The sequence below is a fragment of the Rhodococcus sp. 66b genome (genome assembly GCF_002076325.1).
GTDB classification, from domain to species: Bacteria; Actinomycetota; Actinomycetes; order Mycobacteriales; family Mycobacteriaceae; genus Rhodococcus_F; species Rhodococcus_F erythropolis.
Genome location: NZ_MUZB01000012.1, coordinates 57,672 through 114,027, shown reverse-complemented (window position 1 = coordinate 114,027; position 56,356 = coordinate 57,672). Strand labels below are relative to the sequence as shown.

Here is a 56,356-nt window from a genome sequence, read left to right as displayed (position 1 = left end):
TGCCCGGGCTGGATCTACCATGACTGTCAGTCTCCTCTACCTGGCCACTCGAATCGAGGTGACTCGATCGATCAAAGTTCTGGTTAACAAGAATTATTACCGACAACAGTCTCGTCCATCGGCTACCCGGCAACCAAATCACCATCGGTAGAGGTCTTCGGCCACAAGCCACCGTGCACATCGAGCGTGAGTACAGACACCGTCACACTTGGTCCCCTGGACGCCGAATCCCTTGCCGACCAACTCGATTCGGTACGCCGTCTGGATGCCTGGCTCACCGACACACACCAGTGACACTCAGTCTTCCGGGCCGAAGATTCGCCTTCGCACAGCCAGCAACTGAATCTCCGGACGCTCGGCGACCGCTCGCTCACAATGATCGAGAACATCGTGCAGATGATCGACGGACGAACTGACCACACCGACGCCCACGAGCGCACGACGCAGGCGTCCCTGCTCCCCCGCCTCCGCTGCACTCACGCCGAATCGACGGAGTTCCGTCAGGATCGGCGACAGCATCGAACGCTTTTCCTTGAGTGAGTGGACATCGCCGAAAAGAATGTCGAACTCCAGTGCCCCTACAAACATTTTCCCCCTAGACAGAGCCGAATGGACTCTTCCGGACTTGTATGTTCAAGTCCGGAAGAGTCCATGTCAGCTAGTACTCACGTGCGTCCGCCCCAACGCCCGTGTCGACATAATCAGTCGCGCGGCTTCTCGCGAAGCTCGTAGCACTCGAGAACGTCACCGATCTTGATATCGGAATAGGTGACGGTCAAACCACATTCGTAGCCTTCGCGAACCTCGGTAGCGTCTTCCTTCTCCCGCTTGAGCGAGGAGATGGTGACCGTCTCGGCGATGACCTTGCTGTCGCGGATGAGACGTGCCTTGGCGTTGCGACGGATGCTGCCCGACGTGACCAAGCAACCGGCAATGTTGCCGATCTTGGACGAACGGAACATGGCACGGATCTCTGCCTTGCCCAGCTCGACCTCTTCATACACCGGCTTGAGCAGACCCTTGAGTGCCTTTTCGACCTCGTCGATGGCCTGGTAGATCACCGAGTAGTAGCGAATGTCGACGCCCTCGCGGTTCGCCAGCTCCGTTGCCTTGCCTTCGGCGCGGACGTTGAAGCCGATGATGATCGCGTTGGACGCAGCAGCCAGGTTGACGTTGGTCTCCGTGATGCCACCGACACCGCGGTCGATGACGCGCAACTGCACCTCGTCGTCGATCGGAATTCCGAGGAGAGCCTCTTCGAGGGCCTCCACGGTTCCCGAGTTGTCACCCTTGAGGATCAAGTTCAGCTGTGAATGTTCCTTCAGAGCTGCATCGAGATCGTCGAGGCTGATGCGCTTACGACTCTTCGCTGCAAGCGCGTTGCGCTTACGTGCGTTGCGACGGTCCGCGATCTGGCGAGCGATACGGTCCTCGTCGACCACGAGCAGGTTGTCACCTGCACCGGGGACCGATGTGAAGCCGATGACCTGGACCGGACGTGAAGGCAGAGCCTCGTGGACGTCCTGACCGTGCTCGTCCACCATGCGGCGGACGCGGCCGTAAGCATCGCCGGCAACGATCGAGTCGCCGACCCGCAGCGTTCCGCGCTGGATGAGCACGGTAGCGACGGGGCCGCGGCCACGGTCGAGGTGCGCCTCGATGGCAACACCCTGAGCATCCATGTCCGGGTTGGCGCGCAGATCCAGGGAAGCGTCCGCCGTCAACAGCACTGCTTCGAGCAGTGCGTCGATGTTGAGACCCTGCTTCGCCGAGATGTCGACGAACATGGTGTCTCCGCCGTATTCCTCGGCCACCAGTCCGTACTCGGTGAGCTGCTGCCGGATCTTGTCCGGGTTCGCGCCTTCCTTGTCGATCTTGTTCACCGCGACCACGATCGGCACGTCGGCCGCCTGGGCGTGGTTGATCGCTTCCACCGTCTGCGGCATGACGCCGTCGTCGGCTGCGACAACAAGGATCGCGAGGTCGGTGGCCTTGGCACCACGAGCACGCATGGCCGTGAAGGCCTCGTGACCCGGGGTGTCGATGAACGTCACGAGACGCTCGTTGCCCTCGAGCTCGGTCAGCACCTGGTAGGCACCGATGTGCTGCGTGATGCCGCCGGCTTCGCCCTCACGGACATTCGCCTTACGGATCACGTCGAGCAGACGAGTCTTACCGTGGTCGACGTGGCCCATGACGGTGACCACAGGCGGACGGGACTCGAGGTCCTCTTCTCCGCCGGCGTCCTCGCCGTAGGTGAGGTCGAAGCTGTCGAGCAGCTCGCGGTCCTCGTCCTCCGGGCTGACGACCTGCACGACGTAGTTCATTTCGCCGCCGAGCAGCTCCAGCGTCTCGTCGTTGACCGACTGAGTTGCCGTGACCATCTCACCGAGGTTGAACAACGCCTGCACGAGTGCTGCGGGGTTCGCATCGATCTTGTCCGCGAAGTCCGACAGCGATGCGCCGCGAGCGAGACGGATGGTCTCACCGTTGCCGCGTGGCAGCCTGACGCCGCCGACTGCGGGAGCCTGCATGCTTTCGTACTCGGCGCGCTTCGCCCGCTTCGACTTACGTCCACGGCGAACTGCTCCGCCGGGACGACCGAATGCACCTGCCGCTGCGCCGCGCTGACCGGGACGGCCACCGCCGCCGGGACGACCGCGGAATCCACCGGCCGGAGCTGCTCCACCGGGAGCACCTGCACCAGCACCGGCGCCGGGAGCGCCGCCGCCGCGGTATCCACCGCCGCCGCCGCCCGGACGACCACCGGGAGCGCCACCGGGACGACCCGGACGTCCGCCGCCACCGGGCGCGGGACGAGCGGAACGAGCAGGCATTGCACCCGGGTTCGGGCGAGGAGGCATGGAGCCGGGGCTGGGACGGGGTCCGCCCTGACCTGCAGGCGGACGAGGTCCACCCTGGCCGGGAGCCGGACGGGGACCGCCCTGACCCGGAGCCGGACGAGGTCCACCCTGGCCGGGAGCCGGACGGGGACCGCCCTGACCCGGAGCCGGACGAGAACCGCCCTGGCCTGCACCCGGACGCGGTGCGCCGGGAGCCGGACGAGGTGCCGGACGCTCGGCGGGTGCCGAGGAGTACGGGTTGTTACCGACGCGAGGTGCCTTCGGTCCCGGACGCGGTCCGCCGGGCTTTGCGCCGGTGGACGGTGCCGCCGGAGCCGCGGGGGCTGCCGGTGCCGATGCTGCGGGAGCAGCCGGAGCCGGGCGTGCCGGCTTCGGAGCGTTGAACGTCGGGGTGGGGACCGGCGCCGACGGTGCTGCCGGAGCAGCGGCTGCGGGAGCCGCGGGGGCTGCCGGTGCCGGAGCTGCGGGAGCAGCCGGTGCGGGTGCGGCCGGCTTGGGGCCGGGACGCGGGCCACCGGGCTTTGCAGCTGACGGCGACGGTGCGCCGGGCTTGGCCGCGGGGCGAGCCGCCGGAGCGGCTGCGCCGGTCTCGGACTTGGTTTCTGCTCCGCCTGCCGACGGGAATGACTCCCGCAGACGACGGGCGACGGGCGCCTCCACTGTGGATGACGCAGACTTCACGAACTCGCCTTGCTCCTTGAGCGTTGCGAGTAGTTCCTTGCTGGTGACACCGAGTTCTTTAGCCAACTCGTGCACGCGGGCCTTGCCTGCCACTGCTCTCCTCACTGATGAGGTCGAGCAGGAGGCATCCCACAGATGTGGGTCCCGCACGACCTCGGGTTATCGCCGATGGACGTTCATCGTTGGTGCTTCACGGTGTGCTCATGAGTGCTTGTGCCTGTTCTTCTCGAGAGGTACTGCTTTTGTGTGAACTGCGTCGACCAGCTGGTCGACAGCGGACGTGTCCAGATTTCCGGACACTCGCAGTGCTCTGCTGAATGCTCGGCGCCGCTCTGCCAGGCTCAGACAACTCGGATCCAGGTGCAGCCATGCACCTCGACCGGGGAGTCTTCGCGATACGTCGGGGACGAGCGGGGAACCCTCCGGCCCCTGCTCACCAACCACGACCCTCAACAGATCGACAGCCGACCCTTGTTCCCTGCACCCCACACACGTTCTGACCGGCGAACCGGGTTTCACGCGCGCAGAATCCGAGGACTCACGTCGAACCATTGTCCACTCTACCGCCGAACCGTCTCGATCACTGCATTCCACCGTTATCCGTTGGACGTGGCGGGCCGGTCGGACGCGTCGCCAACGGGTGCCGCATCGCTCCGAATGTCGATACGCCAACCCGTCAACCGTGCAGCCAGGCGGGCATTTTGACCCTCTTTTCCGATGGCCAACGAAAGCTGGAAATCGGGCACGATGACACGGGCCGCACGAGCCTCGGGATCGACGACAGTGACGGAGACCACTTTCGACGGGGAAAGTGCGTTGCCCACAAACGTTGCGGGATCTTCGTCGAAGTCGATGATGTCGATCTTCTCCCCCGCAAGTTCGCTCATGACGTTGCGTACGCGCTGACCCATCGGGCCGATGCATGCACCCTTTGCGTTCAGCCCCTGCACGCGTGAGGCAACGGCGATCTTGGAACGGTGTCCCGCTTCGCGCGCGACGTTGATGATCTCGACGCTGCCGTCCGCGATCTCCGGAACCTCGAGTGCGAACAACTTGCGAACCAGGTTCGGATGGGTCCGCGAGAGGGTGATCTGGGGGCCACGGGCGCCGCGAGCAACCCCGACGACGTAGCACTTGATGCGCTCGCCGTGTTCGTAGTTCTCGCCGGGAACCTGTTCTGCGGGCGGCAACAATCCTTCGGCGCCATTGGATTCGCTGCCGATTCGAACGACGACCATCCCGCGAGAGTTTGCACGCGTGTCGCGCTGAATGACACCGCCGACGATTTCGCCCTCATGGGTGGAGAACTCACCGAAACTGCGCTCGTGCTCGGCGTCGCGCAAACGCTGCAGGATGACCTGGCGTGCGGTGGTCGCCGCGATTCGACCGAATCCTTCGGGAGTGTCGTCCCACTCCTCGCCGATCATGTTGCCGTCGGCATCGGTGTCGTGTGCCATCACTCGCACCGAACCGGTCTTGATGTTGACATCGATCCGAGCGTTCTGCTTGTGCCCCTCGGTGTGGCGGTACGCCGTCAGCAGCGCGGTCTGGATCGTGGCGATCACAGTTTCGATCGAAACGCCCTTTTCGGCTTCGATCGCTCGCAACGCTGCAATGTCGATATTCACTTGTCGAACCCTTCTTCGTTTTCTACGTCTTCTAATTCTGCTTCGTCGTCTTCGACACTGTCCACGCCCGAGTCATCGGTGAGGTCAACCGCATCCGAGGGAACTGCGCGCCCCTCCGGGATGCCGCCCGCGAGTTCCAACTCCGCCTCACTGGGCTTCGAGAACTCCACCTGAACTACGGCCTTCTGAACGTCGCCCAGTGCAATCTCTCGCACGGTCAGTCCGCCACGGCCTCCGATGACAACCGCCACGGAAGCGTCGTTCAACGTTCCGATACGGCCGACCACGGTCTCGCCGGCCAGATCGATACGCGCTTTGCGTCCACGAGCTCGACGCCAGTGACGCTCGAGCGTCAGTGGGCGATCGATTCCCGGGGAGGTCACCTCGAGGGTGTACGGCGTTTCACCGATTTCCTCGAGGCTGTCGAAAAGTTCCGAAACGAGTCTGCTGATCTCTGCGGCGGCATCGAGTTCGATCCCGGCATCGCTGTCGACCATGATGCGCACCGCGCTGTGCTTGCCCGCACTGGTCACGACAACGTCTTCGACGTCGTAACCCTGGGCGTGCACGAGTTCGGAGATCAGCTCGATCACCCTCTCCCTGGATGGCACCGGCATCTCGCGAACTCCTCATTTCAGTTGTCGTCGATTGTCCGACTTGTGTCGACTGTCGACGTGGGCGGCTGCGAGCATGAAAAGACACCAGGTGCCTCATGCTGCAAGCATCCAAGAGTACCGCTCATTGCGCGTCTCCGTGACCAGAGTGCCCGACGCACGTCACACTTGAACACGTGCCGCGGATTCGAACGATCGGCCGACCACCTGGCACGATGGACTGGTGCTGACGCCCATGACTACTACCCCACTCTCCCGGCGGAGTGCGCTCAAGATGACGGGAACCGCAGCAGCGTTGGGCGCTGCAGCCTTCTCGTTGTCCGCCTGCACCGACAACGGCACAGCGGAGGCGGCTGCAGAAGTCGACCAGTTGACGGCCCAGGCCGAGCGAGCTCGCTCCGACGCGGCAGCCGCAACCGCCGCCATCGCTCTTGCGCCGGACAAGTCGGCATCACTGACCACGATCAGCGCCGAACGCACAGCGCATGCCCTCGAACTCGACGCAGAGATTGCGCGAGCAGCGGGCGGCGGCGCTACGACCACTGCGCCCCCGTCGACCTCGGTCGCAAACGCTCCGACGGGCGTTGACACCTTGAAGACCTCGCTGACCGATTCGGCGCGCAGTGCCGCGGATCTCGCTCGCACGATGTCCGGCTATCGCGCGGGCTTGCTCGGTTCGATCAGCGCGTCGTGCTCGACCCAGGTTGCGGTGTTGCTTCCATGATCACTTCGCACACCCGTCGAACCGAGAGTTCTGCCTTGCTGACCGCAATCGAATCAGAGAATGCCGCGATCTTCGCTTACGGAGTGGTTGCCGCGTTTTCGAATCCTGCCCGTGTCAACGAAGTTGCCACACATACAGCCGCGCACCGCGCGCGACGTGATGCGCTGGTTGCCCTGTCGACCGACGCGGGCGAGACCCCGCCGACAGCCGCGGCAGCCTACGAGATCCCGTTCCCGGTGACGGACGCCGTTACCGCGGCACAACTGGCAGCACAGATCGAATCCGACACCGCCGTGACCTACCGGGCATTCGTCGAACAGGTCGATACCGACCAACTCCGCACGTTCGGAATCGACGGCCTGACCGATGCGGCAATCCGCGGCGCCGGATGGCGGTCCGCGCTGGGAACCGCTCCGGCCACCTCAGCGTTCCCAGGGGACCCGGCTTCGTAAACTGCTGTGCGCCTTTATTAACCGCCGGCGGTTAATAAAGGCGCACAGCAGTGGCTCAGGCCTTGCGATGCGAGGGCACGAACCATGCCGCGACAACCGCAACCAATACGAAGCAACCGCCGACGCGCAGGGCAGGTGTCAGCGCATCTCCGTAGCCCAGCGGCGTGAGCGCGCCACCAGCGGCAAGGAAGACTGCGGTAAGAACCGCGATTCCCAGTGCAACACCGATCTCGCGAAGCGTCGAGTTGGTCGAACTGGCCGTTCCGTGATCAGGCTCATCCATGTCGACGAGGACAGCCGTGGAACTCGGCGCGAAGGTCAGGCCCATGCCGATGCCCGCCATCAGTAGAGCCGGAACCAGCGAACCGTACGTCACGTCGGGACCGATCAACGCGGCCAACCAGAACAATGCTCCGGCCTGGAGCAGCAGACCGGTCAGCAGAAGTGAACGGAGCCCGACCTTCGGCGCCAGAAAACCGGCGAGAGGAGCGAAGATCATCGGCGCTGCCGTCCACGGAAGCGTCCGCAGGCCTGCTTGGAACGGGCTGTAGCCCATCACGATCTGGAGGTACTGCGACAGCAGGAACACCGCTCCGAAGATCCCGATCGAGAAGGTCAAGCCGATGACGTTCGCCATCGAGAAGCTGCGTGAACGGAAAAGACGTAGGGGCATGACCGGATGCGACGTCTTCATCTCGCGAAGAACGAACAGTGCCAACGCGACTGCGGAACCGACCAACGACGCAACCACTCCAAGCGATCCCCAGCCGTCGTCGTTGCCGTGAACGATCCCCCACACCGCCAGAAACACACCGAGTCCGGCGAGTGCGACACCGGGAAGGTCGAGAGGTTGTGTGCGACCGGTCGATTCACGCAACGCATACAACGCGAGAGGAACGGCAACGATCGCAACCGGCACGTTGATCCAGAAGATCCCCTGCCACGAGAACCCGTCGACTACCGCTCCACCGACCACGGGACCCATCGCGATTCCCAGTCCGGAGACGCCACCCCAGACACCGATTGCCATGGCGCGCTTGGCTTCCGGTACGGCTGCGACGAGGAGGGTCAGCGAGAGCGGCATGATCGCGGCTGCGCCCGCGCCTTGAAATGCCCGGGCCGCAATCAGCAGGGCGGGAGTTGTCGACAGCGCAGAAGCGATCGATGCAGCCGTGAACAGCCCGATTCCGAACACGAACATCCGGCGGCGTCCCCACCGATCGCCGAGCGTCGTCGCCGAAAGCATCAGCGTCGCAAAGCAGAGCGTGTACGCATTCATGAACCATTGGAGCTGCCCGACGGACGCGTTCAGTTCCTTCTCGATCACCGGCAGCGCGCTCGTCATCACGAGGTTGTCGAGGGTAGCCATGAACATGGGCAGAGAAGCAGCAACCATCGCTATCGCGATCGGAACCTTACGTCCTCCACTGTTTTCCGACCCGGATGCGGCGTCCGATCCGGACTTCGTCAAAACGGTCATCGTGATTCCTCGATGTGAAGGTGCCTTAAGGCATCAATTGATTACTTAAGTCGAAACTAAGCTATCCGGTGATAACGTGTCAATATGTCGATCGGTGCAGCTGAACCACGTACCCGCAGGATGAGCGCACCGGAACGTCGCGCACTGGTCCTTGCCGCGGCAACGCGGGCATTTGCAAAGGGCGGGTACTCCGGCACCAGCACGGACGCCGTCGCCAAGGAAGCCGGCGTCTCGCAGCCCTACGTTGTGCGCATGTTCGGAACCAAGGCAGATTTGTTCCACGCGGTGTTCACGCGAGCGCTCGACGAAATCGTCCGCACCTTCAACGACAAATTGGACACCGTCACAATCGATCCGAGCAATCCGCAGTTCTGGGCCGAACTCGGATCCGCCTACGGCGAGCTGGTTCTCGACCGGGATCTGCTGCTTGTCATGTTGCACGGCTTCGCAACCAGCACAGACGACGTCGCCGCCGTCTCCCGGAACGCCATGTCCGGCATCTACACCTTGCTGCGTGAGCGCACCGGTTGCACGCCCGAGCAAGCACGCTTGTTCATCGCGAACGGCATGCTGATCAACAATCTGCTCGCAATGATGGCACCCGAACACGCCGAAGAAGATCCGGCCCTCGGCGAACTCTGGGGCAGCGTCTTCAGCGACTCGACTGCGATCACTCTCACCGGCGACGAATCCTCGAGCGAAACCGACACCGTTTCCTGACCGGTCACTGGGAAAAACTACACACATGTGACTGAGGACACCCTACAGTCGATCCGACATGTCTCCGGGAAACCCAGACGAAAAGGACCGACGGTGGATCTCGCACAACGCCTCGACGCGCTCGAACAGATCGAGGAAATCAAGAAGCTCAAACATGGCTACTGGCGAGCATGTGACGCCAAGGATCCGGTTCGGTTCCGCAGCAGCTTCATCCGTTCAGGAGCGTCGATCGACTACGGCCGTCTCGGCGCGTTCGACGACGCCGGGCCGATGGCGGACATCTTCGAGAAGATCGCTCTTCGCAAGGTCGACGGCCGGTACGCGGTACTCGACATGCATCACGGATTGCATCCCGACATCACACTGACCTCGGAGACGTCGGCGGTGGGGCGATGGACTCTGCAGTTCCGCCAGGTCGACACTGTCGGACGCACCGAGAAGTTGATGACCGGCGAATACGACGACAAATACGTAATCGAGGACGGTGTGTGGAAAATGAGTCAATGCCACTTCACGGAGACGTGGTCGATCACCACTCCCCTGTCCCCCGACAGTGAAATCGCCGAGGGTTCGTTGGGAGGCCCCCGATGACCACGTCGACAAACGGCAAAGTAGCGCTCGTGACCGGCGCGAGTAGGAGCGTCGGTAAAGGCATTGCACTCGCACTGGGAAGCGACGGCTGGACGGTGTACGTGACGGCGCGAGGAACCGTCGGCGCCGACGGCCCGCTCGATCGCACCGCGGCGGAGATCACCGAGCGCGGCGGTCACGGCATTGCCGTGCAGTGCGATCACGCCGACGATCAAAAGATCGTCGACCTGTTTGCACGCATCGCCGAGGAACAGTCAGGCCGCCTCGATCTTCTGGTCAACAACGTCTGGGCCAACCCGGCGGGCTATGCCGGCTTCGCCGATCCGTTCTGGAAGAGGCCGATCGACGATTGGGATTCGCTGATCGGAATCGGACTGCGCGCCCACTACGTTGCTTCGGTAGAAGCGGCGAAGTTGATGGTCCCCCGGGGCAGTGGAGTGATCGGCAATATCTCGTCATTCGGCACCCGCGGGTACCTGCACTCTGTCCTGTACGGGATGTCAAAGGCAGGTTTGGACAAGATGGCCGCCGACATGGCTGTCGAATTGAAGGGAACCGGCGTCACCGCACTTTCCTTCTGGCTCGGGTTGATCCGCAACGAGCGGATGGAGGCGAGTGGGATCGAGAGCTTCGAAGGCTTCTCACTGGCCGAGGCCGAAACCCCGGAATTCGTCGGCCAAGTCATCACTGCATTGGCCAACGATCCAGAAGTGAACGCGCGCAGCGGTCACACACTGATCACCGCCGAGACGGCCGTCGAGTACGGAATCACCGACGCCAACGGGAAACAACCTGCGTCACACCGCAGTGCCTTCGGTGGCGGCCCGCTTTTCTGAATCATCGGTGGCGGTGGTCGCGTCGCGTGCCGGCACAGCACGCGGCGCTGCCACTCGCGCCTTCAGGGCAAGCCAGGCACACCCGATGACGACGACGCCGCCGGCCACGATCGAGGGTGACAACGCCTCACCGAGTATCAGCGCCGACCAGGCAATGCTGAGTACCGGTTGAACCAACTGTGTTTGGCTCACAGTGGAAATGGGACCGATCGCCAGACCCCGGTACCAGGGAAAGAACCCGAGAAACATACTCACGCATCCCAGGTAGGCAAACGAAAGCCACGAATTCACATCGGCAGAGACCGGAGCCTGGGCCATGGACGCCACCGTCAACGCAATCGTGACCGGCAGTCCGAGAATCAATGCCCAGGCAATCGTCTGCCACGACCCGATCTCGCGGGCCAGCAACGCACCTTCCGAATATGCCAGCGCTGCACACACAACCGCGGCGAACAGAAGAAGATCAGCGAGCTGAAACGAGCCGAGTCCGCCGTTTGCGACGGCCACGAACCCTACGACCGATACCGCGCCGGCGGCGCTTGCCCACCAGAATCCCTTACTGGGACGCTCTTTTCCTCGGACGACGGCAAATACCGCGGTCGCAGCGGGAAGTAGTCCGATCACGACTGCCGCGTGACTCGCCGGCGATGTCTGCAACGCAAACGTGGTGAACAGTGAAAACCCCAGTACCGCGCCAACGGTCACGAGTGCGATGCGAAACCACTGCCGAAGCGTCGGAAGCGTCGCGCGAGTAACCGACAGCATCACAATCGCAAGGGCCCCGGCAACGACGGCGCGGCCCGCGCCGACGAACAGGGGGTCGAGATCCGCGACGGCGACCCTCGTGAGCGGAACGGTGAACGAGAACGCCAGAACACCGAGCAAGCCCCACCACAAACCGGATCGAGACGATGGCATCGGTAGCGGTGCCCGCGACGTGACGATAGCGCTACTCTTCATACTCATATTCAACGATAGCAGTAGCGCGCCAACCTGCGAAACTGGTATTTCAGATGCGAACCCGTGTGCAGGAGATCGAAATTGCACCGAGCAGTCCGACGAGCGCGAAAGCGTAGAAGCCCCACGGCACGGCGTAACCCGCACCCAGGAGAACTCCGCCCAGAATCGGGCCACAGATCGCACCGACCCGGCCGACACCCGCCGACCATCCGAGCGCTGTCGCGCGAATCTGCGGTGGGTGATTGGCGCTCGTGAAGGCGTAGACCAGTACCTGTGCACTGAAAACGAAGCATCCGGCGAGGAAGACCATCACGTAGATTCCGAACGACACCTTCACACTCAGAAGCGCCAGGAACAACGCTGCTCCCGTGAACCACACGATGGCTGCAGTCCGCGGGCCGATCTTGTTCGCGACGCCCCCGGCGATCAACAGCCCGACGACGGCTCCGGCATTGAGGATCAGAAGGAACGTCAACGAGGCTCCGAGGTTGTAACCGGCCTCGCGCATGATCGTCGGAAGCCACGTGTTCAATCCGTAGACGAGCAGCAAGCCCATGAAACTGGTGATCCAGATGGCGATGCTGTTGCGCAGGAACTTCGAAGAGAACAGTGCGCGAACGGGATTGGCGGCTTCGGCGCGCCCAACTTCGGACGTAGGCGCAGCCTCGAGCTCGACACCGTAGCGGGCAGCGATTTCCTCGGCCTCGGCACGCTTTCCGTGAGCGAGAAGGTACGACGGGGATTCCGGCAGATACCGCAACATGAGTGGAATCAGGACGACGGCAGGAAGTGCGCCGACAACGAACATCGCTCGCCAACCGAAAGGTTCGATCACGACGAGCGCCAGCGCGGCGGTGGCAACGGCGCCGACGTGATAGCCGGTCATCAGCATGGTCGACGCAGATCCACCGCCTTGTTTCTTCGAGAATTCGTTGACCAGAGCCAATGCCGTCGGAAGGGCGCCACCCAGTCCCACCCCGGCGAGGAAGCGCAGCAGACCGAAGATGAACGGATTGGGCGCAATTGCGCACAACAGAGTCAGAATCGAGAATGCGGCAACGGCGTACAGCAGCGCGCGGCGTCGACCGATGACGTCAGTGAGAGTGCCGATGACGAGGGCGCCGATGGTCATGCCGATGAGCCCGAAGGTCGAGATCATCGTGATCGTGCCGGTACTCAATCCCCACGCGTCGTAGTCGAGAAGTGAAGGAATGACCGCACCGAGTACGACCAGATCGAATCCGTCCAGAAGCACAGCTATCCAACACAACGGTGCTACCCACATTGCGGCACGCGCCCCAGGCGAACCGGTGATTGAACTCGATTGCGTATGCGGTGCGGTCATCGGATCCTCGACATTCACTGCTTGTGGGCGTTCGCTACCGGTTCAGATCCAGTAGTTCAGATCAAAATCTGTTCGCATTGCGAACGCATGTTCATAATGAGCACATCGATTGTGTACGGAGTCACAACGCCATGTCAAACGTCGCGGTAATCTCGAGGAATGGCACTCTCCGAAAATGAGCGTGAACAGTTTCTGGCCGAACCCCACATCGGGGCGCTGTCCGTAGCGGACGGCACCGAACGCGGTCCGTTGACCGTCCCGATCTGGTACCTGTATTCACCCGGTGGCAAACCATGGATCCTCACGGGCAAGGATTCGCGAAAGGCTCGACTCATCGAGTCGGCCGGGCATTTCTCGTTGATGGCCGAAAGGCTCGATCCGACAATCCGTTACGTCAGCGTCAGCGGATCCGTCGACAAGATCGTTCCGGGCACCGACGAGATGCTGGTCGAAGTCTCGCGGCGATACCTGACCCCGGACAAGGTCGACGGATATCTCGAATTCGCGCGATCGCAGTTGGGCGAGCAGGTAGCGATCTACATGAATCCGCAGCACTGGCTGTCTGCGGATCTCGGGGCGATCTGACACTTCACCGAAAAGCGAAGGCTCGGCGCGCCGGAGTGGCGCGCCGAGCCTGACCTGCATGCGAGTGCTCTCGGTATCAGCTCTCGGTGAAGAAGCGCACCCGATTGAGGCGATGACCGCTCGCCTCGAAGCCGAACAGGGCGATGGCCGGTTCCCCGCACACGATTACGCTCGCCGTCACAGTTCGACCGGCAACCAGCATCTTGCTCTTGGTCACGCCGGTGAGCAGAGCGTTGACGTCAGCATTGGACAACTGCGTCCCCGCCGGAAGCTCGACGGGTACCGGCGGCGTTCGACCGACAGCGGCCGCATCGAGGAACCGCGAAGCCGCCTTCTTGCCTTTGTCTCCGACTCCGAAGATGCCGCGCGAGAATCCGAGCGCTCCGCCGATCCCCTGGTTCGAGAGCAGCTGCGGGGTCAACTTCGCGGCAGCCTTCACCCCGGCAACGCCGGCGGTAGCGAGCTGGCTCAGCATCGTTGCCAATTCCCAATGCGCATAGAGGGTTCCGATCCGCAAGGAATCGGGCTCCCCCACCAAGTCGTAGCGCAAATGCATCGGCACGTCGAGGACGACTCCGGTCGACATCTCGGTAGCGAGGCTCAGATCGCGCCACACTGTGCGGCCGCACACGATATCGCGCTCGACGTGGAAGGTGATCGAATTGGGGGCGATGAACGTGTCGTAAAAACTCTCGATCGCCGCCTGCCCGTTATGCGGACGTGAACCTACAGGGTCGTTGATCTGGCCCTCTTCGGCAAACAGCGCAACCCAGGTCGAGCGATCATGCGCGCCGACGGCTTTCGGGGATCCCTCCACGACGGCCATCAACTGCTCACGTACCACCGGCGCGGTCATGCGCGCATCTCGTATGCACCGTCGTACGCCTTGACCTGCTGCCACACCCGGTCGAAGCGTTCACTGTCCACAACAGGCTTCCGCACTGCGGCCAAGGCCCACTTCTGCTGCTCCGGCGTCGACGACGGCTTTCCGTGCAGTGCGATCGCGTATCCCGAGAAGTCGCGAATCTGGAAGTCGAAGATCTGATCGACAACGTCGGCGTCGAGTCCGCTGATCTCGGCCTGCTCGAGAATCAGATGACCGTAGACGACGAGGGAGAACAGGTGCCCGACATTGAGCATGAAATCGAGATCCTTCTGCTGCTGCGCGTCCGGCGCTGCGGCAGTGAGCAATTCGGTGAGTGCGATCGCCTGCTCGTAGAAACGAGCGACGTTCGGGATCGAAGAGTGCTTCTCGTAGACGGGCTTCCACTCGTGGAACTGGATCTTCGCAGCGCCGCGGGTCGGTCCCTGATTCCAGAAGAACTCGTCGTCGGCTGCGTCGTCGCGCGTGACGATCTCCGGGAACTCCGCGGGGTTGAACAGGTAGTTCGGCAAGAACTTGAGGATCAGGCCGACGTTGACGTGGACGGTGCCCTCGAGCTTGGGCAGCGTGCCGATCATCTGCGCTGCTTCACGGAAGTACGTGGACTTCTCGTACCCCTTTGCCGCGATCACGTCGTGCAGCAACCCGACGACCTTTTCACCTTCCGAGGTGACCTTGGCCTTGGTCATGGGATTGAACAGCAGGTAGCGACGGTCTTCGAGGCTGGCGCTGCGGAAGTAGTCGACCGCCCGCGCGCTGAACTGTTTCATCGCGATCAGACGTGAGTACGCGTCGACGAAGGCGGCGCGTACATGGGCGAAGTCGGTGACCGGATTACCGTAGAGAATTCGATTCTGCGCGTGAGTGATTGCTTCGAAGAACGCATGTTCGGTGATCCCGATGGAGCCGGTGCACAGGTTGAACTTTCCGACGTTGACCGTGTTGAGCGCGGCCTCGAATGCGGCGACGCCGGTGTGCAGAATGTCTTCCTCGCGCACCGGGTAGTCGTCGAGGCGGAAATTGCTGACGTACATTTGCCCGCGCAGGACATTGTCCACAAGCTGATAGTTCGGATGTGCACTGTCGGCGACGAAGAACACGTAGCCTTCGGGACCCTCGACGTCGGTACGACGCCCGAACACAGACACCATTCCGGCTACGTTGCCGTTTCCGATGTAGTACTTCTCGCCGCTCGCGCGGAAGGCGACGTCGCCGTCGGTGGGAGTGAGAAGCATGTCGGTGGAGTACACGTCGGCGCCGTGATCACGCTCGGACAGGCCGAACGCCATGACACCACCGTCGACGAGTTCCTGCGCTGCACGCTTCTTCGCTGCGTCGTTGTCACTCATCCAGATCGGTCCGAGTCCGAGGATCGTGACCTGCCAGGCGTACCAGTAAGCGAGTCCGTAGAAACCGAAGATCTCACTCAAGGCCGCGTTGCGGGCACCGTCCCAACGACGGTTCTCGTCACCGTCGGCGAATGCCGCCGGAGTCTGGAACGTCGCGAACAACTTCTCCTTGCCGACGAACTCGAGAAAGTCGGAGACCCACACTGCGTCGAGGTCGTCCTGAAGCAGTTGCTTCTTGCCGCGGCTCTCGAACCATTCGACGGTGGCTCGCAGCAAACGGCGGGTCTCCGGATCGAACTGAGCGGGGTCGTAAGTATGGGGGTTGAAGAGCAATCCATCGGTGCCAGACACGTCATTACCTTTCGTCGATGACGCTAAACTACCAGCGGGTAACTTTCCGCGGTGCGATTCATGGAAGACCTGCGATTCTTCGCGAATGCCACAGGTCCATCGGATTCCACGTGCCCGCCCGAGCACGCGTGATCGGATAGCACGCCAATCCCAGCAACAACGCAGACATGTGGCCGATGGCGGTGAAATTGGTGGCGAAAATCAGAGGTACACCGTAGAAGAGCAACAGCCCCGCGAGATAGACGTATCGCCACGGATCGACGATGCGGTACACCAGAATCCCCATGATGCCGGCCAGACCGTAGCTCACTCCCACGTCGAGAGTGTTGACCGCCGACTCCGCCACGTATCCGTGCCGAATACCTTCGTACAGAACACCTTCGCTGATGTACGTGGCTCCGACGTGGGCGATGACGACAACACACAGCCACCGCCACGTCCCGAGCCAACGCTCAGCCGTTGCATGAAAGATGGTGAAGAGAACCAGGTATCCCAACCAACCGCCACCTTCGAGCCAGAAGGCACTCGAGAACAGGACTCGTAGCGGGTCTTCGGCCAGGTGATGCAGATTGGTCGAGCGCTTGCCGAGAAAACGCTCCTCGACATTGTCAGGCAGATGCCGGAGGAACAGCGTGGTGAACAGCAGGGCAAGCAACCAGACATAGGTACCGGGAGCACTGCGCACCCATCGCCATGCCGCCTTTGCTGCCCCCAGCATCCTCACCGCTTCGAGTCTGCGCTCACTCGTTCACTACTGCAACGGCAAACCCGTCCCACCCCTTCGAACCCACGGTTTGAATGGCGGTGCCGTCGAGTTTCGGCTCGGCCGCGATCATCTCCAACACCGCTCGACTCGCTTTGACGCGCTCATCGTCGATATCCGGGTTGGACACATGTCCCCCACGCACCACGTTGTCCACGATGATGACGGTTCCGGGATGCGAAAGGGCCAACGCCCACCGCACGTACTCGGTGTTGTTCTCCTTGTCGGCGTCGATGAAGACCAAGTCGAAAGGTCCCAACTCTTCCTTCGCGATCGACGGGAGGCTGTCGAGCGCGGCCCCGACGCGGACGTCGACACGGTCAGCCAAGCCGGCGCGCTCGATATTCGCCCGAGCGACATCCGCATGAGTGGGATCGAATTCCAGCGTGATGACCTGGCCCGAGGGGCCGACCGCGCGAGCGAGCCAGATCGTGCTGTATCCGCCGAGCGTTCCGATCTCGAGGACATTGCGCGCCAAGCACATTCGCGCCAGAAGGTTGAGGAGCTTGCCCTGGTTCGGCGCCACGTCGATGGGCGGGAGACCGGCCTCGGAGTTGGCGGCGAGTGCCGCGTCGAGAACCGGATCTTCACCTACCAACGTGGAAACGAGATAGCCGTCGACTTCTGCCCAATCCGGTTCGCGTTCCATAGCCACGATTGTGGCAGAAAAGAAGGGCCGCCGCAGACACCTCGGAAGGTGGCTGCGGCGGCCCTGACGACTATTCGAATCAGCCGCGAACTGCGCTGATGATCTCCTCGATCGCCGAGTCGGCGTCGATCTCACGGCTCTCGCCGGTGAAGCGGTCGCGAATCTCGACCTTGCCGTCGGCCCAACCACGGCCGACGACAACGATCAGCGGAACACCGATCAGCTCGGAGTCCTTGAACTTCACGCCAGGCGACGCCTTACGGTCGTCGAGAATCACTTCGAGTCCGGCACGGTCGAGTTGCGCGGCGAGGCCTTCGGCGCCTTCGCGCGCGGTCTCGTCCTTGTTCGCGATGACGAGGTAGACGTCGGCCGGTGAAACCTCGGCAGGCCAGCGCAGACCCTTCTCGTCATGGTGCTGCTCGGCAATGACGGCCACCAGGCGCGAGACGCCGACGCCGTACGAACCCATGGTCGGGCGGACGGGCTTGCCGTTCTCGGCGAGGACGTCGACGGTGAAGACGTCGGTGTACTTGCGGCCGAGCTGGAAGACGTGCCCGATCTCGATACCGCGAGCCGAGACCAGCGTGCCGGCTCCGTCGGGAGAGGCGTCGCCGTCACGAACCTCGGCGGCTTCGATGGTTCCGTCAGGGGTGAAGTCGCGACCGGCAACGAGGCCGACCACGTGCTTGCCGTCTTCGTCGGCGCCGGTGATCCAGCTGGTGCCGTCGACGACGCGCGGGTCGACAAGGTAGCGAACACCGTTGGCCTGCAGAGCCTTCGGGCCGATGTAACCCTTGGCCAGGAACGGGTTGTTCTTGAAGTCGGTCTCGGTGATCATCACGAACTCGGCCGGCTCCAGTGAAGCTTCGAGGCGCTTTTCGTCGACCTCACGGTCGCCGGGGATGCCGATACCGAGCAGTTCCCACTCGCCGCCGGGCAGGCGGGTCTTGACCATGATGTTCTTGAGAGTGTCGGCGGCGGTGATGGTGCGGCCGAGGTCGGCACCGTTCGCCCAGTCCACGAGGGTGTCGATGGTGGGTGTGTTCGCGGTGTCGTACACCTTCGCTTCGGGTAGCCCGTCGAACGGAATCGAGTCGGGAACAACAGTCTTGACGGCCTCGACGTTGGCGGCGTAGCCGGATTCGAGGCAGCGCACGTACGTGTCTTCGCCGATCTCGCTCTCGGCAAGGAACTCCTCGGACGCGCTGCCGCCCATCGCACCGGAGGTCGCCGAGACGATGACGTATTTGACGCCCAGACGCGTGAAGATCTTCTCGTAGGCACCGCGGTGCGCCTGGTACGACTCCGTCAGGCCTTCGTCGCTGAGGTCGAAGGAGTACGAATCCTTCATGAGGAATTCGCGACCACGCAGAATGCCCGCACGCGGACGCTCTTCGTCGCGGTACTTGGTCTGCACCTGGTACAGGGTGACCGGGAAGTCCTTGTACGAGTTGTACTCACCCTTGACAGTCAGAGCAAAGAGCTCCTCGTGGGTCGGGCCGAGCATGTAGTCGTTGCCCTTGCGGTCCTTGAGGCGGAACAGGTTGGGGCCGTACTCGGTCCAGCGGTTCGACGCCTCGTAGGGATCGCGCGGGAGCAGAGCAGGCAGCAGAATTTCCTGCCCACCAATGGCATTCATTTCTTCGCGGACAACACGCTCAACCTCGCGCAGCACCCGCAATCCCAGCGGCAACCACGAGTAGACGCCTGGAGCGATACGACGCACGTAGCCGGCACGAACCAGCAATTTGTGGCTGGCAACTTCGGCGTCCGAGGGATCGTCACGCAGGGTACGCAGGAACAGGTGGGACAGACGGGTAATCACGAGGTGTAAGGATAGTCGCCGCCGTCGGCCGAGCGGGCCTCGGTACGGTTACAGCGTGCTTGTACTGCTGCCTCCCTCAGAAACCAAGTCCGACGGCGGCAAGGATGCGCCCCTCGATCTGGCCGAACTGTCGATGCCACAGTTGACCGAAACGCGCGAATTGCTGGTTCAGACGCTGGTCGATCTGGCCGCTGACGTCGAGGCGTCGTGCGAAGCGCTCGGGCTCGGTCCGACGCAAGCAGACGAAGTGGAACGCAACGCCAAGCTGTGGGTGTCCGCGACGCGGCCCGCGCTGCAGCGCTACACCGGGGTGCTCTTCGACGCCCTCGACGCCAAGTCGTTCACCCGCGCCCAGAGGGCCAAGGCTCTCGATCGGATCGCGATCGGCTCCGCTCTGTTCGGTGCAGTCCGTGCGGGAGATCTGATCCCCGCCTACCGCCTTTCCGGCGGGTCCAAGCTGCCCGGGATGGGCACGCTCCGCTCACTGTGGAAGCCGGAACTGCCGAAGGCCTTGGCGGCCGAAGCCGACGGCCTTGTCATCGATCTACGGTCCGGCACCTACCAAGACCTCGGACCGGTTCCGGACGCACTGATCGCAACGGTCCTCACCGAGAAGCCGGACGGCACCCGCACTGTCGTCAGTCACTTCAACAAGCACCACAAAGGTCTGCTCGCCCGTGCGCTGGTGGTCTCGCGTGCCGAACCGACCGACATCAAGGGTGTTGCGCGGGTGGCGTCGAAGGCGGGCTTGCGCGTCGAAATCGCGTCGGAGCGCGAATTGATCATCCTGACGGATTGATGGCTTCGTCTGTCAAGTGCCACAGAAGGTTTGGAATGTTTCGCTGAAAGACTGCGGAGCCGCCTCGGTGTAGTCAGCCCACTCGTCGCGTCGGCCGAACGGGTGCGTGACCACTTCCAACAGCTTCTCGAAGGGAGCGAGGTCACCGTCGGTCGCGGCGCGCAAGGCCGCATCGAGCCGATGATTACGCGGAATGTACAGCGGGTTGACGCGATCCATCGCGCTCGCGGTCTCCGCGGCCCCGTGTCCGTTTTCGGTCAGGGCTCCCTGCCACCGCTGCAACCAGGGCGCGATGTGCTCCCGTGGCACGAGGTTGTCGAGAGGCACCGAATTTCCGCGCAATTCGTCGGCGAGAGCGCGGAAACTGCCCGTCCAATCAGCACCGTGTTCCGCCAACAACGTCAGCAGATCGTCGACGAGCGCCCGATCGACAAACGGCTGGGCCAGACCGAGCTTTGCCGCGAGACCGGCCGCGTAGTGACCCTCGTAGCGCTCGTCGAAGGTCTCGAGAACTGCTGACGCCGCGGAAATTGCTTCGTCGCGTGTGGAATCGATCAGTGGCAACAGTGTTTCTGCCAAGCGCGCCAGGTTCCACTTCAGTACAGCGGGCTGATTGCCGAATGCATAGCGGCCCCCGTGGTCGATCGAGCTGAACACTGCCGCCGGATCGAACGCGTCGAGGAAGGCACACGGACCGTAATCGATGGTCTCCCCCGAAATTGTCGTGTTGTCGGTGTTCATGACCCCGTGCACGAAACCGATGAGCATCCACCTCGCCACCAGTGATGCCTGCGCCTCGACCACCGCCTCGAGGAACTTCAGGTAGCGATTGTGTGTACCCGTTGCCGGAAGTTCGGTCAGCTCCGGGTAGTGCCGGGCAATCGCGTAATCGGTGAGCGGCTGCAATACCTCGCCCTGCCGGGCCGCGAACTCGAAGGTCCCAACGCGTAGGTGACTCGACGCGATCCGTGCAAGCACGGCACCGGGTTCTGCGCCGTTGCGGCGAACGTCTCGGCCCGTCGCCACCACCGACAGCGCGCGCGTAGTGGGGACACCGAGGGCATTCATCGCCTCACTGACGAGATATTCGCGCAGCATCGGCCCTACGACCGCATACCCGTCGCCGCCCCGAGAGAACGGCGTGCGCCCGGAGCCCTTCAGATGCAAGTCCACTCGCTGCCCGTCAATGCTGACGAGTTCGCCGAGTAACAAAGCCCGACCGTCCCCGAGAATTGGTGCGTACCCACCGAACTGATGACCCGCATATGCCATCGCCACCGGTGTGGCCCCGACCGGCACCGTCGAACCGGACAGGACGCCGATCCCGTCCACACTTCGCAGCGCTGCTACGTCCAATCTCAACGACGCAGCCAGCTGCTCGTTCAGCACGAGCAACTGCGGGTCGGGCGCGGCAGCACCTTGCCACGGCACCGTCAGAGCGCCGAGTTCGTCGGCGAAGGTGCTCTCGAGGCCGGCCACGATGGTGACCGTGCCTGCTGTGGATTCCTGGAATGCGGCCATCACACGAGAATAGTCACCGTGCGACAACCTATCGATCAGCCCTGATCGATGTACGACTCGAGCTGATCGCGTTCGCTCTTGAGCTCGTCGATGCGGCTCTTCACCACGTCACCGATACTGACGATGCCGAGGAGGTTGCCGTCCTCGATCACCGGCAGATGTCGGATTCGACGCTCGGTCATGATCGCGGCAATGCTGTCCACCGCGTCTGCCGGAACGCACGTGTACATCAGAGCGGTCATGACCTCGGAAACCTGGATCCCGAGAAGGTCCGGGCCACGCTCGTGCAGGCGTCGAACGACATCGCGTTCGGAGATGATGCCGACCACCGCGTCGTCGTCGACCACCACCATGGCTCCGATGTTGTGGCGGGCAAGATCGCACAGCAACCCGTTGACCGTCGTGTGGGCGTCGATCGTGACGATGCTGTTGCCCTTGTTTCGCAATATGTCCGCGATCCGCATCACGGCACCCCGATTCGTCGAGACTCTCGGCACGTCCTGCAACGATCGTATCGGCTAGCGAAGCGGAAAAACAGGACTGATCAGGCGATTCCCTGAGCTGCCTTCTCCGCAGCCTGAGCCTGGGCTACCTGAGAAGGTGTGAACCTGATGCACAGCGCCGCGATACCGGCGAACACCGCGCAGACCGCGCAGCCCACAAGCGCGAAGGTGTATCCCTCTCCGAGTGCGATCAATTCCGCCGGATTCATGTCCGCGGCCTTGCCCGAAGTGCCGCCGAGCGAGAGCGTCTTCGACGTCGCCATCGCACCGATCACCGACAGCGCCAGTGGTCCACCGAGCGTCTGGGCAACCTGAGCGATGGCCGTCAGCGGGCCGATCTCGGTCTCCGGGACACCGGCGATCGCGCACAGTGGCAACGGCACCATCGCGAGGCCGATACCGAATCCTATCCCGATCACGGGCACGAACAAGTTGGCCAGGTAGGTGGAATCGGAATCGAGAGTAGATCCGTAGAGGAGTCCGACGATCATGATCACGACGCCGGTGAGGACCAGCCAACGGGGTTGAACCTTTACGGCGAGCTTGGAAGCAACCGACGCGGCGGCGCCCAATCCGAACGCGAACGGAATGAACGCGATACCGGCACGCAACGGCGAATACTGCATGATGTCCTGCACGAACAGTGCGACGAAGGCCGTCATGCTGAACATCGCGCCACCGACGAAGAAGATGGCGAGGAACGTCGCGACACGGTTGCGATCGGCGAACAACGAGAAGGGCAAGAGCGGGTTGTCCGCAGTTCGCTCGACGAAGAGGAAGGCGGCGAGGGCGACCAATCCGGCCGCCAATGCACCGATGACGGCGATACTCCCCCATCCCATTTCCGGGCCTTCGGTGAGAGCAAAAACAACACCGGTACAACCGAGGGTCGCGAGGATCGCGCCGGGGACATCCAAAGCCAGACGCGTCTGATTCGTCTCGCGAAGGGCGCGGAACGCCATGCCGACGAGCGCGATGCCGATCGGGACGTTGATGAGGAAGATCAGACGCCACGACACCTCGGTCAATGCGCCGCCGATGATCAGACCGGCGATCGATCCGACGCCCGTCATGGCGGCAAAAATCGCGATGGCCTGATTACGAGCCGGACCCGCGGCGAAAGTCGTGGCAACAAGTGCGAAGGCGGTGGGCGACGCTACGGCTGCGCCGACACCTTGAAGCGCCCGCGCCGCGATCAACATGCCCTCGTTCAGGGCGAGACCACAGAGCAACGACGCCACCGTGAACAGCGAGACTCCCGCGATGAACATCTTCTTGCGCCCGTACGCGTCACCGAGGCGACCGCCGAGGAGCATGAGCCCACCGAACGCAAGCGCGTACGAGGTCAACACCCAATTACGACCACTGTCGCTCAGCCCGAGGTCTGCCTGCAATGGCGCCAGCGCGAGGTTCGCGACGGTGCCGTCGAGCACCACCATCATCTGCAAACCACTCAGGACGATGATGGCGAGCCCGATGACTCGAGTCGCTACCGGGGCATTCGCCGAAGCGGTTTCAGATGTTGGGGAATCAGACACAAGACTTCACGTTACCCAGCGTCGACGGAAAAGCCCGCGACCGGCCCGATCACGATGATCGCCGGAGGCTTGATCTCCTCGTCTTTGACGCGCTGAGCAACGGTCGCCAGATCGGCCCGAAGTTCACGCTGGGTGCGCAGAGTGCCCTCTTGGATCACGGTGACCGGCGTTGTTGACGGGCGTCCACCGTCGACGAGCGCCCTCGCGAACTGATCGATGCGCTCGACCGCCATGAGCAGCACGATCGTGCCGCGCAACTTGGCCAGTGCCGACCAGTCGACCAGCGAATCCGGATGATCCGGAGCCACGTGACCACTGACGACGACGAACTCGTGGGTGACGCCGCGGTGGGTCACCGGGATGCCTGCGGCCGACGGGACCGAGATCGCGCTCGTGATTCCGGGCACTACGGTCACCGGAACGCCGGCAGCGGCACACGCTTCGAGTTCTTCGTATCCCCGCCCGAAGACGTACGGGTCCCCGCCCTTGAGGCGGACCACGAACTTGCCTGCCTTCGCGTTGTCGATCAGCGCGGCGTTGATGGCCTCCTGAGCCATGGCACGGCCGTACGGGATCTTCGCGGCGTCGATCACCTCGACGTCCGGACCCAGTTCGGCGAGCAACTCCGGCGGAGCCAATCGGTCGGCCACGACGACGTCAGCGCGTGCGAGCAAACGGCGTCCACGCACGGTGATCAGGTCGGGGTCACCGGGGCCACCACCGACGAGAGCTACGCCCGCAGCGGCCGGCTCGGCCGTATCGGCGAGCACGCCCGACTGAAGACCTTCGACGACCGCGGTGCGGACTGCTGCCGAACGACGGTGATCGCCGCCGGCAAGAATTCCGATACTCATACCGTCGTACTCGGCGCTGGCGGGAGTTACCGCGGTGCCGTGCTTCGCGTTGTCGGCGCGCACGCAGAAGATGTGGCGACGCTCCGCTTCGGCGACGATCGCTGCATTGGTTTCCGGCTCGTCGGTCGAGGCGATGGCATACCACGCACCTTCGAGGTCGCCGTCGGCGTACGGGCGCTCTTCGACCGTGATCTGCCCGGCCGTGGCCATACCTTCGACGGCTGGAGTGAACGCGCGACTGATGACGTGAACACGGGCACCAGAGGCGACCAGCAGTCCGAGTCGGCGCTGAGCCACAGTGCCGCCACCGAACACGACCACACGTCGATCGGTCAGGTTGAGGCCGACCAAGTAGTTGGTCTCGTCTGCGGTGGACTCGCTCACTCGCACTCCGTTTCGTCGTCAGAATTGTTCAAGCTGGAGGGAACTTTACGGGCCGCCGCCACGGTCACTCCATCCCTGGCAGTCTTGGCCACTAGGAGCGGGCCGCCCCCGGAGGCGAGGATCGCCGCCGCTTCCGCGACGCTTGCCGTCCCGATCGCGTGCTCGACGCGAGTCGACGGTGACGGAACCTGAACTCGCCCAAGTACGTCCGGGTCGAAACTCACAATCGGGACGTTCAGTTCATCGGCGGCAGCGAGCAGAGCTGCAGACGCCGCCTTGCCGGTCGCAGTGGCGAGGACCACGATCCTCGCTCGCTCCTGCAGCACCGCGTTCACCGCAGCGACGATGTCCTTCGCGGTGGCGCTCGACGTGAATCCAACGCCTATACAGAGGTCATCCCCGTGCGGCATCGACGAACTTCGCGATCGATTCGGGCTGCCCCACCGGATGAGTGTGCAGATACGACGCGTGGACGCCGCCGCGAACAAATCCTTCGCGGACACTACCGCCGTCCCAGGGCCGCCACCCCCACGCACTTCCGCAACCGTCCGCGTCTGCCGAGACGAGAGACGTTCGGTGGAACTCGTGACCGGTGACGCGGGAGCCTGCGTCGAAGAGGGTGGAATCGCTGATCGCCACTGCTTCGCGGTACCCGAGGGTCAGGCGTTTCCCGAATGTGGCATCCACCCCGACAACACCGGCCATGCTGTGACCGTCCAAGCTGCGAGCGAGATAGAGCAGACCGGCACACTCGGCGTGGATCGGTGCGCCGCCGTCCGCCAGGTCACGAACCTGCTGCAGCAGAACGGTATTGGCCGCGAGGTCCACCGCATGCTCTTCCGGGAACCCGCCAGGAAGGACAAGAGCAGCAGTTCCCGCGGGAAGCTCGTCACGCAACGGGTCGAACACCTGCACGTCCGCGCCGGCAGCAGTCAGGAGTTCACGGTGCTCGGCATAGCCGAAGGTGAAGGCAGGGCCGCCCGCCATGGCAACCACGGGACGAGACTCGGCATGTGCGCCGACCTCGGCAACCGGATCCCATGCAGCTGCACCCACGTTCGAGGCGGCCAGTGCACGAACAGCATCCAGTTCGACGTGCGAGGCAATCAAGTCGGACATCGCGTCCACTGCGGCCACAGCGGCGGCGCCGTGCTCGGCCGCCGGAATCAGACCGAGGTGCCGGGAGGGAACTTCTAGTTCCGTCAACCGTGGCACAACTCCGAGCACTGCGACGCCGACCTTGTCGCACGCATGACGCAACACCTGCTCGTGACGAGCGCTCCCGACGCGATTGAGAATGACGCCGCCGATGCGCACACCTGCGTCGTAGGTCGCGAAGCCGTGGAGTACGGCGGCCAGACTCTGACTGTGCCCACGGGCGTCGATCACGAGGATTACCGGCGAACCGAGGATCGACGCGACCTGCGCCGTCGATCCCTCCGCCGACGGCTGCGAGTTGGCCTCGTCGATCTTTCCGTCGAACAGACCCATGACGCCTTCGACCACGGCGATGTCACAGCCGGCGGTTCCATGCCGGTAGAGCGGTCCGATGCGATCCGGGCCGACCAGAACAGTGTCGAGATTGCGTCCGGGCCGCCCGGCCGCGAGTCCGTGATAACCCGGGTCGATGTAGTCCGGCCCCACCTTGAAGGGTGCAACGCTGCTACCGGACCGTCGCAGCGCACCGATCAATCCCGTTGCCACCGTGGTCTTTCCGCTACCCGAGGCAGGAGCGGCGATCACCACGGCCGGAGTGGAAGGACTTACCATTCGATGCCCCGTTGACCCTTTCGGCCGGCATCCATCGGGTGCTTGATCTTCGTCATCTCGGTCACGAGGTCGGCGGCGTCGATCAGCGCCTGCGGGGCGTCACGCCCCGTGATGACGACATGCTGGTTGCCTGGGCGATCGCGCAGTGTCTGCACCACCTCGTCCACGTCCACCCAACCCCACTTGAGCGGGTACGTGAACTCGTCGAGGACGTAGAATCGATGCTCCTCGCCTGCAAGCCTTCTCGCGATCTCCTGCCAACCCTCCGCAGCGGCAGCAGCATGATCTTCCTCGCTACCGGCCTTGCGTGTCCATGACCAACCTTCGCCCATCTTGTGCCACTGCACCGGCCCACCGACGCCGGTTTCGTCATGCAGGTTTCCGAGCGCACGGAACGCGGCTTCCTCGCCGACCTTCCACTTGGCACTCTTCACGAACTGGAACACGCCGATGTCGAACCCCTGATTCCAGGCACGCAGCGCCATGCCGAAAGCGGCGGTGGACTTACCCTTTCCCGGGCCGGTGTGCACGGCAAGTACCGGCGCGTTACGACGCTGACGCGTGGTCAGACCGTCGTCGGGAACTGTCTCGGGAACACCCTTGGGCATCGTGAACTCCTGAGCTGGGATCTAGGCTGCGGCGCGGACGACACCCGCGACCTGCTGCGCTGACAATTCGGCAAGGCGGACGTAACCGCCACGTAGTTCTCGGGCCAACTCGGCTGCCAGCCCCAGACGCACGAGGCCGGTCTCGCAGTCGACGACGATGGAAGCGACGGACGCGTCGGCAAGAAGATGCGCGGCGACGCGGGCGCGGTGCAGCGCGTCCTTACCTCCGGTAGCCCGGCCGTCGGTGAGCGTGACGACGAGGGCGCGGCGCTGCGGGTCACGAAGCCGTTCACGCAGAACCACTTCGCGAGCACGCAGGAATCCCTCTGCGAGTGGGGATTTGCCGCCGGTACGCATCGACTGCAGGCGACGGACGGCGATGTCCACCGAAGAGGTCGGCGGCAGTACGAGCTCCGCTTCACGACCACGCACAGTGATGACGGCGACCTTGTCGCGGCGCTGATAGGCGTCGCGGAGCAACGAGACAACCGCACCGGTGACCGCGGAGAGGCGGTCGCGTGCTGCCATCGACCCCGACGCGTCGACAACGAAGACGATCAGATTGCCTTCTCGCCCTTCACGAATCGCGCCGCGGAGATCAGCAGGTGCCAGCCGCAGCCGTCCAGCAGTGCGGCCGCGCGCAACTTGAGACTCGGCTGCGGCGAAGACCGTGCTCGTCAGATGCAATCCGTGGCCACGTTCCCGCGTGGACCGCACGACTCGTCCACGGGACGACATGGACCGCGAGCGGCGTCCCGGTGCACCTTCGCCGACACCAGGAACCTCGAGGAGCTTGGCCTTGAATTCGCCGGCCGGTGGCGCCGAGGGGCGATCGGTAGCGCGTACTCCCCCACCAGGTCCGTCAGGGTCTTCCGGGCCGTCGTCGTCCGGACCCTCGTCTTCAGGACCGCCGTCTTCGGGGCCACCATCTTCCGGGCCACGGTCTTCGTCAGGGCCACGGTCTTCGGGATTCTCGGGAGGTTCGGGCTCTCCGTCGCGCGCGTCGTCCTCTACCTGCGACTGGGCGTCCTGATCGGCCTGCTCGAGTGCATCGTCCAACTGCTGCTGATCCAGGCCGGGCTCGTCGAACGGATCGCGGCGGCGGCGATGCGGCAGCGTCAGTTCCGCAGCCACTCGCACGTCCTCCGCAGTGACCTCACTGTCGCCTCGCCAGGCAGCGTGGGCGGTCGCGGTGCGCGCCAGCACCAAGTCCGCGCGCATACCGTCGACGTCGAACGACGCACACAGTGAGGCGATACGACGCAGCTCGCGGTTGCTCAGCTCGACCGAGTCCAGTTTCCCACGCGCCGTGAGGATTTCGGACGCGAGCTCTTCATCGGCGGATTCGTACCGAGCGACAAACGCCTCGGGGTCGCGCTCGTAGTCGAGCCGGCGACGCACCACTTCCATGCGTACGTCGACGTCGCGGGAAGCTGCGACATCGACCGCCAGTCCGAAACGGTCCAACAACTGTGGACGCAGTTCTCCCTCTTCGGGATTCATCGTGCCGACGAGTACGAATTTGGCCGGGTGCGAATGGGAGATTCCGTCACGCTCGATGTGAACGCGACCCATCGCCGCGGCGTCGAGAAGCACGTCGACCAGGTGGTCGTGAAGCAGATTCACCTCGTCGACGTACAGAACTCCCTGGTGAGCCGCGGCGAGCAGTCCAGGTTGGAAAGCGCGCTCACCGTCGCGGAGAACCTTCTCGAGGTCGATGGACCCGATCACTCGGTCCTCGGTGGCGCCGACGGGCAGTTCCACCAAGCGGGCCGGTCGTGTCGTTCCGGCGTCGTCGACCGCGGGCAGCAGCGCAGTCAGCGCGCGCACGACCGTCGACTTGGCAGTTCCCTTCTCACCGCGGACCAGGACTCCACCGATCCCCGGATGCACAGCACACAGAATCAGCGCCAACCGCAATTGATCCTGGCCGACCACAGCACTGAACGGAAAGCCCGCCACTGGTCGATCTTCTTCACTTCGCACGTCGATATCCCTCCACCTCTCGGTTTCCTCGCCGAGAATTTGGCTGCACTCGAATGTCGCGGCAACCTGGCTGAGATCTCCCGGTCAGTCGGTAGAGGAGAGATCTTTCACAGTGGCGGGACCGCGCCTGGATCGAACAGGACTTCCCCGCGAACATTCGGTATCGAAAAAACCCTAGTCGGCTCGCTTTTCCACGAGCCGACCAGGGTCAAATCTCCGACAAACTAGCTGACAGCCACGAAAGGCTCTCCCCCGCCACGGCGCATCGGGGTGTGCGGGATGCCGTCTTCGATGAACTCTTCGCCGTCAGCCTTGAATCCGTGCTTGGCGTACATCTCGACCAGGTAGGTCTGGGCGTTGATCCGACACGGCGCTTCGCCGACCTCGGCAAGTGCGGCCTGCAGGAGGCGGGTCGTGTGGCCCTGACCGCGAGCCTGACGCGACGTGCAGAGGCGTCCGATTCGGAAGCTCTTGTTTCCGTCGTCGTGCTCTTCGAGCAGACGGAGTGTGCACACCACCTGGCCGTCCTGCTCGAGCCAGAAGTGGCGTGTTTCCGTCAGCAGGTCCCGCCCGTCCAACTCGGGATACGGGCAGGCCTGCTCGACGACAAAGACCTCCACTCGAAGCTTCAACAACTCGTAGAACGTCTTGTTGTCGAGGTCGAGTGCCCATGAACGCTTCAAAGCTGCTGTTGCCGTCATGGGTTGGACTATCACACAGTCGCGACGGTATCCGCGACCGGAGCCGATTCGGAAGCACCAGCGGAATCGAGCTCGAGAACCTTCGAGGACCAATCCCAGACCTGGTTGAACAGGCCTTCGTTGTCGGTGAGTTTGACGCCGATGGACGGAACCATCTCACGAAGCTTGCCCTTCCAACCCTGGAACTCGGTCGGGAAGCAGCGCTCGAGGACGTCCAGCATCGCCGGGACGGCCGTGGACGCACCGGGCGAAGCGCCGAGCAGGCCGGCGATGGAGCCGTCCTCAGCGGCGACCACAGCGGTACCGAATTCGAGGACGCCGCCCTTGCCCTTGGCACGGCGGATCACCTGGACGCGCTGGCCCGCGGTGATGAGCTCCCAGTCCTGAGCCTGCGCCTTGGGCGCGAATTCACGCAGATCCCAGATGCGACCGGCTTCGTTCTTGGCGAGTTCGCTGACCAGGTACTTGACCAGGCCGAGCTCGCTGACGCCGACGCCGAGCATCGAGAGGATGTTGTTCGGCTTGACCGAGCCGGGCAGGTCCGTGACGCGACCCTGCTTGAGGAACTTCGGCGACCATCCGGCGTAGGGGCCGAACAGCAGACCCGGCTTGTTGCCGATGACACGGGTGTCGAGGTGCGGCACCGACATGGGCGGGGCGCCGACGGCAGCCTTGCCGTAGACCTTGGCGCTGTGCTGGTCGATGAGTTCGGGGTTGGTGCATCGCAGGAAAGCACCGCTGACCGGGAAGCCACCGAAGCCCTTGGCTTCCTTGATGCCGGACTTCTGCAGCAGGTGCAGGGCGCCGCCACCGGCACCGACGAACACGAAGCGCGAGCGAACGGTGCGCTTTTCACCGGTGCGACGGTTGGTGACCTTGACGGTCCAGGACTTGTCCGAGTTCTGGGTCAGGTTGGTGACCTCGTGGCCGAAGTACATCTTGCCGCCGGTCTTACCGATGTAGCCGATGAGCTGCTTGGTGAGCGCTCCGAAATCGACGTCGGTGCCGTCCTGGCTCCAGTTCAGGGCGATGGGATCGGAGAAGTCGCGTCCCTTGGCCATGAGCGGCAAACGCTCGCTGAACTCGGCCGGATCGTCGATGTACTCCATGCCGCGGAAGAGCGTGTGGCCGGCAAGTGCGTCGTAGCGAGCACGCAGGTACTTGGCGTTGGCCTCACCGTGAACGAAGCTCACGTGTGGGATGGGGTTGATGAATTCCTTGGGCTGGGTCAGGACGCCCTGCTCGACCGCGTGTGCCCAGAACTGGCGGGACACCTGGAACTGCTCGTTGACGTTGACGGCCTTCTTGATGTCGACCGTGCCGTCGGAGTTCTCCGGGGTGTAATTGAGCTCACACAGGGCGGAGTGACCGGTTCCCGCGTTGTTCCAGGGGTCGCTGCTCTCGGCTGCGACGGCATCGAGCCGCTCGAAGGTCGAGATCGACCAATCGGGCTGCAGCTGGCGCAGCAATGCACCCAGCGTGGCGCTCATGATGCCTGCGCCCACGAGCACTACATCCGTCTTCGTCTCTACCGCGTTCTGATTCGACACTGGAGAATCGACTTCCTTGTCATTAGCCGTGCGCGCATCCGCCTGCTGTGTTACGCCGAATAGGTTACCCGTGCGTACTCGCGCGGTTCACCACCCCCAATTGTGCTCTACAACGCGCACCCGAAACGACGATTAGATTGTGATTTGTGACTACTTGGGTTCCAGACGTCCTCGGTGACGGATATCAGCAGCTGACGATCCCGCTCGGAACGGATCCGGACGGCGAAGGCGAGGTGGACGCAACACTGGTCCGCTACCAACCGCGGAAGGAGGCGGTGAAGACACGTCGTGCCGTCTTGTACGTGCACGGATTCACCGACTACTTCTTCCAGAAGCACCTGGCCGAGCATTTTGCCGAGCAGGGCTACGCATTCTTCGCACTCGACTTGCGCAAGTGCGGGCGATCCCTCAAGCCGGGACACACGGCGCACTACGTCTCCGACCTTGCGCTCTACGACGCCGAACTGAACGAGGCGCTGCGCATCGTCCGCAGCGAGACCGACGGGAGCGAGGTGCTGCTCATGGCGCACTCGACCGGAGGTCTGATCGTTCCGCTGTGGCTGAACCGTTTGCAGCGCAAGCCCGGTGGCAGCGACGGCGCCGGAATCTGCGGGCTGGTGCTCAACAGCCCCTGGTTCGATCTTCAGGGCCCCTCGGTGGTTCGTAACGTGGGAACCTCCGCGATCGACGCCCTCGGTCGGGTATCGGCGAAGACGGTGATCCCGGGAACCGGACTACCGACTTACGGTTCCAGCCTTCATGTTTCGGCAAACGGAGTGTGGGACTACAACCTCGACTGGAAGCCGCTGGCCGGCTGCCCCGTCACCTTCGGCTGGATGCGGGCCGTCCGAGCGGGTCACGCGAAACTTCACCGCGGCCTCGACATCGGAGTGCCTGCGCTGATTCTGCGCTCGAAGAAGTCGCAGTTCGCCAAGGCGTACAACCCGAGCGTCGACCTCGCCGATTCCGTTCTCGACGTCAAGCAGATCGCACGCTGGGCGGGTTGCCTCGGCGATCGCACCACCATCGTCCCGATCGACGGCGCCCGTCACGACGTGTTTCTTTCGACCGAGAAGCCCTTGGCCACAGCCTTTTCCGAACTCGACCTGTGGCTGGAGTGGCTCGACGGCCACCTCACTCCGGCCGCAGAAAGTTCGGCAAGCACAGCAAGCAACACACAGGAGATCGCGCAGTGACGCACTACGACCTTGCAATCATCGGCAGCGGATCCGGAAACTCGCTGCCCGACGAGCGGTTCGACGGCAAGAAGATCGCAATCCTCGAAGAGGGCACCTTCGGCGGAACGTGTCTCAATGTCGGGTGTATCCCGACCAAGATGTTCGTCTACGCCGCCGAGGTGGCACGCACCATCACCACTGCCGAGAAGTACGGCGTCGACGCCACGCTCGACGGCGTCCGTTGGTCCGACATCGTCAAGCGTGTCTTCGGCCGCATCGATCCCATTTCTGCAGGTGGTGAGCGGTACCGCAGCGAAGACAGTCCCAACACCACCGTCTACCGCGGCCACGCCACGTTCACCGGCGACAAGACGATCGACACCGGAACCGGCGAGACGATCACCGCCGACCAGGTGGTCATCGCTGCCGGTTCGCGTCCGATCATCCCGGAAGAGATCGCGTCGAGTGGTGTGAAGTACTACACCAACGAAGACATCATGCGACTGCCCGAACTTCCCGAGCACCTGGTGATCGTCGGCTCAGGATTCATTGCCACCGAGTTCGCACACGTGTTCTCCGCGTTGGGTTCTCGCGTGTCGATCATCGGTCGCAGCCAGAGACTGCTGCGGCACCTCGACGACGAGATCTCCGAGCGCTTCACCGAGTTGGCCGAACAGAAGTGGGACGTCCATCTGGGCTCCCCCCTCACGTCGGTACGCGGCGACGGCGACAACATTGCCGTCGAACTGGCAAACGGCACAGTCGTTTCCGGTGACGTTCTCCTCGTCGCGGTGGGTCGTCAGCCGAACGGTGACCTACTCGGTCTCGACAAGGCCGGCGTTGAACTCGACGACAAGGGCTCGGTCGTGGTCGACGAATACCAACGCACCACCGCCGAGGACGTCTTCGCACTCGGTGACGTCTCGTCGCCGTACCAGCTCAAGCACGTCGCCAACCATGAAGCGCGCGTTGTTCAGCACAACCTGCTCCAGGACGCTTGGAAGGACACGTCCGGGCTTCGCAGCACCGATCACCGCTTCGTGCCGGCAGCCGTGTTCACCGACCCGCAGATCGCCGACGTCGGAATGACGGAGAAGCAGGCTCGCGACGCCGGACTCGACATCACCGTCAAGGTGCAGGCATACGGCGACGTCGCGTACGGCTGGGCGATGGAGGATCAGGAGGGCATCTGCAAGGTGATCGCCGAACGCGGCACCGGACGCATACTCGGCGCCCACGTCATGGGTACGCAGGCTCCGACCGTCATCCAGCCGCTCATTCAGGCGATGAGCTTCGGTTTGTCAGCTCAGGACATGGCACGCGGCCAGTACTGGATCCACCCGGCCCTGGCCGAAGTGGTCGAGAACGCGCTGCTCGGCCTCGACATCTGAGCCCCGCAGCCCTAATGACGCCGAAAAGGCGGGCACTCCGCGCAGTGGGAGTGCCCGCCTTTTCGTAGGTCAGAGTTTCACCAGGGGCTGGTACGCAGCACGATCTCGGTTGCGAGTTCGGCCGGTGCCGACTTAACGACGTCGTCGACACCCGGAAGTTCCGTCACGCGGAAGTCGGAGTACACGAAACGACCGCTGGCGTCGGCGATGGCCCGACCTCCACTGCCCACGACTACGGTGGTCGGAACCTCGACCGGCGGTACGCCGGCAATATCGCTGGCCGACGGATGCCCACGGTCCACGGCGATCAAACTCGCGAAGCGGCCGAACTGACGTGCAGCCAACAGCCACGCGAGATCGGCGCCCTCCCGGTGACCGACCAGATTCACCCAGGCGATGTTCAACTCGTCCAGAAGTACCACTGCCGAGGTCTCGTCGAGATTCTCGATCGATTCCACCGCGACGGTCCGCAGATCCGAATGGTGCAGTCGCTCACACACATCGTCGTACAAGTCGACGGGGTCGCCCTTGCCGGGGAGCAGGAGTACCGCATGCTTGCTGACCGGCCCGTCGATCCGAACGGTGCACGAACCACTGCCCACCGCTACTCGAGTCAATTCCATGTCTGGAAACGGTACGCGATCCACACTGTGGAGGACCCTGGAGTCGACAGAAGTATGACCACTCATACATTCTCACCACCGCCGGCGAGTCCGATTTGTTCGCTCTGCACCGCCTCTCCCCTGAGCGAAAGTGGCTTTCGGCGCACCTGAGGCGACCGACGTACCGTTCGCTCGAGGTGGGGGGTGGGCGAAGCACCGAGCGTCTGACCGGAGGAAGCGCCTCGGTCAGCCCCTCATTGCCGGCTGATCTCGGTTCCCGTCGACGTAACCAGCAGAACCAGTGCGTCCGCAGTGCGCGCACAGAACGCGTCACCGTCGGCGAGGCCACTCGTGAGGCCCCGCACGATGGTGGTTGCAACGAGAATGTCGAAGGCCACATCGGCGGTCGACACGATTTCCGCGTCGGACCGCTCGGGAAATTCGACACGCACTCGCTCGGCGAGTGCGAGCCGGGCCGGGTCTTCCGATCTCCGAACCAGTTGTTCGTAGGCGCCGTCTTCTTGATGGTAGGCCGACAGCAGGCCGGGAATCGCTGCGCGCGTTGCCGGTTCGGCAACTCTCGCGAGGAACCATCTCGTCCAGGCCTGCATGTCGTCACGCAAATTCGACGTGGTCACCGGTAGCGCCGCATCCTGCATTCCGAAGACCGCATCCTCGATGATGGATTCCTTGGTCGCCCAGCGCCGATAAATTGCGGCAGTGCCCAATTCGGCCCTTCGCGCGATGGCTGTGATCGTGGTCTTCTGGTAACCCTGCTCCGCCAGCAACTCGCGGGCGGCGGTGAGGATGGCGTCGTCCACTTGCGGATCTCGAGGGCGCCCCACTCCGACGGTGCCGATACGTCGATCTCTGCGTTCGTCCACAACTGCGGACAGTACCCGACCTGTTTCGCCGAAAACCATTACGTTGCGTAGCGCTCCGTAATAGATTGTGAACACCCCACTCCGTCGACACAAGGACCGACTGTGATCACACCGCACGACGAACTACTCATTCATCAACTCCCGACGACACTCGACCACGTCTCCCAAAGTGACCTGCGCTGGACCGAACGCATCGTGATGTACGGCTTCGACAAAACGGGCGAGATCAGCATCATGACGGGACTGGCCAAATACCCGAACCGCAACGTCCTCGACGCCTACGCGATGGTGACGCGCAGGGGTGAGGAAGCCCGCGTGGTGCGCCTGTCCACCGAGTTGAACCCTCAGACCGGAGGACTGGCAGCGTGGAGTGTGGGGCCGTACACCTATGAAATCGTCGAACCACTCCGCCAGGTACGTTCCACGGTCGACGCAAACGAACACGGATTGAGCCTGCAACTCGACTTCCACGGCGACTTCCCGGTGTACGAGCAGACGGCAGCGTTCCATCGCACGCGCGGCCGCGTTCGCGAAGACGCCCGACGCTTCTACCAGAACGGCACCATCACGGGTTGGATCGAAATCGACGGCACCCGCATCGACATCGATCCGGACAACTGGTGGTTCGGCCGCGATCACTCGTGGGGCGTACGACACGGCGGTGGCGGCGGCAGTCTGTCCGAGGGCGCGAACCTGCAGCCGTCCGAGGTTCCGGACGGAGTCCTCTATTACATGGGGATATTCCAATTCGACGACGAGGTAGTGCATTTCGCGCAGCGCGAAACCAGCACCGGCGCGCGCTGGCAGTTCGAGGGCGAGGTGCTCTTCCCGATCGGTTCCGGCAAGGACGCGCTACCGATCATCGACGTCGAGCACGACCTGAAATTCCGTGACGACATGCGGGTGGTCGAATCCGGCACTTTCACCGTGCACCGAGCGGACCGGACCACCGACGTGATCGAGGTGAATCCGGTGTGCGATTTCTGGCCCGGACTGGCCGGTTACGACGAGTACCGGGGATACGCCTCCGGCATGTACCGCGGCAAGGACTTCAGCGACAGCTTCACCGTCGACATCACGAACCTCGATGAAATCCGGCAGGTGAGCATGCTCAGCGAGACGCTGTGCGAGGTCCGCATGGGAGACAAAGTCGGATACGGGCTCGTGGAAATGGTCTTCATGGGCGTGAATCCCCGCTACGGGTACACCGATTGGAGCAACACACGGACAGGTACGAACAATGACTGACCGAACAGCCGCAGAAGACATCGCACCCGCCCTTGAACCACTTGTCCGGGAGCACATTCCGGGTACTCGAGGCGCCAAGATCGTCAACTTCAAGCGCACCGAACGCGGATTCTCGACGGAGACATACCTGTTCGACCTCGATGGCGCCACTGGCGAGTCGAGTGGTTTTGTTTTCCGGCGTCCACCGGAGGTTTCGCTGTTCCCCGACTACGATCTCCGCCGCCAGTTCCTCGTGACACAAAGGCTCGCGAAGTCCGACCTCGCAGTCCCCCACGTTCGGTGGATCGACAGCGGTGACAACCCACTCGGCAGCCCCTACTACGTCATGGACCGCATCGGTAATGCCGAGGCGCCCAGCGACTTTCCGTCGTATCACAGTGCCGGAACATACTTCGAAGCCGATGAGGCAGGCCGAGCGAAGATGTGGTGGGGATGCGTCGAGACGATTGCGCAGATTCATCGCTTGGACCCGGACAAGCTCGAACTCGGATTCCTCTCCTACCCCAAGTTCGGCACCCATCCGGTCGAACAGGCGGTGAACTACCTCGACTGGGCCGTTCGTTGGGCATCGCCGGACCTACCGCCGATATTCGACAAAGCACTGGCCTGGCTGAGGGAGAACATCTACCAACCCGAACACGTGACACTGTGCTGGGGCGATGCCCGGATGTCGAACATCCTCTACGGCCCGGACCAGTCGATCGCCGGGGTTCTCGATTGGGAGATGGCCTACCTCGGCGATCACGAGGCCGACCTCGCCTGGCTGTTGTTTCTCGATTGGGCGTGTAGCGAATTCGAGGGACACACACCTTTGCCAGGCACTCCCAGCCGAGAAGAGACCATTGCCCGCTACGAGGAACTGACCGGCTGGAGGGTCGAGAACCTTTTGTTCAACGAGGTACTGGCTGCGGTTCTGCTCGCTGTTCCGCTCCTGCGCCTGTCCACGCATCTCCAACTCGGCGAACATACGGATATCACCGCGTTCTGCAAACATCGTCTCGAACAGTTGCTGCGAGACGCGTAGTCGTCCGCGTGTGATTTTCCGCAAGGCTCCCGAATCATTCCGACGGGATTTCCTGCCACTCGGCGGACAAGCGCGAAACCCACACAGGCGTGCGCCGTTCCATTAATGCACGAACACCTTCCACCGCGTCCGGCTTCCCCATGACGCGTAGATGCAGGTCCGTTTCGATGGCCGCCACCGTCTCTGGTCGACAGCTGCTGCTCTGGCTCTGCCAGAGCAGTCGCTTCGAGAGCGCCACCGACATCGGTGCAGTGTTCGTCGCAATGTCTCGGGCGATCACCAACGCCGCCGAAAGCACTTCGTCAGCGGGCAGGCAACGGCTACCCAACCCGAGCGCGATTGCCTCGGCTCCGTCGAACGTCCTTCCAGTCAAAAGGATGTCGGCGGCCACAGCCATTCCGGCGATGCGCGGAACCGTCCAATGCGCCATCGCATCCGGCAACACACCGAGGCGAACCTGCGGAATTGCATACTTGGCGTCAGCTGCAAAGATCCTGATATCGGCCTGCATCGCGATGGTGAGGCCGATTCCGATCGCATGTCCGTTCACCGCTGCGATGACCGGCTTTCGCAACTCGAACGCCGGCGGATCCACCGGTGATGACGAAAACTGCTCGCCGTCAGGTGAATCGAAGGTGCCGGCGCCGTCGCCAAGATCTGCACCCGCGCAGAATGCTGGTGGCGCACCGGTCAGCACGATCACGCGAACGGAATCGTCTTCGTCGAGCTTTCGGTACGCCTGCCCCAAGTCTCGACCCATGTGCTTGTTGAAGGCATTCCGTTTGTCAGGCCTGTCGAGGGTCACGACGGCAACGCCGCCGTCCACCGAAACCGAGATCATTGCCCCACCGCTTCCGTCCCGACGGCATCGGCCGGATGCGCAGCCAGGACGTACAGAGATCGTGCGAGGGCATCTACAAAGCGGTCCTGACCCTCGAGCCCACGGGTCAACCCCTGCATTGTCGTCGTCCCGGCCAGCAGGTCGAACAAGAACATCGCATCCGCACCTGCCGGGATCTCACCACGCCCCACCGCGTCGTCCAGCAGATCCTGAAACGCTGCACGAACCGGTGCACCGATAGCCAATAGACGTTGTCGCGCCTCCACCGTCCGCGAATCGGCAAGCAGGCCAGGAACTCCGGCCCGCGCCGCGGGTCGGGCAGCGCGAACCAGGAAGATGTGCACCCACGTCGTCAGATCCACCCGCAAATCACCGGTCGACCGAGGCAACGGATGTCCGCCCGGTCCATGCACTGCTTCTTCGATCAGGGCTTCCCGTGACGACCAGCGACGGTAGATGGCCGGCGTATTGACACCGGCAGTCCTGGCAATCGCCGAAATGGTCGTCTGCTGATACCCGACTTCGGCCAGCAGTGTGCGAGCTGCAAGCAGCACAGCCTCGTCCTTGCCTGGGTCGCGTGGTCGTCCGATACGGGCGGGAGACTCGGTTTTCACCATTACATATTAACTCGTAACGTTATCTCCCTACCTGAACGAACGCAGTTCAGGTACCGGACGGCTTGGGGAGCCTCGTCATTCCGTAGACGTGATCAGCGCGCACCGTGAGGATCTGTCGACGCTCCGCAACCATCGCTTCGCGGTACTCCTCCCAATCGGGATGCTCCTGACCGCTGATGTCCCGGTACAGCTCGACCAGTGCGTCAGACACTTCGTCGTGAGGATCGGCCGCGACGGGTGTCACCACGGCAAGTCCTTCGATCACGGCGTAGCTCCAGAAGTCGGGCGCGCTGATGTGAAGGGAAACCCGCGGATCGCGGATCGCATTTTTACTCTTGGCGCGATCGGCTGTGATGGACACGGAAGCCGTCTTCGACTCGACGTCCCAGCGGTAAATGATGTTGGACAACTGTGGGCGGCCGTCACGCTTGACGGTTGTCAGCACGCCTTGTTTTCCCTGGGCCACGAGTGCGAACAACGCGTCGTCGGTGTCTGTGTCATTGCTCATATCTGCACCAACGACGCCGTGCGGCCGGTTTGTTCCGGAGGCAGTCCAGTTCGAAGATCGCGGACCGCAATCGCGCGATGTCTCTTCCCCCGATGGACGACAGCGGACAAAGATGGTCGACATGGCAACTTCTCACGACATCCTCCGACTGACTGCGTTCAGTTCGGATCCGGCCGGCGGTAATCCCGCCGGCGTGCTGCTCGACGCCCGCGGACTCGACGACCCCGAATTACAATCCGTTGCAGCCGAAGTCGGGTATGCCGAGACGGCGTTCCTCATCGAACCGGAACTCGGAGGCAACCCGCGCCACAGCCGGATCCGGTACTTCTCCCCTATCGCCGAAGTACCGTTCTGCGGTCATGCCACTATTGCGACGGCCATCGCTCTCACCGAGCGAGACGGCGACGGAACCTTCACATTCGAAACACCGATCGGACCGGTATCCATCGACACGGCGACCGACGAGGACGGAAGGTCGACCGCGACCTTCACCAGCGTCGAACCGTCGGTCTCGCCGATCGATCACGCCGTGCTGACAGCGCTGCTCGGGCTCATCGGCGTCGATTCGTCTGCGCTCGACGCGCGGTATCCCGCAATGCTCTCGTACGCCGGCAACACGCACCCGATCGTCGTACTTCGTGATCAGTCGACATTCGACGAGTTCACCTTCGATCCATCCGCAATGCGAATTCTGATGGACGCGCAGGGGTGGGCCGGCACGGTGACAATCCTGCATCCCCTCGACGACAACACCTTCGAAGCCCGAAATCTGTTTCCGGTGGGAAACATCGTCGAGGATCCTGCAACCGGGTCCGCAGCGGCGTCGACCGGCGGTTACCTGCGCAAACTCGAACCCGCGGCCACTCCGCGGCGGATCACCATCCACCAGGGCCGACACGTCGGGCGTCCCAGTGTGCTCGAGGTCGACATCCCAGTCGACGGCGGTATCTCGGTCACCGGCACCGCAGTGCCCGTCGTCGACGGGCAATAGTCAACCTCAGCGATGAGTTTCTGCCCGCCGGCGGGTCTATTCACCAGAGCGACGTCACAAGACCATCGCATCGAGCCGGGAGAACACCATGTCTGCAATCACGTCAACCGCACACAACCTCCACGTCACCAAGCCACGTGCCGTACTCGGCGCCACGGTAATTGCTCTCGTCGTCAATCTGATCCTGTGGTTGATCGGCCTCGCTTTGGGCGGATCCTTCGAGATGACAGATCAGGGAAAGCCGGCGAGCGTCGCGCCTGGTGGGGTCATCACATTGACGGTGGTGCCACTGCTGGTCGGTTTGTCGGTCGCAATGTTGATCTCACTGAAGTGGGAGCCGATCATCCGCATCGCTCAGATCGTGGGTGCAGTCGTGGCGCTCGGCACCATCGCTTTGACCATTGCCGCGGACTTCGACGCCGCCAGCACGGTCATGCTCGCGCTGATGCACGTGGTTGTCGCCGCGGGCGTCGTCGTCGCGCTCGAGGCTGTACGTCGGTCCCCCTCGAACTAGACAGCGGTAGGCGGCGCCGAATACGTCTCGACGATCTCGGCTGCCACGTCGCGCAACCGGGTATTCGTCGTCTGAGACTGCTTGCGCAGCATGTGAAATGCGGTGTCGGCGTCGATCCGATGGATGGCCATCAGCATGCCTTTGGCCTGTTCGATCGGCGCCCGGGTCTCGAGCGCACGTTGCAAGGCATCAGCCACCGCCTTGGCGGACTTGAAACGAGAGAAGTCGCCGATCGCGCGTGAGACCGTTGTCGTGAGAATCTCCATGACATCCGCGTCGACGCGGTCGAATGCCGCTGAGGCGCGTCCGTACAGGTTGAACGAACCCAGTCGCTGATCCGGCGTGAAGAGCGGCGCCGCGAGAAAGGACTTGATCCCTTCGTCCTTCGCCGCCGCCGCCGCGAACCGCGGCCAGCGTTCCGCGCTGGTCTCGGCATCGACGACAACGGTTTCACCGGTTCGAGCGGCGTGCAGACATGGTCCGTCGCCGGCGTCGTATTGCTCGATGTCGACACGCAGAGTCCGCGAATCGGTATGAACGGCGGTGTAGGTCTGCCCGGCCAGATCGATGGTGACGCCGATGCTGTCGGCGCCCTCGATGGCGTCGTTCGCGATTTCGACGGCGCGCTGGAGCAAAACCACGAGTTCGTCCTCGTCGCCGATACTTCCTCCGAGCGCTGCCAGCAACTCCCGGACCGCGCTTGCAGTCAGCCGAGTTTCCGCAGCCTCGACGGCGACGTCAGCACCCGTTGCCGTCGCATCGTCCGGCATTACCGACGGCACCGAATCCTCGGTTCTCGGGTCGAAGCCTCTGGGGTCGAAAGCGGTATCCACGACGAAGCATTCTTCCAGCTACCCGGGCCGTCAGGAGAGTGAGTTCGGTGACAGAACCCGGCAAACCGCCGAGTCGTCATCGCCATCGGTCGAGCGCGAGACCCAGATTCCGCCTCGCCCGAGTGTGTTGGCCACGAACCGCGTCCGGACTCAGTTCCAGGACAACTGCGATCTGTGGATACGTCATGCCCTCCACTTCCCGCAAGACCCAGGCGGCGCGCTGACGCAGCGGTAGACGATCGAGTTCGGCTTCAAGAGCGTCGAGAAATGCTGTGCCGCATACTTCCTCGCTCGGATCGCGCAATCGAGTATCGACTTCGTCCCGAAGTCCGTCCACATCGGCGGCGCAGGAGCCGACTTTTCGATGGACATCCGCGATCTTGCGAGAGCAGATCGCGAACAACCAGGTCTTGATGCTCGAGCGCCGCTGAAACCCCGGAAGTTGGCGCCAGGCGGCAACGCAGGTTTCCTGGACGATGTCGTCGACGTCACTCTCACTGGTGACGAGTCGACGGGCAAATCGATACAAGTGCGGGCCGTATCGGCGAACGATGACGTCGAAGGCCGCATGATCGCCGAGCATTGCCGAGTCGACCAGCACCTCGTCACTGAAGTCGGTAAGCAAGCCGTCGAATTGATCTGTCACCGCGCACACTCCTACTAGGGAGCCGTCGCGGGAGTGAGGCCTGGCTATTCTACCGCGTCCACGCCGACGCCCGCGGGAGCGCTCTCAGGCTTCGAGTGCGGAGGCAATGACGGGAAGCCCGATCGGCGCCCCACCGTTGATCAGTTTCTCGAGTAGATCCTGATCGAGGTGCTGCTCGACGAGATCAGCGAGAAGGTCGAGTTGTTGTTCTCGCACCGCGGCAACCGAGGTGTCGGGTGCAGCAACAAAACCGGGAACCGCGATCTCACGCAGCAGGCTGCGCCGAAAGTCGTCACTTTCCAGGAGACCATGCCAGTGTGTCCCTCGAACAGACCCTCGCACACTGCCTTCCGGCACACCGCCCGAGTCCGCCAGCAATGGACGGTCCCCGTTGTGCACGACGCGTCCGTGATGAATCTCGTACCCCGACAACGAGATACCGTCGGCGGAACCGGTTACCTGCGCCAGCACTTTGTCCGAAGCGAATTCGATGTCGAGGTCCAGCAGACCGAGTCCTGCGGTGATCCCTGATCCTGATTCGACCTCGTCGACGATCGAATTACCCAGCATCTGGTATCCGCCGCAGACTCCCAGCACCGCCTGCCCGCGGCCCGCTCGGGCGATGATCTCGTCAGCCAGGCCGGTACTCCGCAACCACTCGAGGTCACTCACGGTGGACTTACTACCGGGGATCACCACGAGGTCTGCGTCGCGGATCCGCGACGGATCGGTCACCCACGAAACTGCCACGCCCGGTTCACATGCCAGCGCCTCGACATCCGTCGAGTTGGAGATGCGCGGGAGCCGAACCGCAGCAACGGTGAGCCAGGCCGAACCGACGGGTGGGCCAGGGCGCCCTACCGGGGCGTTGCCGGTGACGCCAAGCGAATCCTCGGCGTCGAGCCAAAGATCGTCGGCAAACGGGATCACTCCGAGAGTGGGTCGACCGGTGAGGCTGCGCAGTTGATCCAGTCCGGGTTCCAACAGTGCAACGTCACCGCGGAATTTGTTGATCACAAATCCCGCGATCAATGCCTGGTCGCTCGGCGAGAGCACAGCAACGGTCCCGAACAGATGGGCCAGGACGCCGCCGCGATCGATGTCACCGACGACGACGACCGGAATCTGCGCAGCCTCAGCCAATCCCATGTTGGCAAGATCCGTTGCGCGCAAGTTGATTTCGGCCGGTGAACCGGCGCCTTCACAGATCACGACGTCGAACTCGGATCGAAGCGATTCGAGATCTTCGGCCACGACGGCGCGAAGCCACTGCCGATGCTGCATGTAATCGCAAGCACCCACCGTGGTCATCGCCTTGCCCCGAACGACCAGTTGCGAAGTGCGATCACTCCCCGGCTTGAGCAGCACGGGATTGAATCGAACACTCGGCTCCAGACCGCATGCCCGCGCCTGAAGTGCCTGCGCACGGCCGATCTCTCCGCCGTCCAGCGTGACCACGGAGTTGTTCGACATGTTCTGTGCCTTGAACGGCGCCACTCGGACGCCTCGACGCGCCAACATGCGACACAATCCGGCTACCAGAACGCTCTTGCCTGCGTCGGAAGTAGTGCCGGCTACCAGCAGAGCGCCGCGCATCGCCGAACTCAAGGCAGGGTGAGAATCTCTGCACCGGTCTCGGTGACCACCAAGGTGTGCTCGAACTGCGCCGTCCACTTACGGTCCTTGGTGACGACGGTCCAGCCGTCCTCCCAGATCTCGTAGTCGATACCACCGAGGTTGATCATCGGTTCGATCGTGAAGACCATGCCCGGTTCGATGATCGTCTCGACCGCGGGCTCGTCGTAGTGCAGGATCACGAGGCCGTTGTGGAAGGTCTCGCCGATTCCGTGTCCGGTGAAGTCCCGGACGACGCCGTACCCGAACCGATGGGCGTAGGACTCGATGACGCGTCCGATCACGTTGAGCGCGCGGCCGGGCTTGACGGCTTTGATGGCCCGCATCGTTGCCTCGTGTGTGCGCTCGACGAGCAAGCGGTTCTCTTCGGACACGTCACCGGCGAGGAACGTCGCATTGGTGTCCCCGTGCACTCCGTTGATGTACGCGGTGACGTCGATATTGACGATGTCTCCGTCCTGGATCACGGTCGAGTCGGGGATTCCGTGGCAGATCACCTCGTTGAGAGACGTGCAGCACGACTTGGGAAAGCTCTTGTAGCCCAACGTCGACGGGTATGCGCCGTGGTCGAGCATGAACTCGTGTGCGATGCGGTCGAGCTCGTCGGTCGTGACACCGGGAGCGACAGCCTTGCCGGCTTCCTGCAGCGCGCCGGCAGCGATCTTGCTGGCGATGCGCATCGCCTCGATCGTCTCCGGCGTCTGAACCCAGGGCTCGTTGCCCTCTTTGGCGGTCGGCTTCCATGCGTACTCGGGCCGCTCGATCTTCGAGGGCACAGCGAGGACGGGAGAGACGGTTCCAGGGACCAATGGGGTACGCACAGACATGCAGAACAGCCTAGACCTCGCGTCGCGCGTCAGCCGGATGCACTCCAGTTCCGGAAAACCGGATCGACGAGAATTCTGATGGGGGTCGACATCGTCTGTCCGAATTCCTCGAAGAGCTTGTCGCGAGATTCGAAGGTGCCCAGATCACGGTCGACGAATTCGGAGAAGTCCAAGCAATCGCACGAAATTGATTTGCCCCAACTGATCGGAGCGCGTCCGATCGCGTCGAACAGTGTCTCCTCGCCGGTGTTCGTGAACGGTTCGAGCGCTGAGACCACCGCAGGTGAAACGATCTCGGAGATGTCCTGCCAGCGTCCGTCGACCAGAAATTCCGGCCACGCCAGCAGCACTGACTTCGGAATCACCGCATGTAGACGCCGAAATCTCGGGTACCAGAACTCCCCACGAAGTACGAGACCGTGAACTCGGGTGGCGATACCTCGGCGGCGAGCCAACGCTTCGACGATAGCCAGTCTCTGACTGCAGGATCCGCGCTCTCGACTCAATGTCACCGAGACGGGTTGCCGGTCGTCGAGGCCGTACACCGCCCGAATATTTGCAGCGACGCTGCGATGCGCCGACACCAGGAACTCCTGCGCCGACTTGATCGCACCTTCTGCAATGTCCTCGTAGAGGCGAGCCACGTCATCGTGGCCCCAGTCGAGAATCGGCGTCGCGGTTATATCGCCACCGGACACATCGTGGCGGATGTCACCTTGGCGGATTCCGCCGAGCAGCACGCACGTCATGTCTCAACCGTAGTGCGCGACCGGAATCGGTGGAGCCTGACAGAATCCGAACCGTGAAGAAATGGCTCCTGTTGATCACCGCGATCCTGACCGAGGTGTCTGCGACTCTGTCTCTGCGCGCGGCCCTCGATCACCCCGCCTGGTACGTCGTGGTCGTCGGCGGATATCTCGCAGCATTCACCGCGTTGTCGTTCGTCCTGCGGGAGGGCATGGGACTCGGTGTTGCATACGGAATCTGGGGCGCAACCGGAGTTGTCCTGACCGCGGTGTTCGCGACTTTCCTTTTCGGCGACCCCCTGACAGCCACGATGGGCGTCGGCATTGCCCTGGTCATCGGCGGAGTCCTCTGCGTTGAACTCGGTTCCCAGGTTGCTGCCGACAGCGGGCCGGCGGACCCGGCATGACTTTCGTATTTCTGATCGCTGCAATTATTTCCGAGGTCACCGCGACGTTGTCACTACGGATGGCGTCGCAGGACGGCAGCGACAAACGATGGCTCGCGGTTGTCACCGTGGGGTACCTCGCCGCTTTCGCTTTCCTCACGCTCGCACTCGACGCGGGCCTGACGATCGGCGTTGCGTACGGCATCTGGACTGCTTGCGGGGTGGCGCTGACAGCAATCGCATCCCGCATTCTCTTTCGCGAACCGCTGACCAAGCTCATGATCGTGGGGATCGGCCTTATCGCGGCAGGCGTGCTTCTCATCGAACTCGGTGCGGGCCACTGAACCCAGCAAACAGGGTGTAAGGTTTACCTAACTTTGCTTTGGAGGTAGTCCGCGGTGCCGATCCCTGCCCTTCGTGAAATCGACGGTGGCCTCCCCCTGTCGGATTCCGACCGCCACACTCCGATGGCGCGCGCCGTCCCGGCGCCGTTCCAACTGACGACGTACATCGTCGAGACCGACCACATCACCCAGTGGCCACAGCACGCTCATGCCGAGCACGAACTCATCTGGTCCGACCGCGGCGTCGTCAACATGATCATCGACAATCAACTCTGGACCGTCACGCCCGGCGTCGGCCTGTGGATCCCTCGCGGGGTCCTCCACGAAGGTCAAGCCAATCCCCACGTCGCATTCCGCGCCACTCTCTTCACCCCCGAGTTGTGGACTCCCACCTGGAACGAACCGTGCATCGTGACCTTGAGTGAGGCAGCCCGGGTACTGCTGATACACCTCGCCCATACCGGAATGCCTGCAGAACAACGCCTTCGGGCACAGCAGGTCTGTGTCGATCTCCTCACCCCGGCATCGGCACCTCACTTCGACGTACCGATCCCCCGCGATCCCCGGCTTCGACAACTCGTCGACAAAGTGTTGTCGGATCCCGCCGACGATCGGTCACTCGACCAGTGGGCGCACGTTCTCAACCTCAGCCGACGCACGGTCACCCGGATTTTTGCCGCGGAACTTGCGCTGAGTTTTGCGCAATGGCGCACTCTAGTTCGCATGAGCACAGCACTGGGCATGCTGGGGACCGGGATGAGTGTGAACGCCGTCAGCCGTCGAGTCGGCTACGGGACGTCGAGCTCGTTCATCGCTGCTTTTCGTAAGACGGTCGGCTACACCCCTGGCAATGCGCTCGCCGCTGTCAACTGACTCGAGCCTGACCTGTTGTCGACATCTGCTGGCCCCTTCGCTACACGCACGCGCCCTACATTCACTTAGGTAAGCCTGCTCTCATGTGCGTACCGCACTGAGTCGTGCAAGCACTTCCCCGATCTATCCCGAGGAGTTTCGCGTGTTCAGATCTGCCCGTCAGAGAATTCGTCCCCAACGGAAGAGGCGAATTGTCGTTGCGCTGATGGTGGCGGCCGCACTGCCTCTGACCGCCTGCACGCAGTCGTCATCGGACGCCCAGGAAAATAGTTCGTCGGCATCTGCTGTCGAGGACGGCGCATACCCCGTCACGATCGAGCACGCATTCGGCGGCACCACCATCGACAAGGAACCGACCAGGATCCTCACCCTCGATTCCGCAGCGGCCGACACTGTCATCGCCCTCGGCGTCACTCCGATTGCAATGCAGAAGGACTCGTGGGCCGGCGACGCCGACGGCTTCCTCCCGTGGACGCGCGCGGAACTCGAGAAGTCGGGCCAGCCGCTGCCCACACCGGCGCCGTACTACTCCGACAGCGGTGAGCTTCTGTTCGAGCAAATCCTCAATGCCGCACCCGACCTGATTCTGGCCCCGTACTCCGGTTTCTCCGAGCAGGACTATCAGCGCCTGAGCTCGATCGCCCCGACACTCCCCTACGACACCAAGCCGTACCAGCCGAGTTCGTGGCAAAACCTCGCCACCGATGTCGGCAAGGCCTTGGGGCGCCCGGCCCAGACCGCGGATTTGATCAAGTCCGTCGAAAAGACGGTGGAAGAGTCGAAGACCAGCCATCCTGAATTCAATGGAGTCACGTTCGCCTTCGGGTCCTACATCCGCGAAGGCGAAACCGAGACCGCCATCTACGGCCCGGACGATCCGCGCGTGAAGTTCGTCGAAAACCTCGGGCTCACAGTTGCTCCCGACGTGGTCAACGGTGCCAAGAACTTTGCAGGCGACTCGTTCCTGTTCGGCATCAGCATGGAAAAGCTCGACACGATAAACACCGACGTATATCTCGGATGGGCAAGCGATCAGTCGGAAGTCGACAGCACGTTGGCCAACACCCTGTTCGCACGGTGGCCGGTTATCGCCAACGGGAAGGACTTGTGGATCACCGACAATCGCCTGACAGCCGCCACCATGTACGTCAGCGTTTTGAGCGTTCCATGGGCAACTGACGAGCTGGTCCCCCAGTTGACCGAACTGGTTGCGAAGTAGCAGCTCGGCCCTCCTGATCAGAGACTTGTAGGCCACTCACTGCGCAGCGTTGCAAAAACCACAGTGTCGGTCCACTCGTTCTTGATCCACGCGTTCTGCCGAAAATGCGCCTCTCGCCGCAACCCGATTCGCCGCGCGAGTCGCGCCGAGGATTCGTTTCTCGCATCCATCTGCGCGACCACGCGGCGCAATCGGGGTGTCGCGAAGACCAGGTCGATCAGAGCGGTCACAGCTTCCGTCGCGAATCCTCGGCCGCCGAAGTCGGGCGAGAATGCCCACCCGACTTCGGCGGTGCGCTCGGTATCGACAGCGTCCCCTGATTCGTCGACTAGCCATGCACTCACGCTTCCGACAACCCGGCCCTCGTATCCGACAACAAGAGCCACCGCGCCCGCTGCCAGGTCGCGGCGAGACATTCTGGTCTGCACTGCCTCTCGCGCATCGTCCGGGCTCCAGGGTTCGTTGAACAAATACCGGCACACGTCGCTACGCCCGTAGAAGGTGAGAAGGTCCTGATGATCGCCGGGACGGTAGGTACGAAGCACCAGTCGATCCGTCCGAATTGTTACCGGCGCAGTCGTCGGCGTCAGGCCTGCGTCCTCCACATCCATGCCGTCACGGTAGATCCTCTCGGATTCGTGGGCGAGCGAATATCGCGAGGATATCCAGCGCTCAATGTTTGATTTGCCCCGTGGCGGGATACTTCACCACCGTAAATGGTCGCAATACGGAGTTACGCCAGGCAATTTCGCACTTGATACCAAGGGGCGGTCATGGCCGAGGAATCACTGGTCAAGCAAGGTGTGGCAAAAGGAAGCGCGCTGGGCGGAGCCGTTCTTCTCGTCACCGTCGGCGTGCTCGAAATTCTCCAAGGCATCTCGGCGATATCCAAAGACGATGTGACCGTCGTCGGCCCTGAATACGCGTACCAATTCGACCTCACCTCCTGGGGATGGATTCACCTCGTACTCGGCGTGCTCGTCACCGCTGTCGGAATCATGCTCTTCACCGGCGCGACGTGGGCACGGGTAGGCGCGATAATCTTCTGTTCGCTGTCGATCCTCGCGAATTTCCTGTGGCTACCCCACTCTCCGTGGTGGTCGATCACCATCATCGCGCTCGACGTATTCGTCATCTGGGCTGTCGCGACATGGAATCCCGACGTGATCTGAGGTCTCGACTCCGGATCCACCCATCGAATTCAGCGTTTTCATCTGTGCGGCAGCAGTTTCCCTCCGGAGAGGAACATGATGGCAAACGGCACGAACGACGGCCCACTCCAGGAGGACGAACGTGCCGAACTATCCAGGTTGCGGCAAGAGGTTGCAACGCTCCGCGAGCAGACTCCCAGCGCCCGCGAAACGACCGTCGAGCAAGTCTCCCGGCCACCTCGACACGGACTGCGGTGGACTGCCGTGGCGATACTGCTGGTGTTGGTCGCGCTCCTTGCCGTCTTGTCCGTGACCACCCGCTTCACCCGTAGTCAGATACTCGACACGGACCGCTACGTCAGTACGGTCGCGCCACTGGGCGAAAACCCCGCCGTTCAGGCCGAGATCACGAATCAGATCACCGACGAGATCTTCGATCGTGTCGACGTCGAGGGGCTCACCACCGACGCACTCACCGCACTGACCGACGTGTCGAATCTTGCGGCCAACGCGCCGCGTCTGGATCAAGCCGTAGTGGGGTTGGCACCGGTGATCGCCGGCCAGGCAAAGAGCTTTGTTCATGACACGGTGGGCTCGCTCGTTCGGTCACAACAGTTCGAGGACTTGTGGATTCAAGCGAACCGATCGGCGCACAACGCACTGGTCTCGGTCATGACCGGAGATTACGGCCCCAATTCCGTCGAAGTCGATCAGAGCGGAACCGTCAGCATTTCGCTCAGTACGATCATCGACAGGGTCAAAACAGCTTTGATCGACCGCGGCTTCGCCTTCGCAGACAAAATCCCCTCCGTGGACAAGGAATTTGTTCTCTTCCAGTCCCCCGAGCTGGTGAAGGCTCAGCGAGCCGTCTCGGCACTCGACAAGGTCTCAGCGGTGCTGCCGTGGTTGGGAATCGCTTGCGCGGCAGCCGCTGTCGCCGTTGCGCCAACCGGTCGCAGGCTCCGCGCACTGTCCCTGGTCGGCTTGTCGATTGCGTTGGGAATGCTGGTTCTCGCGATCGGAATTCTCATCGGACGCGCAATCTACCTCGACAGTGTGCCCACCGATATCCTCTCGCCAGACGCCGCGACTGCCGTCATCGACACAGTTCTGGTACCACTGCGCACGAGCCTGCGAGCGGTTGCGGTCCTCGGCGTGGTGGTCGGGCTCGGCGCCTACCTGGTCGGTGGGTCGTCGTCGGCGATCGCCGTTCGACGAGGCTACGGGCAGGCATTGGACTTCGTCCGGCATTCTTCAAGCGGCCGTACGCCGAATCAGGTGGAGCGGTGGGCCAATCAGCTTCGTGTTCCGCTGCGCTGCGCCATCATCGGCATCGCCGCATTGTTGCTGCTCTTCTGGCGCTACCCCACCGGTTTGGTCGTGGGTTGGATCGTCGTCATTGCGCTGGTTGCACTCGTAGCTCTCGAAGTGCTGGTTCGTCCCGCACGCGCCGCCGCGCAGGACGCCCGGCCTGACGACGCCGGAACCGACGACGCCAGGCCTGGGGCAGAAGATACGAAAACTACGCCAGCGCCTTTGCCTTGATTGCCTGGAATTCCTCTTCGTTGATCGCGCCGGAGTCGAGAAGCTCTCTGGCGTCGGCAATCTGCTGAGTCGGAGACCTGCCGGCGACGGTTCGAATGTAGTCACTCTGCGCGTGTATGTGCTGTTGAGCGGCCTCCATCGACCGCCGAGTCATTCCGTCATTCTTGACAACCACGTAGATCATCGCGGACAAGAATGGAATGACGAAGAGGAAAATCATCCACAACGCCTTGGCCCAACCCGAAGTCTCGTGATCACGGAACAAGTCGGTGATGATCGAGAACAACACGCTCAAATACGCCACAAAGGCAAAGCAGACGAAGATGAACCAGAAGAATTCCCAGAAACCTTCCATGTCAACGCTCCCTGTACTCGGTTTACACATAAGGAGTTCGGGAGGCTGACATTCCGCGCCTGAAATCTGCAGTCGGCCAAAACTCCCTGGTCCAAGGTCATTTCAGTATGCGCCGACGACGTCCGTTCCGGCTACAGTTCGAGAGGGTTCAGCACTGCGGACCGTTCATCCATTATCGGAATCACGATCATCCGGTTCGAGATCTCGTGTCTGGCCGCCTTTTCGACAAGGAGAGGCACGAAATCACGTATCCGACACCCCGCAAAACGTTGGTGAATTGTTCGCACTCTGTTTTCGATCTCCGGTGGAGGAACATTCGGATACCGGGAAATCAGGCGAGTGATCACCCGCTCGACGTGGAGCAACTCTTCGTCGCCAGTCATCAATTAATACTCGCGCCGATCGCTGACACCGTCAAGACTCGAAACGGGCTCGAAAACAACACGATTCGAGTCGCGATCCCGGAGAGAATAGGTTGACCGAATACGGGGCATACACATACGAGCGGACGATGCCCCGCGCGCTCACGTCTCCAAGGAGTGGAAGTGGGAAAGAACGCTCGGATTCTTCACGACGACGCGGCACTCGTCGCAGAAAAACCGATGAAGAACAAGGTATACCGCCACGAACTCAAGCCGATGCACGGTGAGCTCGTGGCTTTGCAGGAGTGGGTCAAATCGTCTGGCGCCAAGGTCTGCATCGTGTTCGAAGGCCGAGATACCGCGGGGAAGGGCGGAGTAATCAAAGCCATCACCGAACGCGTGAGTCCACGAGTGTTCCGGGTGGTTGCTCTACCGGCGCCTACCGAGCGAGAGCATTCGCAGATGTATGTCCAGCGTTACGTCCCACATCTCCCGGCGGCGGGCGAGATCGTCATCTTCGACCGAAGTTGGTACAACCGTGCCGGAGTCGAACGAGTGATGGGCTTTTGCACCGAAGAACAGGCTCATCAATTTCTCCAGCTCATTCCGACCGTCGAACGCGCGATCGTGGAATCGGGAGTCATCCTGCTCAAGTACTGGCTCGAGGTCAGCGAAGAACAGCAGCTCTTACGTCTGCAAAGCCGGATCGACGATCCTCGAAAGATCTGGAAGCTGTCGAATCTCGATCTGAAGTCGTTCAGTCATTGGTACGACTACTCGCGTGCTCGCGACGAGATGTTTCGCTTCACCGACACCGGCTGGGCGCCCTGGTATGTCGCAAACAACGACGACAAGAAACGCGGACGACTCAACATCATCAGTCACATTTTGAGTCAGATCCCCTACGAGCCCGTGCAATCCACTGACATCACCCTGCCGAAACGGCAGAAGGCCCACGGCTACCAGACGCCCAAACAACCGCTTCACTGGATTCCGACCCGGTATTGACGATCGCCAAGGAAAGGACGTGCGGTCATGAGCCCCACGCCGTGGCATGCGCAGAGTGGCGAATCAGTCGTGTCCGTACTGCAGTCGGACCAGCAGCGCGGACTGCAATCGAGTGAGGCCGACCAACGTCGACAACGCTACGGGTCGAACGAAATCACCTCGACGCCACCGCCGTCGACGTGGTCGATCGCACTGCTGCAACTGAAAGATCCGATGAACTTGATGCTCGTCGCCGTGGCCGCGGTCAGCATCGCCATCGGTGAAGTGCCGACAGCGATCGTGGTGGCGGTGCTCGTCGTGCTCAACATCGTCCTCGGAACTCGACAGGAGTTGAAGGCACGGGCCAGCGTCGACGCGCTCGCCAAGATGCAGACACCCCAAGCACGTGTCATTCGTGACGGGAACCTGATTCAGCTCGACGCTACCGAACTGGTGCCGGGTGACGTCGTCCAAGTCGAGGCAGGAGACATCATCGCTGCCGACGGGCGGTTGCTCGCCTCGACCACCCTGGAGACACAGGAAGCCGCATTGACCGGGGAAAGCGCGCCGATCCCGAAGGACCCGAAAACGCTGAGCAATGAGGATATTCCACTCGGAGACCGCAGCAATCTGGTGTTCCAGAACACCTCGGTCACCCGCGGCACAGCGACCATGGTGGTCACCGAGACCGGAATGCAGACGCAGATCGGCCAGATCGCGTCGATGTTGTCGGCCGTCGCCCCTGGCAAGTCGCCACTGCAACGAGAATTGGACTCTCTCACCAAACTTCTCGGCATCATCGCGTGGACGGCCGTGATCGTCATCGTCGTCATCGGACTCATTCGTGGTCAGGACCTGACAACGCTTCTGCTCCTTGGTATCGCGATGGGAGTGTCCGCGATTCCGACCGGCCTGCCAACCTTCGTCCAGGCAATGCTGGCCTACGGGGCCCGTCAACTGGCCGATGCCAAGGCCGTCGTGAAGAACCTGACCGACGTCGAAACTCTCGGCGCGACCAGTGCAATCAACTCGGACAAGACCGGCACGCTGACCATGAACCAGATGACCGTCCGATCGCTGTACGTCCACGGCCGTTGGTACACAGTCGACGGCGAAGGCTACGCCAAAGCGGGAAGGATCACGCAGGTTGCCGGCGAGGCACCGCCCGACTTCACCCTTCTCGCATACGGACTGTGTCTCGACAGCGATGCAACGGTTTCCGATTCCGGGGAAGTTGTCGGCGACCCGACCGAGGCCGCACTCGTGGTGCTCGCGGCAAAGATCGGTGCCGACGCCCCACTCACCAGACGGACCTACCCGCGGGTGGCGACGGTTCCGTTCGATTCCGCGTACAAGTTCATGGCCACGTACCACCATCTCGAAGTCGACGGCTCAAGTCAGTTCGTCGGATTGGTCAAGGGCGGACCCGATGTCGTCCTCGCTCGTTGTTCTTCGGCCTTTCTCCCCGGCCGCCGGCAGGTACCGATCGAGGAAGTCCGAGACGAACTCACGGCAGCAAATCAGTCCATGTCCGAGAAGGGTCTTCGGGTGCTGGCATTCGCGGTCAGACGACTCGACGGACGGGAAGACGCTGTCGTGGCGGACCCTATGTCCTTTGTCGAGAACCTGACGTTTGTCGGTATGGCAGGCATCATCGACCCGCTGCGTCCGGAGGCGGTCGATTCGGTGCGAACCGCACACCGGGCCGGCATCGAGGTCCGCATGATCACCGGCGACCATGCCATCACCGCCGCCGCGATCGGTGCCGAACTCGGACTCGGCCCGGGCGCGGTCGGCGGAGCCGAATTGCAAGCGATGACCGATGACGAACTCTCGGCCGCGTTGCCGAACCTGCACGTGTTCGGCCGAGTCACTCCGCAGGACAAACTTCGCTTGGTCGATGTCATGCAGAGCGGTGGCGCCGTGGTCGCGATGACCGGAGATGCTGTCAACGACGCCGCCGCGTTGAAGAAGGCCGATATCGGCGTCGCCATGGGCTCGGGCAGTGAGGTAACCAAACAGGCGGGCAAGATGGTGCTCACCGACGACAACTTCGGAACCCTCATCACCGCGATCACCCTGGGCCGCAACATCTACGGGAAGATCGTCTCGTACATCCGCTACCAGATGTCGAAACTCTTCTCGTTGGTTCTCCTCTTCCTCGCCGCGAGCATCTTCAACATCAACGAGGGTGTGGCACTGACACCGCTGATGGTGCTGTTCCAGCACTTCTTCATCACACTGTTCCCCGTCGCCGTGATCATGCTCGACCCGCCGCCACCGGATCTGATGAACAAGCCGCCACGCGATCCCAAGATGCCGATCGCACATCGAAGCGCAGTCGCTCAGTGGCTCGCGTACGGCGTCTTGCAATTTGCCGTGACACTCGCAGCGATGCTTCTCGCGCCCGGCGAAATGAGTACTACTGAGGCGAATGTCCCCATGACCACCGCATTCGTCGTGCTCTCTCTCGGTTCGATATTCGCTGGGTTGACCATGCGGCGTGATCCCGAGTCCGGACTTGTTCCGCCGGTTCTCGGTGCCATCAAAATCTTGACCATCCCCACGGTCGTGACCGTATTTGCCGTCGAGGCGGGTGTTCTCCAGGATCTCCTCATGACAACCTCACTGACCGGCGCCCAGTGGCTCGTCTGCCTAGGCTGGTCGCTGATCATCCCGGTTGTCGTCGAGTTGGAAAAGGCGATCCGACGCCGCCGCCTCTCACCGACACCTGTCGCCATCACCGCGACCACTGCAGTTGCCCCCGAGCGCGCCCGTCACTCCGCTGAGGGAGGGACAATCACACGATGACGTGGACGGAGGGTCTAGGTCGGCTACCGGGGATCGCGACTGCCCGCGGGTACCGCCGCGAATGGCTGCGAACCGACATCACAGCCGGGCTCGTCTTGACGGCCCTGCTGATCCCGGCGGGGATGGGCTACGCCGAGGCCGCCGGATTGCCCGCGTACGCCGGTCTGTACGCAACCATCGTGCCGTTGCTCGCGTACGCGGTAGTCGGACCGTCGAAGATTCTTGTACTCGGACCTGATTCGTCGCTGGCACCGCTCATCGCCGCCGCAGTCATACCGCTGGCGGTGGTCGGCGATTCGGAGAACGCGCTTGCACTAGCCGGAG

59 protein-coding genes (2 of these 59 only partly in view) are annotated in these 56,356 nt (G+C 62.7%); 22 read left to right on the top strand and 37 right to left on the bottom strand.

The annotated features are described in order from the left end of the window. From rbfA to rimP, 6 genes are all read right to left on the bottom strand, one after another. Window positions 1–21, bottom strand: partial view of a 30S ribosome-binding factor RbfA gene (gene rbfA, locus B0E55_RS22305; protein ID WP_003942248.1) — the start only. Its footprint begins 459 nt before the window's first position; the window shows 21 of its 480 coding nt (coding positions 1–21); the start codon lies at window positions 19–21; its stop codon lies off the left edge, out of view. Between the two features lie 276 nt (window positions 22–297). Beyond that, complete coding sequence (locus tag B0E55_RS22300; protein ID WP_003942205.1) at window positions 298–588, bottom strand: DUF503 domain-containing protein; 291 nt, start codon at window positions 586–588, stop codon at window positions 298–300. 113 nt (window positions 589–701) lie between these two features. Beyond that, complete coding sequence (gene infB / locus B0E55_RS22295) at window positions 702–3,638, bottom strand: translation initiation factor IF-2 (protein ID WP_019748064.1); 2,937 nt, start codon at window positions 3,636–3,638, stop codon at window positions 702–704. Between the two features lie 108 nt (window positions 3,639–3,746). Then, window positions 3,747–4,097, bottom strand: coding sequence for a YlxR family protein (locus B0E55_RS22290; protein ID WP_019748063.1), 351 nt, complete (start codon window positions 4,095–4,097; stop codon window positions 3,747–3,749). A 44-nt stretch (window positions 4,098–4,141) separates the two neighbouring features. Beyond that, window positions 4,142–5,173 carry a transcription termination factor NusA gene (gene nusA / locus B0E55_RS22285; protein WP_003942738.1) on the bottom strand — a complete coding sequence of 344 codons (1,032 nt, stop codon included), beginning with the start codon at window positions 5,171–5,173 and terminating at the stop codon, window positions 4,142–4,144. Then, window positions 5,170–5,790 carry a ribosome maturation factor RimP gene (rimP, locus tag B0E55_RS22280; protein ID WP_019748062.1) on the bottom strand — a complete coding sequence of 207 codons (621 nt, stop codon included), beginning with the start codon at window positions 5,788–5,790 and terminating at the stop codon, window positions 5,170–5,172. Before rimP ends, nusA begins: the two co-directional genes overlap by 4 nt. A 271-nt stretch (window positions 5,791–6,061) precedes the next feature. On the opposite strand from rimP, the gene B0E55_RS22275 reads away from it, so the two are divergent. Both B0E55_RS22275 and B0E55_RS22270 read left to right on the top strand, forming a co-directional pair. Then, entirely contained in the window at window positions 6,062–6,511 is a 450-nt protein-coding gene (locus B0E55_RS22275; protein ID WP_080910526.1) for a hypothetical protein, read from the top strand. Continuing rightward, a complete protein-coding gene (locus tag B0E55_RS22270) occupies window positions 6,508–6,963 on the top strand; it encodes a ferritin-like domain-containing protein (RefSeq protein WP_020907435.1) in 456 nt (151 codons plus the stop codon). Before B0E55_RS22275 ends, B0E55_RS22270 begins: the two co-directional genes overlap by 4 nt. A gap of 55 nt (window positions 6,964–7,018) precedes the next feature. Here the strand turns inward: B0E55_RS22270 and B0E55_RS22265 are convergent, their stop codons facing one another. Continuing rightward, window positions 7,019–8,443, bottom strand: coding sequence for an MFS transporter (locus B0E55_RS22265; RefSeq protein WP_020969398.1), 1,425 nt, complete (start codon window positions 8,441–8,443; stop codon window positions 7,019–7,021). An 84-nt stretch (window positions 8,444–8,527) separates the two neighbouring features. Between B0E55_RS22265 and B0E55_RS22260 the strand changes: the two genes are divergently transcribed. The 3 genes from B0E55_RS22260 (at window position 8,528) to B0E55_RS22250 (ending at window position 10,590) form a co-directional block, all read left to right on the top strand. Then, window positions 8,528–9,163, top strand: coding sequence for a TetR/AcrR family transcriptional regulator (locus B0E55_RS22260; protein ID WP_021333000.1), 636 nt, complete (start codon window positions 8,528–8,530; stop codon window positions 9,161–9,163). A gap of 93 nt (window positions 9,164–9,256) precedes the next feature. Next, a complete protein-coding gene (locus B0E55_RS22255) occupies window positions 9,257–9,754 on the top strand; it encodes a nuclear transport factor 2 family protein (RefSeq protein WP_046378422.1) in 498 nt (165 codons plus the stop codon). Continuing rightward, a complete protein-coding gene (locus tag B0E55_RS22250) occupies window positions 9,751–10,590 on the top strand; it encodes an SDR family NAD(P)-dependent oxidoreductase (RefSeq protein ID WP_070386732.1) in 840 nt (279 codons plus the stop codon). Before B0E55_RS22255 ends, B0E55_RS22250 begins: the two co-directional genes overlap by 4 nt. Here the strand turns inward: B0E55_RS22250 and B0E55_RS22245 are convergent. After that, window positions 10,552–11,508, bottom strand: coding sequence for a DMT family transporter (locus B0E55_RS22245; RefSeq protein ID WP_029255176.1), 957 nt, complete (start codon window positions 11,506–11,508; stop codon window positions 10,552–10,554). The genes B0E55_RS22250 and B0E55_RS22245 overlap by 39 nt on opposite strands. Before the next feature lie 91 nt (window positions 11,509–11,599). Continuing rightward, window positions 11,600–12,895, bottom strand: coding sequence for an MFS transporter (locus B0E55_RS22240; protein WP_070796284.1), 1,296 nt, complete (start codon window positions 12,893–12,895; stop codon window positions 11,600–11,602). A gap of 159 nt (window positions 12,896–13,054) precedes the next feature. Between B0E55_RS22240 and B0E55_RS22235 the strand changes: the two genes are divergently transcribed. Then, complete coding sequence (locus B0E55_RS22235) at window positions 13,055–13,480, top strand: pyridoxamine 5'-phosphate oxidase family protein (protein WP_020907428.1); 426 nt, start codon at window positions 13,055–13,057, stop codon at window positions 13,478–13,480. A 76-nt stretch (window positions 13,481–13,556) separates the two neighbouring features. On the opposite strand, the gene B0E55_RS22230 is transcribed toward B0E55_RS22235, so the two are convergent. From B0E55_RS22230 to B0E55_RS22210, 5 genes are all read right to left on the bottom strand, one after another. After that, the gene (locus B0E55_RS22230; protein ID WP_021343990.1) at window positions 13,557–14,336 is read right to left on the bottom strand and encodes a nuclear transport factor 2 family protein; all 780 of its coding nucleotides are present in this window, start codon (window positions 14,334–14,336) and stop codon (window positions 13,557–13,559) included. Further along, complete coding sequence (locus B0E55_RS22225; RefSeq protein WP_080910481.1) at window positions 14,333–16,063, bottom strand: acyl-CoA dehydrogenase family protein; 1,731 nt, start codon at window positions 16,061–16,063, stop codon at window positions 14,333–14,335. Before B0E55_RS22225 ends, B0E55_RS22230 begins: the two co-directional genes overlap by 4 nt. A gap of 58 nt (window positions 16,064–16,121) precedes the next feature. Further along, the gene (locus B0E55_RS22220; RefSeq protein WP_021343988.1) at window positions 16,122–16,781 is read right to left on the bottom strand and encodes a rhomboid-like protein; all 660 of its coding nucleotides are present in this window, start codon (window positions 16,779–16,781) and stop codon (window positions 16,122–16,124) included. A 22-nt stretch (window positions 16,782–16,803) separates the two neighbouring features. Further along, window positions 16,804–17,475 carry an O-methyltransferase gene (locus B0E55_RS22215; RefSeq protein WP_020969392.1) on the bottom strand — a complete coding sequence of 224 codons (672 nt, stop codon included), beginning with the start codon at window positions 17,473–17,475 and terminating at the stop codon, window positions 16,804–16,806. 79 nt (window positions 17,476–17,554) lie between these two features. Beyond that, window positions 17,555–19,300: a proline--tRNA ligase gene (locus B0E55_RS22210; protein WP_020969391.1), complete on the bottom strand. Its 1,746-nt coding sequence runs from the start codon at window positions 19,298–19,300 to the stop codon at window positions 17,555–17,557. Between the two features lie 55 nt (window positions 19,301–19,355). Between B0E55_RS22210 and yaaA the strand changes: the two genes are divergently transcribed. Next, on the top strand, window positions 19,356–20,099 hold the full coding sequence (gene yaaA, locus B0E55_RS22205) for a peroxide stress protein YaaA (protein WP_060939566.1): 744 nt from the start codon (window positions 19,356–19,358) through the stop codon (window positions 20,097–20,099). Between the two features lie 12 nt (window positions 20,100–20,111). Here the strand turns inward: yaaA and B0E55_RS22200 are convergent, their stop codons facing one another. The 10 genes from B0E55_RS22200 to mqo all read right to left on the bottom strand — a co-directional run bounded on the left by B0E55_RS22200 (window position 20,112) and on the right by mqo (window position 31,514). Then, the gene (locus tag B0E55_RS22200) at window positions 20,112–21,620 is read right to left on the bottom strand and encodes a protein adenylyltransferase SelO (protein ID WP_198538441.1); all 1,509 of its coding nucleotides are present in this window, start codon (window positions 21,618–21,620) and stop codon (window positions 20,112–20,114) included. 35 nt (window positions 21,621–21,655) lie between these two features. Next, complete coding sequence (locus tag B0E55_RS22195; RefSeq protein WP_007735005.1) at window positions 21,656–22,084, bottom strand: CBS domain-containing protein; 429 nt, start codon at window positions 22,082–22,084, stop codon at window positions 21,656–21,658. Between the two features lie 80 nt (window positions 22,085–22,164). Then, complete coding sequence (locus tag B0E55_RS22190) at window positions 22,165–23,661, bottom strand: MFS transporter (RefSeq protein WP_019748047.1); 1,497 nt, start codon at window positions 23,659–23,661, stop codon at window positions 22,165–22,167. Between the two features lie 11 nt (window positions 23,662–23,672). Beyond that, window positions 23,673–24,899, bottom strand: coding sequence for a uroporphyrinogen-III C-methyltransferase (gene cobA / locus B0E55_RS22185; protein WP_019748046.1), 1,227 nt, complete (start codon window positions 24,897–24,899; stop codon window positions 23,673–23,675). Next, window positions 24,896–25,309: a cobalamin biosynthesis protein gene (locus B0E55_RS22180; protein ID WP_080910479.1), complete on the bottom strand. Its 414-nt coding sequence runs from the start codon at window positions 25,307–25,309 to the stop codon at window positions 24,896–24,898. Before B0E55_RS22180 ends, cobA begins: the two co-directional genes overlap by 4 nt. After that, window positions 25,293–26,669, bottom strand: coding sequence for a cobyrinate a,c-diamide synthase (locus tag B0E55_RS22175; RefSeq protein ID WP_020969387.1), 1,377 nt, complete (start codon window positions 26,667–26,669; stop codon window positions 25,293–25,295). The genes B0E55_RS22180 and B0E55_RS22175 overlap by 17 nt, the downstream gene beginning before the upstream one ends. Beyond that, a complete protein-coding gene (gene cobO, locus B0E55_RS22170) occupies window positions 26,663–27,277 on the bottom strand; it encodes a cob(I)yrinic acid a,c-diamide adenosyltransferase (RefSeq protein WP_019748043.1) in 615 nt (204 codons plus the stop codon). Before cobO ends, B0E55_RS22175 begins: the two co-directional genes overlap by 7 nt. A gap of 21 nt (window positions 27,278–27,298) precedes the next feature. Then, window positions 27,299–29,263 (bottom strand): magnesium chelatase subunit D family protein, encoded by a 1,965-nt coding sequence (locus B0E55_RS22165; protein WP_080910478.1) that lies wholly within the window; start codon window positions 29,261–29,263, stop codon window positions 27,299–27,301. A gap of 224 nt (window positions 29,264–29,487) precedes the next feature. Beyond that, on the bottom strand, window positions 29,488–29,964 hold the full coding sequence (locus tag B0E55_RS22160) for a GNAT family N-acetyltransferase (protein WP_003942808.1): 477 nt from the start codon (window positions 29,962–29,964) through the stop codon (window positions 29,488–29,490). 11 nt (window positions 29,965–29,975) lie between these two features. Further along, window positions 29,976–31,514: a malate dehydrogenase (quinone) gene (gene mqo / locus B0E55_RS22155; RefSeq protein ID WP_020907417.1), complete on the bottom strand. Its 1,539-nt coding sequence runs from the start codon at window positions 31,512–31,514 to the stop codon at window positions 29,976–29,978. 146 nt (window positions 31,515–31,660) lie between these two features. On the opposite strand from mqo, the gene B0E55_RS22150 reads away from it, so the two are divergent. After that, the gene (locus B0E55_RS22150; protein WP_019748039.1) at window positions 31,661–32,710 is read left to right on the top strand and encodes an alpha/beta hydrolase; all 1,050 of its coding nucleotides are present in this window, start codon (window positions 31,661–31,663) and stop codon (window positions 32,708–32,710) included. Next, a complete protein-coding gene (mtr, locus tag B0E55_RS22145; RefSeq protein WP_080910477.1) occupies window positions 32,707–34,083 on the top strand; it encodes a mycothione reductase in 1,377 nt (458 codons plus the stop codon). Before B0E55_RS22150 ends, mtr begins: the two co-directional genes overlap by 4 nt. 77 nt (window positions 34,084–34,160) lie before the next feature. On the opposite strand, the gene B0E55_RS22140 is transcribed toward mtr, so the two are convergent. After that, window positions 34,161–34,706, bottom strand: coding sequence for an alpha/beta fold hydrolase (locus B0E55_RS22140; protein ID WP_003942671.1), 546 nt, complete (start codon window positions 34,704–34,706; stop codon window positions 34,161–34,163). 233 nt (window positions 34,707–34,939) lie between these two features. Next, window positions 34,940–35,569, bottom strand: a complete 630-nt coding sequence (locus B0E55_RS22135) for a TetR/AcrR family transcriptional regulator (protein WP_241840937.1) — start codon at window positions 35,567–35,569, stop codon at window positions 34,940–34,942. Window positions 35,570–35,671: 102 nt separating this feature from the next. Here B0E55_RS22135 and B0E55_RS22130 point away from each other — a divergent pair, with 102 nt between their 5' ends. Together B0E55_RS22130 and B0E55_RS22125 are read left to right on the top strand one after the other, a co-directional pair. After that, entirely contained in the window at window positions 35,672–36,817 is a 1,146-nt protein-coding gene (locus tag B0E55_RS22130) for a hypothetical protein (protein ID WP_080910476.1), read from the top strand. Then, a complete protein-coding gene (locus B0E55_RS22125) occupies window positions 36,810–37,841 on the top strand; it encodes a phosphotransferase family protein (RefSeq protein ID WP_021333015.1) in 1,032 nt (343 codons plus the stop codon). The genes B0E55_RS22130 and B0E55_RS22125 overlap by 8 nt, the downstream gene beginning before the upstream one ends. Window positions 37,842–37,875: 34 nt before the next feature. On the opposite strand, the gene B0E55_RS22120 is transcribed toward B0E55_RS22125, so the two are convergent. From B0E55_RS22120 to B0E55_RS22110, 3 genes are read right to left on the bottom strand one after another with little or no spacing between them, the layout of a single operon-like run. Further along, window positions 37,876–38,682 (bottom strand): enoyl-CoA hydratase/isomerase family protein, encoded by an 807-nt coding sequence (locus B0E55_RS22120; protein ID WP_021333016.1) that lies wholly within the window; start codon window positions 38,680–38,682, stop codon window positions 37,876–37,878. Next, window positions 38,679–39,296 (bottom strand): TetR/AcrR family transcriptional regulator, encoded by a 618-nt coding sequence (locus tag B0E55_RS22115; RefSeq protein ID WP_241896120.1) that lies wholly within the window; start codon window positions 39,294–39,296, stop codon window positions 38,679–38,681. The genes B0E55_RS22120 and B0E55_RS22115 overlap by 4 nt, the downstream gene beginning before the upstream one ends. A 49-nt stretch (window positions 39,297–39,345) precedes the next feature. Beyond that, on the bottom strand, window positions 39,346–39,807 hold the full coding sequence (locus tag B0E55_RS22110; protein WP_080910474.1) for a PPOX class F420-dependent oxidoreductase: 462 nt from the start codon (window positions 39,805–39,807) through the stop codon (window positions 39,346–39,348). Window positions 39,808–39,928: 121 nt separating this feature from the next. Between B0E55_RS22110 and B0E55_RS22105 the strand changes: the two genes are divergently transcribed. Further along, the gene (locus tag B0E55_RS22105; RefSeq protein ID WP_230091136.1) at window positions 39,929–40,798 is read left to right on the top strand and encodes a PhzF family phenazine biosynthesis protein; all 870 of its coding nucleotides are present in this window, start codon (window positions 39,929–39,931) and stop codon (window positions 40,796–40,798) included. A gap of 88 nt (window positions 40,799–40,886) precedes the next feature. After that, window positions 40,887–41,312, top strand: a complete 426-nt coding sequence (locus B0E55_RS22100; RefSeq protein ID WP_029255162.1) for a DUF6069 family protein — start codon at window positions 40,887–40,889, stop codon at window positions 41,310–41,312. On the opposite strand, the gene B0E55_RS22095 is transcribed toward B0E55_RS22100, so the two are convergent. The 5 genes from B0E55_RS22095 to B0E55_RS22075 all read right to left on the bottom strand — a co-directional run bounded on the left by B0E55_RS22095 (window position 41,309) and on the right by B0E55_RS22075 (window position 46,002). Continuing rightward, on the bottom strand, window positions 41,309–42,145 hold the full coding sequence (locus B0E55_RS22095) for a GAF and ANTAR domain-containing protein (protein WP_080910473.1): 837 nt from the start codon (window positions 42,143–42,145) through the stop codon (window positions 41,309–41,311). The genes B0E55_RS22100 and B0E55_RS22095 overlap by 4 nt on opposite strands. A gap of 76 nt (window positions 42,146–42,221) precedes the next feature. After that, entirely contained in the window at window positions 42,222–42,791 is a 570-nt protein-coding gene (locus tag B0E55_RS22090; RefSeq protein WP_020969378.1) for an RNA polymerase sigma factor, read from the bottom strand. Between the two features lie 84 nt (window positions 42,792–42,875). Next, window positions 42,876–44,387 carry a cobyric acid synthase gene (locus B0E55_RS22085; protein WP_080910472.1) on the bottom strand — a complete coding sequence of 504 codons (1,512 nt, stop codon included), beginning with the start codon at window positions 44,385–44,387 and terminating at the stop codon, window positions 42,876–42,878. A gap of 8 nt (window positions 44,388–44,395) precedes the next feature. Next, window positions 44,396–45,253, bottom strand: a complete 858-nt coding sequence (gene map, locus B0E55_RS22080; protein WP_007734970.1) for a type I methionyl aminopeptidase — start codon at window positions 45,251–45,253, stop codon at window positions 44,396–44,398. A 29-nt stretch (window positions 45,254–45,282) separates the two neighbouring features. Then, entirely contained in the window at window positions 45,283–46,002 is a 720-nt protein-coding gene (locus B0E55_RS22075; protein WP_080910471.1) for a transglutaminase domain-containing protein, read from the bottom strand. A 53-nt stretch (window positions 46,003–46,055) separates the two neighbouring features. Here B0E55_RS22075 and B0E55_RS22070 point away from each other — a divergent pair, with 53 nt between their 5' ends. The 4 genes from B0E55_RS22070 (at window position 46,056) to B0E55_RS22055 (ending at window position 48,821) form a co-directional block, all read left to right on the top strand. Then, window positions 46,056–46,406, top strand: a complete 351-nt coding sequence (locus B0E55_RS22070; RefSeq protein WP_019748028.1) for a DMT family transporter — start codon at window positions 46,056–46,058, stop codon at window positions 46,404–46,406. Beyond that, complete coding sequence (locus tag B0E55_RS22065) at window positions 46,403–46,729, top strand: DMT family transporter (protein WP_019748027.1); 327 nt, start codon at window positions 46,403–46,405, stop codon at window positions 46,727–46,729. Before B0E55_RS22070 ends, B0E55_RS22065 begins: the two co-directional genes overlap by 4 nt. Before the next feature lie 54 nt (window positions 46,730–46,783). Then, on the top strand, window positions 46,784–47,602 hold the full coding sequence (locus B0E55_RS22060; protein ID WP_080910470.1) for a helix-turn-helix transcriptional regulator: 819 nt from the start codon (window positions 46,784–46,786) through the stop codon (window positions 47,600–47,602). 142 nt (window positions 47,603–47,744) lie between these two features. Further along, window positions 47,745–48,821: an ABC transporter substrate-binding protein gene (locus B0E55_RS22055; RefSeq protein ID WP_020907401.1), complete on the top strand. Its 1,077-nt coding sequence runs from the start codon at window positions 47,745–47,747 to the stop codon at window positions 48,819–48,821. 17 nt (window positions 48,822–48,838) lie between these two features. Here B0E55_RS22055 and B0E55_RS22050 read toward each other — a convergent pair whose 3' ends face one another. Further along, the gene (locus tag B0E55_RS22050; protein ID WP_080910469.1) at window positions 48,839–49,432 is read right to left on the bottom strand and encodes a GNAT family N-acetyltransferase; all 594 of its coding nucleotides are present in this window, start codon (window positions 49,430–49,432) and stop codon (window positions 48,839–48,841) included. Window positions 49,433–49,594: 162 nt separating this feature from the next. Between B0E55_RS22050 and B0E55_RS22045 the strand changes: the two genes are divergently transcribed. Both B0E55_RS22045 and B0E55_RS22040 read left to right on the top strand, forming a co-directional pair. Beyond that, the gene (locus tag B0E55_RS22045; RefSeq protein WP_019748023.1) at window positions 49,595–49,993 is read left to right on the top strand and encodes a DUF7144 family membrane protein; all 399 of its coding nucleotides are present in this window, start codon (window positions 49,595–49,597) and stop codon (window positions 49,991–49,993) included. 78 nt (window positions 49,994–50,071) lie between these two features. Next, window positions 50,072–51,517 (top strand): hypothetical protein, encoded by a 1,446-nt coding sequence (locus tag B0E55_RS22040; RefSeq protein WP_080910468.1) that lies wholly within the window; start codon window positions 50,072–50,074, stop codon window positions 51,515–51,517. Here the strand turns inward: B0E55_RS22040 and B0E55_RS22035 are convergent. Continuing rightward, the gene (locus B0E55_RS22035) at window positions 51,495–51,872 is read right to left on the bottom strand and encodes an SHOCT domain-containing protein (protein WP_020969370.1); all 378 of its coding nucleotides are present in this window, start codon (window positions 51,870–51,872) and stop codon (window positions 51,495–51,497) included. The two genes, B0E55_RS22040 and B0E55_RS22035, sit on opposite strands and share 23 nt — an antisense overlap. A gap of 131 nt (window positions 51,873–52,003) precedes the next feature. Continuing rightward, window positions 52,004–52,255, bottom strand: a complete 252-nt coding sequence (locus B0E55_RS32240; RefSeq protein ID WP_019748020.1) for a three-helix bundle dimerization domain-containing protein — start codon at window positions 52,253–52,255, stop codon at window positions 52,004–52,006. A 219-nt stretch (window positions 52,256–52,474) separates the two neighbouring features. On the opposite strand from B0E55_RS32240, the gene ppk2 reads away from it, so the two are divergent. The 3 genes in view from ppk2 to B0E55_RS22015 are tightly spaced (at most 27 nt apart) and all read left to right on the top strand, a layout consistent with a single transcriptional unit that may run on beyond the window. Further along, window positions 52,475–53,242, top strand: coding sequence for a polyphosphate kinase 2 (gene ppk2 / locus B0E55_RS22025; protein ID WP_153212522.1), 768 nt, complete (start codon window positions 52,475–52,477; stop codon window positions 53,240–53,242). Between the two features lie 27 nt (window positions 53,243–53,269). Further along, window positions 53,270–56,032 carry a cation-translocating P-type ATPase gene (locus B0E55_RS22020; protein ID WP_080910467.1) on the top strand — a complete coding sequence of 921 codons (2,763 nt, stop codon included), beginning with the start codon at window positions 53,270–53,272 and terminating at the stop codon, window positions 56,030–56,032. Further along, on the top strand, window positions 56,029–56,356 hold the start of the coding sequence (locus B0E55_RS22015; protein WP_019748017.1) for a SulP family inorganic anion transporter. 1,367 nt of this gene lie beyond the right edge of the window; the window shows 328 of its 1,695 coding nt (coding positions 1–328); the start codon lies at window positions 56,029–56,031; the stop codon falls past the right edge of the window. The genes B0E55_RS22020 and B0E55_RS22015 overlap by 4 nt, the downstream gene beginning before the upstream one ends.

Excerpts from the sequence above, each read along its gene's own strand:
- B0E55_RS22250 (WP_070386732.1), top strand. The coding sequence starts at position 9,751 with ATGACCACGTCGACAAACGGCAAAGTAGCGCTCGTGACCGGCGCGAGT.
- B0E55_RS22040 (WP_080910468.1), top strand. The coding sequence starts at position 50,072 with ATGGCAAACGGCACGAACGACGGCCCACTCCAGGAGGACGAACGTGCC.
- B0E55_RS22245 (WP_029255176.1), bottom strand. The coding sequence starts at position 11,508 with ATGCCATCGTCTCGATCCGGTTTGTGGTGGGGCTTGCTCGGTGTTCTG.
- B0E55_RS22120 (WP_021333016.1), bottom strand. The coding sequence starts at position 38,682 with ATGATCTCGGTTTCGGTGGACGGCGGCGTTGCCGTCGTGACCCTCGAC.
- B0E55_RS22265 (WP_020969398.1), bottom strand. The coding sequence starts at position 8,443 with ATGACCGTTTTGACGAAGTCCGGATCGGACGCCGCATCCGGGTCGGAA.
- B0E55_RS22260 (WP_021333000.1), top strand. The coding sequence starts at position 8,528 with ATGTCGATCGGTGCAGCTGAACCACGTACCCGCAGGATGAGCGCACCG.
- B0E55_RS22050 (WP_080910469.1), bottom strand. The coding sequence starts at position 49,432 with ATGGATGTGGAGGACGCAGGCCTGACGCCGACGACTGCGCCGGTAACA.
- B0E55_RS22140 (WP_003942671.1), bottom strand. The coding sequence starts at position 34,706 with ATGGAATTGACTCGAGTAGCGGTGGGCAGTGGTTCGTGCACCGTTCGG.
- map (WP_007734970.1), bottom strand. The coding sequence starts at position 45,253 with ATGTCTGTGCGTACCCCATTGGTCCCTGGAACCGTCTCTCCCGTCCTC.
- B0E55_RS22220 (WP_021343988.1), bottom strand. The coding sequence starts at position 16,781 with ATGCTGGGGGCAGCAAAGGCGGCATGGCGATGGGTGCGCAGTGCTCCC.
- B0E55_RS22175 (WP_020969387.1), bottom strand. The coding sequence starts at position 26,669 with ATGGTAAGTCCTTCCACTCCGGCCGTGGTGATCGCCGCTCCTGCCTCG.
- B0E55_RS32240 (WP_019748020.1), bottom strand. The coding sequence starts at position 52,255 with ATGACTGGCGACGAAGAGTTGCTCCACGTCGAGCGGGTGATCACTCGC.
- B0E55_RS22085 (WP_080910472.1), bottom strand. The coding sequence starts at position 44,387 with ATGCGCGGCGCTCTGCTGGTAGCCGGCACTACTTCCGACGCAGGCAAG.
- B0E55_RS22045 (WP_019748023.1), top strand. The coding sequence starts at position 49,595 with ATGGCCGAGGAATCACTGGTCAAGCAAGGTGTGGCAAAAGGAAGCGCG.
- cobO (WP_019748043.1), bottom strand. The coding sequence starts at position 27,277 with ATGCCCAAGGGTGTTCCCGAGACAGTTCCCGACGACGGTCTGACCACG.
- B0E55_RS22300 (WP_003942205.1), bottom strand. The coding sequence starts at position 588 with ATGTTTGTAGGGGCACTGGAGTTCGACATTCTTTTCGGCGATGTCCAC.
- ppk2 (WP_153212522.1), top strand. The coding sequence starts at position 52,475 with ATGAAGAACAAGGTATACCGCCACGAACTCAAGCCGATGCACGGTGAG.
- rimP (WP_019748062.1), bottom strand. The coding sequence starts at position 5,790 with ATGCCGGTGCCATCCAGGGAGAGGGTGATCGAGCTGATCTCCGAACTC.
- B0E55_RS22200 (WP_198538441.1), bottom strand. The coding sequence starts at position 21,620 with ATGGCCGCATTCCAGGAATCCACAGCAGGCACGGTCACCATCGTGGCC.
- B0E55_RS22290 (WP_019748063.1), bottom strand. The coding sequence starts at position 4,097 with ATGGTTCGACGTGAGTCCTCGGATTCTGCGCGCGTGAAACCCGGTTCG.
- B0E55_RS22075 (WP_080910471.1), bottom strand. The coding sequence starts at position 46,002 with ATGACGTGCGTGCTGCTCGGCGGAATCCGCCAAGGTGACATCCGCCAC.
- B0E55_RS22215 (WP_020969392.1), bottom strand. The coding sequence starts at position 17,475 with ATGGAACGCGAACCGGATTGGGCAGAAGTCGACGGCTATCTCGTTTCC.
- B0E55_RS22230 (WP_021343990.1), bottom strand. The coding sequence starts at position 14,336 with ATGACCGCGCCGGTGGTACGTGAGCAGTTGATGGCCGTCGTGGAGGGA.
- B0E55_RS22160 (WP_003942808.1), bottom strand. The coding sequence starts at position 29,964 with ATGACGGCAACAGCAGCTTTGAAGCGTTCATGGGCACTCGACCTCGAC.
- B0E55_RS22125 (WP_021333015.1), top strand. The coding sequence starts at position 36,810 with ATGACTGACCGAACAGCCGCAGAAGACATCGCACCCGCCCTTGAACCA.
- B0E55_RS22065 (WP_019748027.1), top strand. The coding sequence starts at position 46,403 with ATGACTTTCGTATTTCTGATCGCTGCAATTATTTCCGAGGTCACCGCG.
- B0E55_RS22100 (WP_029255162.1), top strand. The coding sequence starts at position 40,887 with ATGTCTGCAATCACGTCAACCGCACACAACCTCCACGTCACCAAGCCA.
- B0E55_RS22275 (WP_080910526.1), top strand. The coding sequence starts at position 6,062 with ATGACGGGAACCGCAGCAGCGTTGGGCGCTGCAGCCTTCTCGTTGTCC.
- B0E55_RS22035 (WP_020969370.1), bottom strand. The coding sequence starts at position 51,872 with ATGGAAGGTTTCTGGGAATTCTTCTGGTTCATCTTCGTCTGCTTTGCC.
- B0E55_RS22240 (WP_070796284.1), bottom strand. The coding sequence starts at position 12,895 with ATGACCGCACCGCATACGCAATCGAGTTCAATCACCGGTTCGCCTGGG.
- B0E55_RS22180 (WP_080910479.1), bottom strand. The coding sequence starts at position 25,309 with ATGCCGCACGGGGATGACCTCTGTATAGGCGTTGGATTCACGTCGAGC.
- B0E55_RS22110 (WP_080910474.1), bottom strand. The coding sequence starts at position 39,807 with ATGAGCAATGACACAGACACCGACGACGCGTTGTTCGCACTCGTGGCC.
- B0E55_RS22195 (WP_007735005.1), bottom strand. The coding sequence starts at position 22,084 with ATGCGGATCGCGGACATATTGCGAAACAAGGGCAACAGCATCGTCACG.
- B0E55_RS22270 (WP_020907435.1), top strand. The coding sequence starts at position 6,508 with ATGATCACTTCGCACACCCGTCGAACCGAGAGTTCTGCCTTGCTGACC.
- B0E55_RS22020 (WP_080910467.1), top strand. The coding sequence starts at position 53,270 with ATGAGCCCCACGCCGTGGCATGCGCAGAGTGGCGAATCAGTCGTGTCC.
- B0E55_RS22105 (WP_230091136.1), top strand. The coding sequence starts at position 39,929 with ATGGCAACTTCTCACGACATCCTCCGACTGACTGCGTTCAGTTCGGAT.
- B0E55_RS22235 (WP_020907428.1), top strand. The coding sequence starts at position 13,055 with ATGGCACTCTCCGAAAATGAGCGTGAACAGTTTCTGGCCGAACCCCAC.